At 72.2% G+C, this 57,671-nt stretch carries 36 protein-coding genes and 2 pseudogenes (2 of these 38 running past the window's edge); 14 read left to right on the top strand and 24 right to left on the bottom strand.

Translation table 11 applies throughout. From position 1 onward, the window contains the following. Positions 1-286, bottom strand: partial view of a methylated-DNA--[protein]-cysteine S-methyltransferase gene (locus ACIO3R_RS19415; RefSeq protein ID WP_385039490.1) — the 5' portion only. It extends 245 nt beyond the left edge of the window; only the first 286 of its 531 coding nucleotides appear in the window; the start codon lies at positions 284-286; its stop codon lies beyond the left edge, outside the window. After that, positions 283-1,770 (bottom strand): DNA-3-methyladenine glycosylase 2 family protein, encoded by a 1,488-nt coding sequence (locus ACIO3R_RS19410; RefSeq protein WP_402107025.1) that lies wholly within the window; start codon positions 1,768-1,770, stop codon positions 283-285. The genes ACIO3R_RS19415 and ACIO3R_RS19410 overlap by 4 nt, the downstream gene beginning before the upstream one ends. A 164-nt stretch (positions 1,771-1,934) precedes the next feature. On the opposite strand from ACIO3R_RS19410, the gene ACIO3R_RS19405 reads away from it, so the two are divergent. Continuing rightward, positions 1,935-2,243, top strand: coding sequence for a UBP-type zinc finger domain-containing protein (locus tag ACIO3R_RS19405; protein WP_385348420.1), 309 nt, complete (start codon positions 1,935-1,937; stop codon positions 2,241-2,243). 42 nt (positions 2,244-2,285) lie between these two features. Here the strand turns inward: ACIO3R_RS19405 and ACIO3R_RS19400 are convergent, their stop codons facing one another. Next, on the bottom strand, positions 2,286-6,317 hold the full coding sequence (locus tag ACIO3R_RS19400; RefSeq protein ID WP_402107167.1) for a molybdopterin-dependent oxidoreductase: 4,032 nt from the start codon (positions 6,315-6,317) through the stop codon (positions 2,286-2,288). 341 nt (positions 6,318-6,658) lie between these two features. Here ACIO3R_RS19400 and ACIO3R_RS19395 point away from each other — a divergent pair, with 341 nt between their 5' ends. After that, positions 6,659-6,847 carry a hypothetical protein gene (locus ACIO3R_RS19395; RefSeq protein WP_402107022.1) on the top strand — a complete coding sequence of 63 codons (189 nt, stop codon included), beginning with the start codon at positions 6,659-6,661 and terminating at the stop codon, positions 6,845-6,847. 24 nt (positions 6,848-6,871) lie between these two features. Here ACIO3R_RS19395 and ACIO3R_RS19390 read toward each other — a convergent pair whose 3' ends face one another. Beyond that, on the bottom strand, positions 6,872-8,302 hold the full coding sequence (locus tag ACIO3R_RS19390; RefSeq protein WP_385031647.1) for a phytoene desaturase family protein: 1,431 nt from the start codon (positions 8,300-8,302) through the stop codon (positions 6,872-6,874). A 198-nt stretch (positions 8,303-8,500) separates the two neighbouring features. On the opposite strand from ACIO3R_RS19390, the gene ACIO3R_RS19385 reads away from it, so the two are divergent. Beyond that, a complete protein-coding gene (locus ACIO3R_RS19385; RefSeq protein WP_402107164.1) occupies positions 8,501-9,304 on the top strand; it encodes a nucleotidyltransferase domain-containing protein in 804 nt (267 codons plus the stop codon). Between the two features lie 28 nt (positions 9,305-9,332). Then, the gene (locus ACIO3R_RS19380) at positions 9,333-9,728 is read left to right on the top strand and encodes a VOC family protein (protein ID WP_385031644.1); all 396 of its coding nucleotides are present in this window, start codon (positions 9,333-9,335) and stop codon (positions 9,726-9,728) included. An 87-nt stretch (positions 9,729-9,815) separates the two neighbouring features. Here ACIO3R_RS19380 and ACIO3R_RS19375 read toward each other — a convergent pair whose 3' ends face one another. The 3 genes and pseudogenes from ACIO3R_RS19375 to ACIO3R_RS19365 form a co-directional block, all read right to left on the bottom strand. Continuing rightward, positions 9,816-10,643: an inositol monophosphatase family protein gene (locus ACIO3R_RS19375; RefSeq protein WP_385031641.1), complete on the bottom strand. Its 828-nt coding sequence runs from the start codon at positions 10,641-10,643 to the stop codon at positions 9,816-9,818. Positions 10,644-10,755: 112 nt separating this feature from the next. Continuing rightward, positions 10,756-12,621: a gamma-glutamyltransferase family protein gene (locus tag ACIO3R_RS19370; RefSeq protein WP_402107019.1), complete on the bottom strand. Its 1,866-nt coding sequence runs from the start codon at positions 12,619-12,621 to the stop codon at positions 10,756-10,758. 49 nt (positions 12,622-12,670) lie between these two features. Beyond that, positions 12,671-12,889, bottom strand: a pseudogene (locus ACIO3R_RS19365) (integrase); the annotation flags it as partial. Between the two features lie 265 nt (positions 12,890-13,154). On the opposite strand from ACIO3R_RS19365, the gene ACIO3R_RS19360 reads away from it, so the two are divergent. Further along, the gene (locus ACIO3R_RS19360; protein ID WP_402107017.1) at positions 13,155-13,757 is read left to right on the top strand and encodes a hypothetical protein; all 603 of its coding nucleotides are present in this window, start codon (positions 13,155-13,157) and stop codon (positions 13,755-13,757) included. 221 nt (positions 13,758-13,978) lie between these two features. On the opposite strand, the pseudogene ACIO3R_RS19355 reads toward ACIO3R_RS19360, so the two are convergent. The 5 genes and pseudogenes from ACIO3R_RS19355 to ACIO3R_RS19335 all read right to left on the bottom strand — a co-directional run. Further along, positions 13,979-14,842, bottom strand: a pseudogene (locus ACIO3R_RS19355) (ThuA domain-containing protein); the annotation flags it as partial. A gap of 31 nt (positions 14,843-14,873) precedes the next feature. Beyond that, positions 14,874-17,060, bottom strand: a complete 2,187-nt coding sequence (locus ACIO3R_RS19350; RefSeq protein WP_402107161.1) for an RICIN domain-containing protein — start codon at positions 17,058-17,060, stop codon at positions 14,874-14,876. Between the two features lie 221 nt (positions 17,061-17,281). Continuing rightward, positions 17,282-18,682, bottom strand: a complete 1,401-nt coding sequence (locus tag ACIO3R_RS19345; RefSeq protein WP_402107015.1) for an RICIN domain-containing protein — start codon at positions 18,680-18,682, stop codon at positions 17,282-17,284. Then, entirely contained in the window at positions 18,682-19,956 is a 1,275-nt protein-coding gene (locus ACIO3R_RS19340) for an RICIN domain-containing protein (protein ID WP_402107014.1), read from the bottom strand. Before ACIO3R_RS19340 ends, ACIO3R_RS19345 begins: the two co-directional genes overlap by 1 nt. Before the next feature lie 428 nt (positions 19,957-20,384). Continuing rightward, positions 20,385-20,975, bottom strand: coding sequence for a GNAT family N-acetyltransferase (locus ACIO3R_RS19335; protein WP_402107013.1), 591 nt, complete (start codon positions 20,973-20,975; stop codon positions 20,385-20,387). A 134-nt stretch (positions 20,976-21,109) separates the two neighbouring features. On the opposite strand from ACIO3R_RS19335, the gene ACIO3R_RS19330 reads away from it, so the two are divergent. From ACIO3R_RS19330 to argB, 3 genes are all read left to right on the top strand, one after another. Further along, positions 21,110-21,829: a DUF2470 domain-containing protein gene (locus tag ACIO3R_RS19330; protein ID WP_402107011.1), complete on the top strand. Its 720-nt coding sequence runs from the start codon at positions 21,110-21,112 to the stop codon at positions 21,827-21,829. Between the two features lie 107 nt (positions 21,830-21,936). Next, positions 21,937-22,593 (top strand): isochorismatase family protein, encoded by a 657-nt coding sequence (locus ACIO3R_RS19325; protein WP_402107010.1) that lies wholly within the window; start codon positions 21,937-21,939, stop codon positions 22,591-22,593. Positions 22,594-22,625: 32 nt separating this feature from the next. Then, positions 22,626-23,546: an acetylglutamate kinase gene (argB, locus tag ACIO3R_RS19320; protein WP_402107008.1), complete on the top strand. Its 921-nt coding sequence runs from the start codon at positions 22,626-22,628 to the stop codon at positions 23,544-23,546. Between the two features lie 46 nt (positions 23,547-23,592). Here the strand turns inward: argB and ACIO3R_RS19315 are convergent, their stop codons facing one another. The 4 genes from ACIO3R_RS19315 to ACIO3R_RS19300 all read right to left on the bottom strand — a co-directional run bounded on the left by ACIO3R_RS19315 (position 23,593) and on the right by ACIO3R_RS19300 (position 27,446). Then, positions 23,593-24,126: a GNAT family N-acetyltransferase gene (locus tag ACIO3R_RS19315; RefSeq protein WP_385031615.1), complete on the bottom strand. Its 534-nt coding sequence runs from the start codon at positions 24,124-24,126 to the stop codon at positions 23,593-23,595. Between the two features lie 163 nt (positions 24,127-24,289). Continuing rightward, positions 24,290-25,186, bottom strand: coding sequence for an ABC transporter ATP-binding protein (locus tag ACIO3R_RS19310; RefSeq protein WP_402107003.1), 897 nt, complete (start codon positions 25,184-25,186; stop codon positions 24,290-24,292). Between the two features lie 95 nt (positions 25,187-25,281). Next, complete coding sequence (locus ACIO3R_RS19305; RefSeq protein ID WP_385031609.1) at positions 25,282-26,382, bottom strand: FecCD family ABC transporter permease; 1,101 nt, start codon at positions 26,380-26,382, stop codon at positions 25,282-25,284. Next, entirely contained in the window at positions 26,379-27,446 is a 1,068-nt protein-coding gene (locus ACIO3R_RS19300; RefSeq protein WP_385031606.1) for a FecCD family ABC transporter permease, read from the bottom strand. The genes ACIO3R_RS19305 and ACIO3R_RS19300 overlap by 4 nt, the downstream gene beginning before the upstream one ends. Positions 27,447-27,689: 243 nt before the next feature. Between ACIO3R_RS19300 and ACIO3R_RS19295 the strand changes: the two genes are divergently transcribed. Both ACIO3R_RS19295 and ACIO3R_RS19290 read left to right on the top strand, forming a co-directional pair. After that, positions 27,690-29,387, top strand: a complete 1,698-nt coding sequence (locus ACIO3R_RS19295) for an ABC transporter ATP-binding protein (protein WP_385031603.1) — start codon at positions 27,690-27,692, stop codon at positions 29,385-29,387. Beyond that, the gene (locus ACIO3R_RS19290; RefSeq protein ID WP_385031600.1) at positions 29,384-31,237 is read left to right on the top strand and encodes an ABC transporter ATP-binding protein; all 1,854 of its coding nucleotides are present in this window, start codon (positions 29,384-29,386) and stop codon (positions 31,235-31,237) included. The genes ACIO3R_RS19295 and ACIO3R_RS19290 overlap by 4 nt, the downstream gene beginning before the upstream one ends. A 51-nt stretch (positions 31,238-31,288) precedes the next feature. On the opposite strand, the gene ACIO3R_RS19285 is transcribed toward ACIO3R_RS19290, so the two are convergent. The 5 genes from ACIO3R_RS19285 to ACIO3R_RS19265 form a co-directional block, all read right to left on the bottom strand. Further along, positions 31,289-32,509: an alpha/beta hydrolase family protein gene (locus ACIO3R_RS19285; protein WP_402106996.1), complete on the bottom strand. Its 1,221-nt coding sequence runs from the start codon at positions 32,507-32,509 to the stop codon at positions 31,289-31,291. A 215-nt stretch (positions 32,510-32,724) separates the two neighbouring features. Continuing rightward, positions 32,725-32,934 carry an MbtH family protein gene (locus tag ACIO3R_RS19280; RefSeq protein WP_024493728.1) on the bottom strand — a complete coding sequence of 70 codons (210 nt, stop codon included), beginning with the start codon at positions 32,932-32,934 and terminating at the stop codon, positions 32,725-32,727. Continuing rightward, positions 32,931-47,213: an amino acid adenylation domain-containing protein gene (locus ACIO3R_RS19275; protein ID WP_402106993.1), complete on the bottom strand. Its 14,283-nt coding sequence runs from the start codon at positions 47,211-47,213 to the stop codon at positions 32,931-32,933. Before ACIO3R_RS19275 ends, ACIO3R_RS19280 begins: the two co-directional genes overlap by 4 nt. A gap of 124 nt (positions 47,214-47,337) precedes the next feature. Beyond that, entirely contained in the window at positions 47,338-48,381 is a 1,044-nt protein-coding gene (locus tag ACIO3R_RS19270; RefSeq protein WP_402106991.1) for an iron-siderophore ABC transporter substrate-binding protein, read from the bottom strand. A 282-nt stretch (positions 48,382-48,663) separates the two neighbouring features. Next, on the bottom strand, positions 48,664-50,013 hold the full coding sequence (locus tag ACIO3R_RS19265) for a lysine N(6)-hydroxylase/L-ornithine N(5)-oxygenase family protein (protein WP_402106988.1): 1,350 nt from the start codon (positions 50,011-50,013) through the stop codon (positions 48,664-48,666). Positions 50,014-50,262: 249 nt separating this feature from the next. On the opposite strand from ACIO3R_RS19265, the gene ACIO3R_RS19260 reads away from it, so the two are divergent. After that, positions 50,263-51,210: a methionyl-tRNA formyltransferase gene (locus ACIO3R_RS19260; protein ID WP_402106986.1), complete on the top strand. Its 948-nt coding sequence runs from the start codon at positions 50,263-50,265 to the stop codon at positions 51,208-51,210. 253 nt (positions 51,211-51,463) lie between these two features. Here ACIO3R_RS19260 and ACIO3R_RS19255 read toward each other — a convergent pair whose 3' ends face one another. Beyond that, positions 51,464-51,820, bottom strand: coding sequence for a MerR family transcriptional regulator (locus ACIO3R_RS19255; RefSeq protein WP_385031579.1), 357 nt, complete (start codon positions 51,818-51,820; stop codon positions 51,464-51,466). 246 nt (positions 51,821-52,066) lie between these two features. On the opposite strand from ACIO3R_RS19255, the gene ACIO3R_RS19250 reads away from it, so the two are divergent. Then, positions 52,067-52,972, top strand: coding sequence for an NADP-dependent oxidoreductase (locus tag ACIO3R_RS19250; protein ID WP_402106984.1), 906 nt, complete (start codon positions 52,067-52,069; stop codon positions 52,970-52,972). Positions 52,973-53,321: 349 nt separating this feature from the next. On the opposite strand, the gene ACIO3R_RS19245 is transcribed toward ACIO3R_RS19250, so the two are convergent. Both ACIO3R_RS19245 and ACIO3R_RS19240 read right to left on the bottom strand, forming a co-directional pair. Continuing rightward, positions 53,322-54,329, bottom strand: coding sequence for a JmjC domain-containing protein (locus tag ACIO3R_RS19245; protein WP_402106982.1), 1,008 nt, complete (start codon positions 54,327-54,329; stop codon positions 53,322-53,324). A 156-nt stretch (positions 54,330-54,485) separates the two neighbouring features. Beyond that, complete coding sequence (locus tag ACIO3R_RS19240) at positions 54,486-55,610, bottom strand: cytochrome P450 (protein ID WP_402106979.1); 1,125 nt, start codon at positions 55,608-55,610, stop codon at positions 54,486-54,488. A gap of 692 nt (positions 55,611-56,302) precedes the next feature. Here ACIO3R_RS19240 and ACIO3R_RS19235 point away from each other — a divergent pair. Together ACIO3R_RS19235 and ACIO3R_RS19230 are read left to right on the top strand one after the other, a co-directional pair. After that, on the top strand, positions 56,303-56,998 hold the full coding sequence (locus ACIO3R_RS19235) for a hypothetical protein (RefSeq protein ID WP_402106976.1): 696 nt from the start codon (positions 56,303-56,305) through the stop codon (positions 56,996-56,998). Between the two features lie 206 nt (positions 56,999-57,204). Beyond that, positions 57,205-57,671: the 5' end (the start) of a biotin/lipoate A/B protein ligase family protein gene (locus ACIO3R_RS19230; RefSeq protein WP_385352133.1), read on the top strand. 598 nt of this gene lie beyond the right edge of the window; 467 of the gene's 1,065 nt are visible here — the first part of the coding sequence; the start codon lies at positions 57,205-57,207; the stop codon falls past the right edge of the window.

Genomic DNA, 57,671 nt, shown 5'->3' with positions numbered 1-57,671 from the left:
GCTCCGCCCAGACGGTGCGCTGGAACGGGGTTCCGTCCAGGGCGAGCGGGAGGTCGAACTCCCGTAGTTCACCGGCGAAGTAGGCGTCCAGCTGCCGGATCGCCTCGTCGAAGGGGCCGGGATCGGGCTCGCCGAAGGTCTCCTCGGGCGGGCGGTGCCGCTGAGCTGTCATGTAGAGCCCGGCCAGGACCCCGTCGGTGGCGACGAGGGTCAGCGGCCCGTAAGGGCTGTCGGTCACGGTGTGCCGCCGGGACGCGACGGCGGTGGGGGTGCGTGCTGCGGTCACGAGGAACTTCCTTGTGCGGGAAGGTGGTTGATGGGGTGGTCGTCGACGGTCCACAGATACTGGACGGCGTACGCCCGCCAGGGCCGCCAGGCAGCCGCGCGGGTGGTGAGTGCGGCCGGTGTCGAGGGGAGGCCGAGTTCCCCCGCGGCCCGCCGGATGCCGAGATCCGTCGGCAGGAAGGCGTCCGGATCACCGAGTGCCCGCATGGCGATGACCTCGACCGTCCACGGCCCGAAGCCGGGCAGCGCGGACAGTTCGGCGCGCGCCTTCTCCCAGTCGGTGCCGGTGCCGAGCCGCAGCGAACCGTCCGCCAGCGCCCCGACGAGTGTGGTGAGCGTCCGGCGGCGGCTGCGCGGCAGGGCCAGCTGCTCGGGATCGAGGCCGGCCAGCGCCCCGGATGCCGGGAAGAGGTGGGTGAGACCGCCCTCCTGGTCCTCGACGGGCATGCCGTGGGCGGTCACCAGCCGGGCCGCGTGGGTACGGGCCGCGGCGGTCGACACCTGCTGGCCGAGCACGGCCCGGACGGCGAACTCCGCACCGTCGACGGTTCTCGGCACCCGCCGCCCCGGCGCCTTGTCGACCAGCGGGGCGAGCAGCGGATCGGCGCGCAGCTGTTCGTCGACCGCGACCGGGTCCGCGTCGAGGTCCAGCAGCCAGCGGCAGCGGCTGATGGCCAGGGTGAGATCGCGCGGGTCGGTGAGCGAGAGCCGGCAGGCGATGTGGTCGGGGTGCGGGGTGAGGGCGACGATGCCGTGCCCGTGCGGAAGGTCGAGGGTGCGCCGGTAGGCGCCGTCGCGCCACTCCTCCACGCCGGGGACGGCCGTCGCGGCGAGGTGTCCGAAGAGGTTGCTGGGGTTGAGCGGTGCGCGGTACGGCAGCCGCAGCGCTGTCACGCCCGGCGTGGACGGGGGTCTCACCGACCGGGCGGCCCGGCCGCGCAGTTCGCCCGGGGCGAGCGCGAAGACTTCACGGACGGTGTCGTTGAAGGTGCGGATCGAGGCGAACCCGGCCGCGAACGCCACCTCGGCCATGGGCAGCCCCGTGGTCTCGATGAGCACCCGCGCGGTCTGCGCCCGCTGCGCCCTGGCCAGTGCCAGCGGCCCCGCGCCCAGCTCCGCGAGGAGCTGCCGCTCGATCTGCCGGGCGGAGTACCCGAGCCGGGTGGCGAGGCCGGGCACCCCTTCCCGGTCGACGACCCCGTCCCGGATGAGCCGCATCGCACGGGCGACGGAGTCGGCGCGGGCGTTCCACTCGGGCGACCCCGGGCTGGTGTCGGGCCGGCACCGCTTGCAGGCCCGGAATCCGGCCTGCTGGCAGGCGGCCGAGCTCGGGTAGAAGGTCATGTTCTCGACCTTGGGCGGCACGACGGGGCAGCTCGGCCGGCAGTAGATCCCGGTGGTCAGGACCGCGGTGAAGAACCAGCCGTCGAAGCGGGAGTCCTTGGACCGGACAGCTCGCACGCAGCGCTCGGTGTCGGTGTGCATGGTTCAAGCATGGGGCACCCGTCCTGGCCCCGGCTGGCGAGAATCCGACATCAGCCCCGAGCTGCCCGCACCCCCGCGATCCACGCCTCCTCTCGCCCCGTTCCGGACTTCGAACGAGAATGGGACGGGGCCGCTGCGGTGAGCGACGAGAAGGAGGCCCGACGATGACGGACGCACAGGCGACACCGATCTGCTCCCACCTGGACCAGGTGCGGCAGGTCGCACCCGACAGTGCCGACTCCTGCACGGAATGTGTCGCGACGGGCGACACCTGGGTGCATCTGCGCGAGTGCCCGACCTGCGGACACGTCGGATGCTGCGACTCGTCCCGCAACAAGCACGCCACCGCGCACCACTCCTCCACCGGGCACCCGCTCATCCGCTCCTACGAGCCGGGCGAGACCTGGTGGTGGTGTTACGAGGACGAGGTGACCTTCGACGTCGAGGGAGCCGGACCGGCGCGGACCGCCTGAGGGCGAGCGGTCCGGAGACCCGGCCCACTCCATCCGTACCGGTCAGTAGACGTCGCGGACGTACCGCTTGTCGGCGACCAGCTGCTTGACGTACAGAGCCGCTCCGTCGTGGTCGAGGCCGCCGTGTGCGACGGCGATGTCGCGCAGCGCCCGGTCGACGTCCTTGGCCATGCGCGCGGCGTCGCCGCAGACGTGGAAGTGGGCGCCGTCCCGGAGCCAGGACCAGAGCCTGGCGCCGTGTTCGCGCATCCGGTCCTGCACATAGACCTTGGCACGCTGGTCGCGCGAGAAGGCGGTGTCCAGCCGGGTGAGGGTGCCGTCGGCGAGGAAGGCCGTCAGCTCCCCCTCGTAGTAGAAGTCGGTGGCACGGTGCTGTTCGCCGAAGAAGAGCCAGTTGGGGCCGCGATGGCGGCGGGCCCGGCGCTCCTCCAGGAAGCCGACGAACGGGGCGACTCCGGTCCCCGGGCCGACCATCACCATCGGGGTGTCGGGGTCCGCCGGGGGCCGGAAGTGCGGGGCGCGCCGCACGGTGACCGGCACCGGGGCGTCGGGGGCCGCGTCCGCGAGGAAGGGTGAGCACACCCCGTTGCGGGGGCGGCCGTGCGGGTTCTCGTACCGGACGACGGAGACGGTCAGGGACACCTGGTGGGGGTCGGTGAGCGGGCTGGACGATATCGAGTACAGGCGGGGCCGGAGCCGTTTGAGGACGCCGGCCCATTCCTGCGGTGCGGCACGGACCGGGTACTCGGCAAGGACGTCGACGGCCTGGCGGCCCCAGGACCAGCGGGCGAGTTCGCCCTTGTTGTCGGGGCGGAGCATCTTCCTCAGGGCCCGGTCGCCGGTGCGCTCGGCGATGAACCCGAGCAGGGCGGGGGTGAGCCCGGTGATGTCCAGGTGGCGGTGCAGGGCATCGGCCAGCCGGACCGCGCCGAGGCCGGTGACATCGACGGCGGTTTCGGCGTCGAGACCGGTGACGGCCAGCCATTCGGCGACCGGGCCGGGGCTGTTGACGGGTTGTACGGCGAGGGCGTCGCCCACCTCGTAGCCGAGTGGGCCGTCGGCGTTCCGGGTGTCGAGGGTGAACCGGCGGACCTCCTTGCCCGCGCCGGGGAGGCTGAGGAGCCGGTTGCCGACCAGCCGGGCCGTGACGGGCACCGGCCCGGCGCCGCGCTCCGGCGCGGAGACGGAGGCCCCGGCGGCAGGAGCGACAGCCGGCGCGGAGGCGGGCGGCGGTTGTGCGTTGAGGCCGGCGAGGACCTGGTCCAGCCAGGCCAGGGCGGAGGGTTCGTAGTCGGGTTCGCAGTCGGTGCGCGGGGCCAGCCGGACCGCTCCCAGCTCGTCGAGGCGCCGGTCCAGGCGCCGGCCGTGGCCGCAGAAGTCGTCGTACGAGGAGTCGCCGAACGCCAGGACGGCGTACCGCCTGCCGTCCAGGGGCGGGGTGTCGGCGGCGGTCAGGGCCATCCAGAACCCGGAGCCGTTGTCGGGGGCGTCGCCGTCGCCGAAGGTGCTGGTGATCAGCAGGAGGTCGGCGGCGGGCGGGAGGGCCCGCGGGTCCGCGTCGTCCATGCCGACGAGCCTGGCCCGGTGCCCGGTCGCGGTCAGCCGGTCGGCGGCGGCCGTGGCGAACTCCTCTGCGTTGCCGGTCTGCGAGGCCCACAGGACGACCACCTCGCGGCTGCCGGAGGGGGCCGTCGCGGCGGGTTCCTCCGCGGTCCGCGGGGCGCGTGAGTACATCCCGGCGAGGACGCCGTTCACCCACCGCGCGTGCTCCCCGGTGAACGGCGCGCCGGGCGGCAGGACGGGAACGCCGGGCGTACCAGAGGGAAGTCCGGCGAGGAACCCGACCAGGTACTGGCGTTCGTGCTCCGCGAGCACCGGCGGCGGTGTGTCCTCCAGCCCGAGCACGGCCGCGGCACCGGGCCGGGCGGCGGCCGCCGGGAGCGGCGCGGGCTCCTCGGCGGGGACGGCACCGGGCGCCGGAGAGGCACCGGGCGCGGGGGCGACCTTCGAGAGGGTCACCGCGCACATCTTGAACTCCGGCTGGAAGGAGACCGGGTCCACGGCGTCGCTGGTCACCGCGTTGACGCAGCGGTACTCCCCGAACAGGTCGTTCCAGTGGAAGGGTGCGAAGCAGCAGCCCGGCCGCACCCGGTCCGTGACGACGGCCGGGAGCACGGCCCGGCCGCGCCGGGACGCGACCTCGACCGAGTCGCCCTCGGCGATCCCGAGCCGCCCCGCGTCCTCGGGGTGCACTTCGACGAACGGGGCCGGATCGAGCCGGTTGAGCCTGGCGACCTTCCCGGTCTTGGTGAGGGTGTGCCACTGGTGCTGCAGGCGGCCGGTGTTGAGGACGAACGGGTAGTCGTCGTCCGGCAGCTCCGCGGCCGGGACGTGCGGGCGCGCGAAGAAGACGGCGCGTCCGCCGGCCGTCGGGAAGACCGGAGTGCCGTCCTGCGCGAGGTAGCGGATCGGGTTGCGGTCGGGACCGTCGGCCGACGGGGCGGGCCACTGCACGGGCGTGGTGCGCAGCCGCTCGTACGTCACCCCGCGCAGGTCGTAGCCGGTGCGCGGATTCGCGGCGCGCTTGAGTTCCTCGAAGACCTCCTCGGCACTGCCGTAGGTGAAGGCGTCGGCGTATCCCAGCTCGCAGGCGATCCGCGCGATGATCCGCCAGTCCGCGAGCGCCTCGCCGGGCGGGTCCACGGCCGGGCGGGCGAGCGTGAGGTTGCGTTCGCTGTTGACCAGTACGCCCTCGCTCTCGCTCCACAGTGCGCCGGGCAGCACGACATCGGCGTGGGCGTTGGTCTCGGTCTCGGCGAACGCGTCCTGGGTGATGACGAGTTCGGCCGCCTTGAGGGCTTCGATGACGGTGCGGCGGTTGGCGACGGAGGCGACGGGGTTGGTGCAGATGATCCAGCAGGCCTTGATCTCGCCCGCCGCCATCCGCCGGAACATGTCGACGGTGCCCTGGCCGGAACCGTCCTTGCGCACGGTGCCCGGTGCCAGGCCCCAGAGGTCGTCGGCGAAGGCGCGGTCCTCGTCCACGAGCACCGACCGCTGCCCCGGCAGGCCGGGCCCCATGTAGCCCATCTCGCGACCGCCCATGGCGTTGGGCTGGCCGGTGAGCGAGAACGGTCCGCTGCCGGGCCGGCAGATCGCCCCGGTGGCCAGGTGCAGGTTGATCAGGGCGTTGGTGTTCCAGGTGCCGTGCGTGGACTGGTTCAGCCCCATGGTCCAGCAGCTCATCCACTCCCCCGCGCCGCCGATCCACTGCGCGGCCCGGCGGATGTCCGCCTCCGGGATGCCCGTGATCTCCGCGACGGCGGCGGGCCGGTAGTCCGCGAGGAACGCGGGCATCGCCTCCCAGCCCTCGGTGTGCCCGGCGATGAACGCGGTGTCCGTGTGCCCGTTCTCGTGGAGGAGGTGCAGCAGCCCGTTCAGGAGCGCCAGGTCGGTTCCGGGTCTGATCCGGAGGAAGAGACCGGCCTTGTCGGCGGTGGCGGTGCGGCGCGGGTCGACGACGATCAGCCTGGCGCCCGCCTTCACCCGTTCCATCATGCGCAGGAAGAGGATCGGGTGGCAGTCGGCCATGTTGGAGCCGATGACGAGGAAGACGTCCGCCTTCTCGAAGTCCTGGTACGAGCCGGGCGGGCCGTCGGCGCCCAGGGAGAGCTTGTAGCCGCTGCCCGCACTGGCCATGCACAGCCGCGAGTTGGACTCGATCCGGTTGGTCCGGACGAAGCCCTTGGCCAGTTTGTTGGCGAGGTACTGGGCCTCCAGGCTCATCTGCCCGGACACGTAGAAGGCAACGGCGTCCGGTCCGTGCTCGTCGATGACCGCCCGCAGCCGTCGGGCCGTCTCGGTGATCGCCTCGTCCATGGGTGCCGGTACGGGCAAGGCGCCGCGCTCGGGACGTATCAGGGCGGTGGTCAGCCGTCCGGGGGCGGCGAGCATGTCGGCGGTCGTCGCGCCCTTGGTGCACAGCCGGCCGAAGTTCGCGGGATGGGCCTTGTCACCGGACGCCCTGAGGACCTTGCGGCGGCCGTCGGGGCCGGAGCCGATGTCGAGCACCATGCCGCAGCCCACCCCGCAGTAGGAGCAGACCGTCCGTACCGGGGTGACGGCGGCCGACGAGCTCTCTGGGGGCACCGGGGGACCTTCCCGTGGATCGGATCGTGGCCCCGACGGTACGAATGGCCCATTACGCCGGTGTGACCCGGGCGGATCATGGGCGGTAACGCTCGCCGCACATCCGCCGGACCCCCGCTGTGAGATGCATCTGAACAGTGCAGGTGCCGGCCGGAGGGCGGATTTCCTCCGCAGGCACGAAGCGATTCCGGCCAGGAGCACTGCTTCTGCGGAACGCGGCGAACTGCGGCGGGGCGAACCGGATCGCGGCGAACCGGGGCGGGGCGATGGGTGTCGTGGTCGTGCAGCACGTGCCGGACGAGGGCCCCGGTGCCGTCGCCACCGCGCCGGGCCACGAAGACCCGCTCGCCCGGCCGGACCCGGAGCCCGCGCCGCGCGGGGCCGGCCGGCGCCTCGTCGAGCACGGCGACGCCGCGTCCCGCTTCCTCGCTCTCGCGGACCTGCACCGCCCCTGAGCGCCTGCCGGGTCAGCGGGACGGTCAGTTGCGGGACGGCCCCGACTCCCGCAGCCGGCGCCATACCGCCTTCGCCGCGTGGTGTCCGGACATGCCGTGCACACCGGGTCCGGGCGGGGTCGCCGACGAGCAGATGAAGACCGCCGGATGCGCCGTCGCGTAGGGCACCCGGGCGAGCTTGGGGCGGATCACCGTCTGGAGCCCCGCGAAGGCGCCGCAGGCGATGTCCCCGTCCACGTAGTTCGCGTTGCGCGCGGCGAGCCGGGGCGGTCCCGTCACCGCGCGGGCGAGCACCACGTCGCGGAAACCGGGGGCGAAGCGCTCCAGTTGGCGTTCGATGACCTCGGTGGCGTCGCCCTCCCAGCCTGCCGGGACGTGTCCGTACACCCAGAACACCTGCTTGCCCTCGGGGGCGCGGGACGGGTCGACGAGGCTGGGCTGGGCGGTGATCAGGAACGGCACACTCGGGTCGCGGCCGGTGACCGCGGCGCGCAGGGCGGAATCGATCTCGCCGGCCGTCGGGCCGATGTGCACCGTACCCGCCCGGCGCGCCTCCTGCGCGGTCCAGGGGACGGGGCCCGACAGGGCGTAGTCGATCTTGAAGCAGGACGCGCCGTAGCGGTAACCCTGGTAGGCGTTGCCCAGTCCGGCGATCCGGGCCAGCGCGGTCGGCGAGGTGTCGAAGATGTAGGCGCGGGCCGGCGGGAGTTCGTCCAGGCGCTTGACCTCGGTACCGGTGTGGATGACACCGCTCTGTTCGCGCAGGTACGAGGCGAGGGCGTCGGAGATGGCCTGGGAGCCGCCGCGCGGCACCGGCCAGCCCTTCTCGTGCGCGGCCAGGGCGAAGAGCAGGGCGATTCCGCCGGTCGCGACACCGCTGGTGGGGGCTATGGCATGGGCGGCCAGCCCGGCGAAGAGACCGCGTGCCTTCTCGCCGCTGAAGCGGCGGGACAGCAGCGTGGCGGGCTGGACGGCGTCCAGCCCGAAGCGCACCCAGCGGTACGGGTCGCGCGGCAGCCCGTCCCACGGGGTGCGCAGGAAGTCCTGGGCGAGGCTGTCCCAATGGCCGAGGAAGGGTGCGAGGAGCCTGCGGTACGCGCCCGCGTCACGCGGCCCGAGCGACATGGCGCTCTCCCCCACCGAGCCGGCCAGCACGGCGGCGGACCCGTCCGGGAACGGGTGGGCGAGGGCCAGAGGGGGCTGCACCCACTCCAGGCCGTGCCGGGCGAGCGGCATCGCGTCGAAGGCGGGCGAGCCGATGCCCAGCGGGTGGACCGCCGAGCAGGGGTCGTGGCGGAAGCCGGGGAGCGTGAGCTCCTCGGTACGGGCTCCGCCGCCGACGGTCCGTCCGGCTTCGAAGACCTCCACGGCGTAGCCGCGGCGGGCCAGTTCGACAGCGGCGGTCAGCCCGTTGGGGCCCGCCCCCACGACGACTGCGTCAAGCATCGACGGCACCTTCGGACTCCTTTGTCAGCCGACGGTCGGAGTCCCCAGGATATTCACAGGCGCCGGCGCTACGGGCGCGGGTAGGCTTCCCGCTCGATGAGCACTCCGGACCCCGCGCGGCAGCCGCGCCCCACAACGCTCCCCGATCCGCACCCCGCCCCCGGGGCGGCCCCGGAGGATTCCGCACCGTACGAGTGGATCGGCGCCATGGCCGAACGACTCGTCGCCGTGCCCGGGATCCGGGCCGTCGTCCTGGGCGGCAGCCGGGCCCGGGGCACCCACCGCCCGGACTCCGACTGGGATCTGGGCCTCTACTACCGGGGCGTCCCGGACCTGGCCGCGCTGACCGCGCTGGCCCGCGAGGTGCAGGGTTCGCCGGTCGAGGTGGCCGGGCCCGGCGGCTGGGGGCCGTGGGTCAACGGCGGTGCCTGGCTCCGGGTGGACGGCACACCGGTGGACTGGATCCTGCGCGATCTGGACCGGGTCGAGGCGGTCTGGTCCGACTGCCGCCAGGGGCGCTACGAGGTGGGTGTCCAGCCGGGCCACCCGCTCGGCTTCTGGTCCCCCGCCTATCCGGGCGAGGTCGCTCTCGGGCACGTACTCGCTGACGCACAGGGTGAGTTGACGGCTCTTCAGGCCGAGACGCGCGGCTATCCGGAGCACCTGCGCACGGCCCTCGCCGATGCGGCCTGGGAGGCGGAGTTCTCGGTGGCTTCGGCCCGCAAGTCGGCTCCTTCCGGTGACCGGCTCCATGTCTCGCTCTGCCTGTCCCGGGCGTTCGGCATCCTCGCCCAGTCGCTGCACGCCCACCACCGCACCTGGTGTCTCAACGAGAAGGGCGCGCTGGCGGCCGCCGCCGCCCTGCCGGACACCCCCGCGGACTTCGCGGACCGGGCCGGCGAGGCGCTGCGGGGGCTGGACGCCGCGGCGGTGGAAACGGCCGCGGACGTCGTGACCGACGTACGGGCGGTCCTGACCGGCGCGTCCGCCCAGGGCCCCGACCGCAGCTGAGCCGCCGGACGGGCCTTACGCTTCCGCCATGATCGCCGAACTGCAGTGTGTGGTGCTCGACTGCCCCGATCCCGCGCGTCTCGCCGGGTTCTACCGCTCGCTGCTCGGCGGGCGCGTGAACCAGGTGGACCGCCGGTGGGCGCTCGACGAGGACTGGGCGACGCTGCACACCGCTGCCGGGCCGGTGCTCGCCTTCCAGCGGGTGGCGGACCACCGGCCGCCTCGGTGGCCCGATCCGGAGCGCCCGCAGCAGTTCCATCTGGACTTCGGGGTCCCCGACCTGGACACGGCCGAGTCCGAGGTGGTGGCGGCTGGCGCGACCGTACTCGACGACGGCGCCGGGTCCGATCGGCCGTGGCGCATCTACGCCGACCCCGCAGGGCACCCGTTCTGCCTGGTCAAGCACGGTACGAGCGGGAACTGAGGGGTACGGCCCGGTCCCGCTGGACGGCCGTGGCGCGGCGGGGCGGTCCCGGCGAGATCCGCGCCTGCCTCGCCGCCGCCCGACCGCTCAGCCTCCGGCGCGCAGCGCGGCCAGGACGCTGTCGGCCGTCGCCCGGTCGCGGGCGGCCGTGAAGGGCATGTCGTTGCCCCCGGCGATACGGAACGGCACACCGGACAGCGTGGCCTGGGCGCCGCCCGCCTCCGTGACCAGCAGGAGACCCGCCGCGTGGTCCCACGCGAACTCCCAGTTGAAGGCGACCGCGTCCAGGTCGCCGCGGGCGACGCCGAGGTATTCGAGGCCGGCCGAGCCGCAGGGGCGGGCGTCGATGCCCTCGGTGCGCAGCCCGAGCAGGGCGCGCTTCTGGGCGTCGGTGGTGTAGTCGGGGTGCGACATCGCCACCCGCAGGGCGGCGCCGGGCTCGGGTGAACCGGCGTGCAGGGGCGCGCCGTTGAGCGTCGCGCCCCGGCCACGGACGGCCACGGCCATCTCGTCCAGGGCGGCGGCGTACGTCCAGGAGGCCAGGGTCTCGCCGTGGTGGGCGAGGGCGACCAGCGTGCAGAAGGCGGGTTCGCCGCGGACGAACTGGCGGGTGCCGTCGACCGGGTCGACGATCCAGACGGGCGCCTCGCCGCTCAGCGACTCGTACACCGTCGGATCGGCGTGGACCGCCTCCTCGCCGACGACCACCGATCCGGGCAGGAGCCGGCTCAGGGAGGCGGTGAGGTGTTCCTCCGCGAGGCGGTCCGCGGTGGTCACGAGGTCGTGCGGACCGTTCTTCTCGACGATCTCGTGGGCGGCGAGCTGCCGGTAGCGCGGCATGATCTCGGCGGCGGCCGCTGCGCGGACCGCCGCCTCGACCTCGGTCAGGTCCCCGGCAAGGAAGTCATCGATCATGCCCCCAGCTAAGCACGCTGGTCCGGGGCGCCGACGACCTGGTCATGACGGGTGGATGGCCGGCCGGCGTCCGGTCACGGCCGGTCCGGTCGTGGCCGGGTGGCGGCGCCGGTCAGCGGCCGACCGCGTACCCCTGCATTCCCCGCGGGTTCGCGGCCGCGGACAGCACCCCGGTCCGCGGGTCACGGGCGACCGCGCACATCCGGCCCTCGGACCACGGGTCACCGACCGTGACGTCATGGCCGCGACGGCGCAGCTCGGACACGACCTCCGGGTCCATGCCCTCCTCGACGGTGACGCTGCCGGGGCGCATCCCACGCGGGAAGAAGGAACCGGGGAAGCTGTCGTTGTGCCAGTTCGGGGCGTCGATGGCGCCCTGGAGGTCGAGGCCGCCGCGGACCTCGTCGCGCAGGGCGACGGCGAGGAAGAAGTGCAGCTGCCACTGGTCCTGCTGGTCGCCGCCGGGGGTGCCGAACGCGAGCACCGGAACGCCGTCGCGCAGGGCGAGGGACGGCGTCAGGGTGGTGCGGGGGCGCCGGCCGGGGGTGAGGGAGTTCGGCAGGTCCTCGTCCAGCCAGGCCATCTGGAGGCGGGTGCCGAGCGGGAAGCCGAGCTCGGGCACGACCGGGTTGGACTGGAGCCAGCCGCCGCTGGGCGTGGCGGAGACCATGTTGCCCCAGCGGTCCACGATGTCCACGTGGCAGGTGTCGCCGCGGGTGGCGCCGTCCGCGGCGACAGACGGCTCGCCGGTGCGGTCCGCGGTTGCCGTCGGTTCCCCGGCTCCGTCCCTGGCGACCGTCGGCTCGCCGACACCGGCGGTCGCGAGGCCCATCGCGTCGAAGCCGGACTCGCCCGCGGCGACGGCGTGGGCGTGCCCGCTCAGGACAGGGGTGCGGCCGTCGGGGCTGCCCGGTCGCAGCTCGTGCGAGGCCTCGCCGGTGACGAGGGCGCGGCGGGCGGCGTTGTACGGCTCGGAGAGCAGGGTGGCGAGCGGGACCTCCGCGGCGTCGCCGTACCAGGCCTCGCGGTCGGCCATGGCCAGCTTGCAGCCCTCGATGAGCAGGTGCACGTACTCGGCGGAGCCGTACCGGGGCAGTTCGGCGGGGAGCAGCGCGAGCTGCTGGAGGAAGGCGGGGCCCTGGCTCCAGCCGCCGGCCTTGGCGAGCGTCCAGCCGTTCCAGTCGTACGTGGCGGGGGCCTCGTACGAGGCGGACCAGCCGGCCAGGTCGGCGGCGGTGAGGGTGCCGGTGTGGCGTTCGCCGCTGGTGTCCATGGTGGGGACGGTGGCCTGGCGGACCAGGGCCTCGGCGATGAATCCCGTGCGCCAGATCGCGCGGGCGGCCTCGATCTGCGCGGTGCGGTCCTCGCCGCCGGTCGCCTCGGCCTCGGCGACGAGCCGGCGCCAGGTCGCGGCGAGGGCGGGGTTGCGGAAGAGCTCGCCGGGCTTCGGGGACGTGCCGCCGGGCAGGTACACATCGGCGGAGGTCGGCCACTCGTTCTCGAACAGCTCGCGGACAGTCTCGACGGTCTGGCCGACCCGTTCCACGGGCGCGTGGCCGTCCTCGGCGTAGCCGATGGCGTACCGCAGCACCTGGGCGAGGGTCCTGGTGCCGTGGTCGCGGAGCAGCATCATCCAGGCGTCGAAGGCGCCCGGTACGGCGGCGGCGAGCGGTCCGGTGCCGGGGACCAGGTCGAGGCCGAGTGCGCGGTAGTGGGCGATGGTGGCACCGGCGGGGGCGGGGCCCTGGCCGCACAGCACCTGGACCTCGCCGTCCGCGGGCGCGAGGATCATCGGCACTTCGCCGGCCGGTCCGTTGAGGTGCGGTTCGACGACGTGCAGGACGAATCCGGCGGCGACGGCGGCATCGTAGGCGTTGCCGCCGTCCTCCAGGACCGCCATGGCGGACTGCGAGGCGAGCCAGTGGGTGGAGGACACCATCCCGAAGGTGCCCTGGAGGGTGGGCCTGGTGGTGAACATACGGGCTCTCACCTCGCTGTTTACGTGCGTCGGACGGTCGAAACCGCACTCAGGATCGAACCTGGGGAGAATCTGGGGAGTTCGGACCGAAGCTCTCCTCCGCCCGCTCCCCCAGCAGGCTATCGATTGCCCCGCGTCCCTTCTTCCCCGCCTCCGGCATGAAGTGCGCGTAGTGATCGAGCGTGATGGTCGGCGACGAACGCCCCAACCATCCGGGGAGGGTGGCGACCGACTCTCCTGCCTCCAGCACGATGGACGCGTGCGTGTGCGTGTAACCGTCCCGGACAAGGCCGACCAGGCTCGGTTCCCGGACACACCGTCAGCACTCGGAATGACTCGTCTAGGGTTCGGCCATGTCTCTCTCCCCCGCTCCGAAGCAATCCACGCTTGCGGACGAACTCGCGTCGCTGCGGCGCCGGCGCACGCGTCGTCGGCGGCGGCTCGGGAGAGCGGTCGGAGCCGGCCTCGTCGGGGTCGCCGGAGGCTTGTGGCTTCTGCTGGGCACCGGGCCCGAACCGGGCGACCATGCACCCATGGCCATATGCGCCGTCGACAGCAAAAGCCTGCGCGCCGACGTGGATGCGGACGGACAACTGGACGAGATCCACGACCAGGGCCGCGATGGCACCAGCTCAGTCGTCTTCCGGAGAGACGGCCACCGCACCACTGTCGGCGTCGGCGAGGCCCGGGGGTTCTGGCAGAAACTGCGGGGCGCACCGAGGGAACACATGGCGACACGGGGAACCTTCGGTGACTTCGACGGCGACGGGTACCTCGATCTGGCCCTCTTCTACAGTCAGCGCGACGTGGGCGACTCGACGCAGGACAGCATGGTGGTGCATGAGGTGCACTACGGGCCTCTCGCCCGCGACCTGAGCAGCGACCGGACCGGCCCCATCCGTATGGGCGGCTCGGCGTTCGTGTTCGCGGTGCGCGCCACCGACACCGATCATGACGGCCGCGCCGAACTCCAGATCGTCCAGTCGGGCGGGGACGGCACCACTGACCGCCATATCGGTCGGCAGGACGGCGGCGGGCTCTCCGTGAGCGATGACGAGACCGGCTCCGACGGGTGGTCGGGCTGGTCAGGGCCCAAGCTCGGCTGGCTCGACTTCGGGGCCTGCGCAGATCGCTAGACGAGCCATTCCGGATGCTGACGGTGTGTCCGGGAACGCAGACAGGGCATCCAATCCAGGCTGGACACAAGCGGCTGCGGGCAGCGTTGCCGCCGGCCTACTGACGACCGAATAACGGCGGGTGCGGAAGGCGTTGAAAACACCTTCCGCACCCGCCGTTGTCAGCCGTGCGTGGCGAGTCAGCGGCCCTGCGCGGCCGGCCGGGCGTGCGCCGCCGGGTTCTCGGGAGCCCGGCCTCCCCCTCCGCCCAGCCATTTCAGCCCGTCCACCACGAACCGGTTCTGCGTCTCACTGGCGAAGGTCGAGGACAGGGTGGTCCCCGAGCCGTAGTCCATGGCGTTGTGGCCGAAGTTCGCGTACAGCATCCGGTAGCCGGTGTTGGTCCACAGGACGGGGTAGTCGCCGCTGTACCAGGACTGGTTCGGGTCCGTGCCCAGCGGGAAGCTCACCGGGTCGACGGACGCCAGCACCTTGATGTCCGGATTGTCGCGGAGGTTGTGCTGCCACGCGTACCACTCACTGACCGACGAGGTGAAGGTGTCGGGCAGCCCCGTGGTGGAGGGGTGCGCCCGGTCCTCGGTGCGCAGCACCGCGGTGGTGGGACCCCAGGTGTTCGAACTGAAGTTGCCGCTGCCGAGGAACTGGTCGTAGTACCAGGGCCATTCCTGGGCGGCGGTGGTGAACGCGGAGACGTGGAAGCCCATCCAGGCCCCGCCCGAGCGCATGTACCGCTCGAATCCGGCGCGTTGGGGGCCGGTCTGCGGCGCGTCGTCGAGGAACAGCACCACCTGGTACTGGTCGGGGGTGAGGGTGCTCAGCCGCTCCCAGTCGTTGGTGGAGGTGTAGGAGAAGTTGTTCGCCGCGGCGGTGGCGGGGAACCACTGGTTGGCTTCCTGGACGAAGCTGATGTGTGCCGCGTCCCAGGTGCCGTTGTAGAAGGCGATCACCTTGAAGGCGGGCGCCCGCGGCGCGGCCTGCGCGGGGGCCGTGGTGAGCCCCAGCAGGAGGGCCGGCAGCAGGAGCAGCCACCGGCACAGCCGGCCGATGCCTCCGCGCGCTCCGGCGGTGGTCCTGAACGCTGTCATACGGAACCGTCCTTTCCGGACGTCGCGGCACTCAGGGCTGGCTGACGAGATTGGCCACGTTGGAAGAGGAGTTGGAGGGGCCGCCCCGCCCGTTGATGACGTGGCGGATCGTTCCGGTCCCGCCGAGCGAGACGGTCACCATGCTCTGGAACCGGACGTTCGGGTTGTCCGGGACCTCGAAGGCGTGCTCGGCCGTCACCGACGGGTTCGAGCTGAAGAAGCAGTAGCTGCCGAGTCCGTACGCCTGGTGGCTGGTGACCGAGTCCGCGACCTTGTAGGCGGCGTAGCCCTGGGTGGAGCCGTTCATCCAGGACGCCTGGTCCGGTACGTCGTACGGCATCTCGTTCTGGTAGAAGTACGTGCGCCCGCCGTTGCCGTTCCAGATCGTCTGGTGCTTCTGGTAGTGCTCGACGAAGAGCCCGTACATCGTCACGTTGTCGCCGTTGACGACGAGGCCGGTGTCCGCCTTGTTGCTGTTCCAGCCGATGCCGCTGCCGTGGTCGCCGCGCCAGATCCACATGTGGTCGCCGATGACGTGGTCGCTGTTGACCACCAGGCTGGTGGTCGCCCGGCCGACGGCGGCGCCGCCGACCCGGAAGAACACGTCGTGCAGCGAGGTCGGGTTCGCCGCGTGCCCGGCCGAGGAGCCGGCCGGGCCGACCTCCATCAGGGTCGGGGAGTTCGTCGTACCGGCGTCGAAGAGGATGCCCGCGACCTTGACCCCGTCGACGTCGGCCACCGTCATCGCGGTGACCCCGTTGTCCGGGATGAACGTGGCGAGGCCGAGCCCCAGGACGACGGTGTCGGGCCTGGTCACCTTCAGCGTCTGGTCGAGGTGGTAGACGCCCGGCGTGACCAGCAGGTTCTTCCCCTCGGCCAGTGCGGCGTTGATCTGCGCGGCCGTGGCTCCGGCCTTCACGACGAAGAACTTGTCCATGCCGATCGAGGTGCCCGCGGCGTTCCCGCCCGCCCAGGTGGTGCCCGAGGCGTTGTTACGGACGGCCGGCACGAACACCTGGTAGGCGCCGCCGCCGTCCACGTACAGGAAGGGCTTCTCCCTGATCACGGGCGCCTGGTTCACCGTGGTGTAGGGCGGGTTGGGGAAGCTGGTGGCGGGAACGCCCTGGCTGCCGACGAAGACCATGTTCCAGTTGGAGCCGGTCCAGCTGCCGAGCGTGGAGTTGCGGGTGATCCACTGCTGCTGCGTACCGGACCGCACCTGACCGTCGATCTTGGTGTCGGCCATGAAGCCGCCGCTGGCCCAGCCGCCGTCGTCCAGGGCCAGGTTGCCGCGCACATGCATGCGCCGGTACGGGGCCGCCTGGGAGACGGCCCAGCGGTCGGTGCCGCCGGTCGGGTTCACCGAGAGGTTCTCGGCGCCGCGCCAGAAGTTCTGGGTGGCGTTCTGCGGCGGGAACCAGTCGGCCTCGGCGTGGACCGCGCCGTTGATCGTCACCGAGTCGGGCGACTGCCCGAGCCCGAGGACCTGGGTGTAGAAGCCCACGTTGACGTCGTTGCTGTACGTACCCGGCTTGAACATCACCGCGTAGCGCTGGTTGCCGAACTGGTTGGTCTCCTGCTGCCGGAAGATCGAGTCGAGCCGGCCCTGGATGGTGGCCGACGGCATCGACGGGTCGAAGACCGCCACGTTCGGCCCGAGGTCCACATCGCCCGGCGCGACGGCGACCGGTGTGACCTGGAACCGCTGGGCCGCGGAGTTGTTGCAGGTGTACTGGACGAGCTGGACGCTGTCGGCCGTCGAGGCGGCGGGCACGTCCAGGCACTTGCCGCTGTTGCGGTTGACGAAGTGGTAGGCGCCGCCGCCCTCGTCGACGGGCTGCCACTGCTGGTTGGTGCCGCCGCCGTACGTCCAGAGCTGGACGGCGGCGTTGTCGGCGGTGGACACGTTGCTGACGTCCACGGACTGGTCGGCGTTGTTGCGGTTGTTGATGCGGACATAGCCGCCGGAGGTCGCGGTCAGACTCCACTGCTGGGCGGTGGAGTTGTTGCACGTGTACTGCTGGACGGCGGTGCCGTTGACAGTCGCGGCGGACCGGGCGTCCAGGCACTTCCCGCTGCCGCTGTTGACGACGGTGGCCCAGCCGGACGGCAGCGCGGCGGCCTCCGCGGCGGCGCGCGGGGCGGGCCCGGCCGGGACCGCGGCCGGGGCGGGGGTGGCGGCCAGGACCGACCCGGCCAGGGCGCCGGCCGCGAACACCGCGGTCAGCGCCCGCCGTCGGCGGGTCGGTGTGAGGCCGGATCGGCGGCCCTCTGTGAGCCTTCGGACAGATCTGGGCACGGTTGTCTCCTGTGCGGGTCGGACGGCGCGACGGGCAGGGCGGTCAGGGCGGTCCAGGCGGTCAGGGCGGTCAGGGCGGTCCAGGCGGTCAGGGCGGTCAGGGCGGTCAGGTCAGGGCGGTCAGGCGGTGTACGGGCTGGTCAGCCGGCGTACTGGGCGAACACCTTCGTGAAGTCCCAGGGCTGCTGGGAGACACCCGAGCAGGTGTCGGCGCCGCCTCCGGTGCACGGGCGGTCCCGGTTGACCGACCAGAAGGTGAGCCGGGCCAGATGGCGCTGCTGGGCGTAGGCCAGGATGGTGCGGAAGTCGGCGACCGTCACCGTCTCGTTGTCGTCGGTGATGCCGTTCATCGAGGAGATGCCGGTGTGCCGGTATGCCTGGTCGTCCGTGTATCCGTAGGCGTTCTTGACGACGTTCTTCAGCCCCTCGGCCGCGCTGACGGTGAGGTTGCCCATGTTCTGGCCCGCCCCGCCGAAGTCGAACGGCATGATCGTCCAGCTGTCCACGGTCAGGCCGGAGGCAGACGCCTTGCGGACCATGCTGTCGTCGGGCCCGCTCTGGCCGGTGCCGAAGGTGACGTACACCTTGATGCCCGGGTTGTTGGCCTTGACGGTCTTCAGCGCGTCGACCGTGCGCTGCTGCACCGTGGCGCTGGCGTACGCGTCGGCCTCGATGTCGATGTCGATCGCCTTCAGGCCGTAGGCGCTGATCACCTTCTGGTACGCGGCCGCCAGCTCGCCCGCACTGGAGCAGGAGCTCTCCAGCTTGTTGCCGCTCCAGCCGCCGAAGGACGGGATGACGTCACCGCCGGCCCCCCGGACGGTGTTGATCGTCTGCTGGTCGACACCGCCGGTCAGCGGCCTGCCGCCGTCCCACTGCGGGTTGCAGTAGCCGTTGCTGAGGACGAAGGCGAGCGTGAACCACTTGACGCCGGTGGCGTTCATGACGGTGGTCGGGCTGGGCGGGCTGCCCCAGCCGTTGTAGAGGTACGGTGCGACCGCCATGGCCCCGGGAGTGGCCGGGTCTCCGCCGCCTCCCTCGACGGCGGGCGCGGTCCACTTCTGGTTGGTGGCCCCGGTACAGGTCCAGATCTGGAGGCGGGTGCCGTTGGCCGAACTGTTCCCCGTGGCATCCAGACACTTGTCCGCCTGCGGGTTCACGATGTCGCGCGCACCACTGACCGTCCACCGCTGGGCAGCCGAGCCGTTGCAGTCCCACAGCTGAACGACGGATCCGTTCGCCGTACCGCCTGACGCGACGTCAAGACACTTGCCCAGCGCCTTGACCGTCCCGTCACTGCCCAGGCTCCACTGCTGGGGGGCGGAGCCGTTGCAGTCGTAGAGCTGTACGGGAGTGCCGTTGGCGGTGGCACCCGCGGCGACGTCGACGCACTTGCCGCCGACCCCGGTGATCTGTCCGGTGGCCGCGGCCGCACCCAGGGCGGGCGAGCCGGCCAGCCCGGCGAGGAGGGCCGCGGCGGCCACGACTCCCAGGGCGCTCCGTACGGCGGGGGCGTGCCCGTGCAGCAGGTCTCGGCGCATCAGCTGTTCACCGTCCACTTCTGATTGGCGGCCCCGGAGCAGGTCCAGATCTGGAGCCGGGTGCCGTTGGCCGAACTGTTCCCCGTGACGTCCAGGCACTTGTTGGCCTGCGGGTTCACGATGTCGCGCGCACCACTGACCGCCCATCGCTGGGCAGCCGAGCCGTTGCAGTCCCACAGCTGAACGACGGTTCCGTCCGCGGTGCCGCCTGACGCGACGTCAAGGCACTTGCCCAGCGCGCGGATCGTCCCGTCGCCGCCGACGCTCCACTTCTGGGCGGCGGAGCCGTTGCAGTCGTAGAGCTGTACGGGGGTGCCGTTGGCATTGCTCGCCGCGGCCACGTCGACGCACTTGCCGGCCAGGCCGGTGATGGTTCCCGAACCGGCCGGGGGCTGGGTGTCGCTGGTGGTGACGCGTACGTGGTCGACGACGAGTTGCTGGGGGAAGGTGGTGTTGTTGTCGGGGTCGCCGGGCCAGTAGCCGCCGACGGCGAGGTTGAGGATGAGGAAGAAGGGCTTGTTGAAGGCCCAGGTGTTGCCGCCGGTGTCGGCGGGGGTGCGGTGCTGGTAGACGTTGCCGTCGACGGACCAGGTGACGGAGTTGGGGGCCCAGTCGATGGCGAAGGTGTGGAAGGCGTCGGCGAAGGCCTGGCCGCCGGGCAGGGTGTATCCGGCGCCGATGCCGGCGGAGCCGGAGTAGCCCGGTCCGTGCAGGGTGCCGTGGACGGTGCCGGGCTCGAAGCCGACGTTCTCCATGATGTCGATCTCACCGGAGTTGGGCCAGCCGACCTGTCCGATGTCGTCGCCGAGCATCCAGAACGCGGGCCACATGCCCTGGCCGCGCGGGATCTTCATCCGGGCCTCGACATGACCGTAGGTCTGGGTGAACTTGCCCGAGGTGTTCAGCCGGGCCGACGTGTACTGACAGGTGCCGTACCAGCACTGGTAGTTGTTCGGGTTCTCCTTGCGGGCGGTGATGACCAGATGACCCTGGCCGTCCAGCGCGGCGTTGCTGTTGCCCGCCGTGTAGTACTGCCGCTCGTGGTTGTTGACGTTGTCACCGGTCTCGATCTGCCATCTGGAGCCGTTGACCGCCGAGCCGGCCGAACCGTCGAACTCGTCGTCGAACGTCATGGTGGCCGAGGCCGCGGCGCCCGACAGGGCGGGGGACGGCGCGGGGGCGCCGCCGCCCACGAGAGCGGTCGTGACCAGGGCAAGGGTCAGGGCCGAGAGTGCGGAGCGCAGCAGACGCCGCGACAAGCGTGGGGAGTCCATGACTCTCCCTTCCGGTGCATGAGGGGGAAGGGGACCTGTCATGCATATGACAGGACAGGGCGCGTTGGGGCATGCCGAAGCTGCGCCGACCGGGGCGGGGTGCCGTTCAGGAAGTGGGGCGGGTGCGGGTGGGGATGCAGGCACGTGCGGTGGACATACTGTGGGGGCACTGTGGGACTGCTGTGCACGGACACTTAATTCACTACGTGATTTAAGAAGTGAACCAATGGACTGTCAAGACCCTGGTCTGTACCAGTGCACGTCCGCACCCTCACCCCGTCCGGCTTGGGCCGACATGCCTCAGGTGTCCATGCCGTCACTCACGGCGAAGCGACGGCGGGCGCCGCGTGGACAAGAGTCAAAGGCGGTACGCCCGATCCGGGGCCGCGACCGTCGGCCTCATGACGCCTGACCCGCCGCGCCCTCCATCACCCCTTGCCCGTTGCCGCCGTTCGGGCCGGGCCGCCGGCCTGGCGCACATGCACATGACCGTCCCTCGGGAAGGAGGGCGGCAGAGCCGGAAGGATCTCGCGAAACTCGTACCGGGCCTTCTCCGCGACGCGGCACGAGGCGAGGTTGTCCACCTGATGGAGCAGCCTGATGCTCTCCAGGCCGTCGGTCGCGAAGGTGTCGAAGGCCCAGCCGGTGAGGGCCTCCAGTGCGCGAGGGGCCACCCCGCGACCCCGGGCGCGCGCCGCCGTCCAGTAGCCGACCTCTGCGGACTCCCGGCCGGAACCGGCCCCCTTCAGTGCCACGCTGCCCACCAGTCGGCCCTCGCCGGGCCCGGGGTGATCCTCGTGCACGGCGAAGCCCAGCCGCTCGCCGGTGACCCAGCCGCGCCGCTGGAGCTCCAGCCACTCCCGCACCTCCTCGGGGGTCTCCAGAGGACCGCTCGCCCCGCGGCGCAGCGCCGGATCGCGGAACGCCTCGATCAGCGGCTCGATGTCCCCGTCGACCCAGGGACGCAGCAGGAGCGCGGGGGCGGACGGCGTCCCGTCCACCCGCAAGGTGATGTCCATCGAAGTCCTCCCCGGACGGCCCGCCTGATTGTCCCTCACCCGATGAGCCGTGGCTCCTACGGTCACACAACCGCACGGTCAGCGAAAATAAGGTTAGGCTTACCTAACTTGCATCCGTTTCACAGGGAGTCACCTTGAACACCGACGCCGACGCAGGCACCACCGAACCCGGGCCGTCCGACGCGGAGCTGGTCCGCACGGTCCTGTCCCGCGCGACCTCGCTGTCGCTCACCACGACCGGCCAGGCCTACGACCTGATCGGACTGCACTCGGTCAGCACCACGGGGCAGGTCACCCTTCACCCCCGTCCGGACAGCCCGCTGGCCCGGGAGGCCGCCGCCGCGCCCATGCGCAGCCTCGCCGCCCTGCTGGAGTTCACCGACATCGCCCCCACTCCGCTGCGCGACCGCGTCCGCGCCAGGGTGACGGTCTCCGGGTGGCTGGCACCGGCGGGCGGCGACGCGCTGCGGCTCGACACGGCGCGGGTCACCCTGCGGACCCCGGCGGGTGCGACGGATGTCGGGCTGGACGAGATCGCCCTCGCCGAGCCCGACCCGCTGGCCGTCGAGGAGGCTGCCATGCTGACCCATCTGGCTGATTCCCACGAGGAGTTGATGGCCGATCTGCTCGGACTCGCGGGTCCCAGGCTGCCGCGCGGCATGATCCGGTCGCTCCCCCTCGCGCTGGACCGCCACGGCATCACCCTGCGCTGCGAGTACGCATCCGGCCACTGCGACCTCCAGTTGCTCTTCCCGGCGCTGGCGCACGACGCCACCGACGCCGGCGAGCAGATCCGGCGGCTCCTCACCGCACCCCGGAACCGCGCGCACCAGCACCACCCCTCACGCCCCTGACGGACCCGACACTCCCAGCAGCCGACGACTTAGGTTAGGCTTCGCTAAGTTTCAATAATTCCTCGCGCCACGGCCGGATCACCGGATCATCAGGGGAGGGGCCGGTCATGGGCCTGCCAGTCATCGAGTCCTACGACATGCCCGACCGTACGGCCCTCCCCCGTTCCTGGCCCTCCTGGACCATCGACCCCGGGCGGGCCGCTCTGCTCGTCCACGACATGCAGAACCACTTCGTACGGGCGTTTCCGGCCGGGCGCTCCCCGGTCGTCCAACTGGTCCAGAACATCGCCGCGTTGCGGGAACTCGCCGGAACGCTCGGCATCCCGGTCGTCTTCAGCGCCGAGCCCGCCACCCAATCGCCCGGCAGGCGGGGGCTCGTCGCCGACGTGTGGGGTCCCGGCATCGGCGACGGCCCCGGGGACTCCGCCATCGTCGAGGCCCTGTCGCCACGGCCCGGCGAGCACGTGCTGCCCAATGTGCGCCCCAACGCCTTTCTGCACAGCCACCTCGGCCGGCTGCTGCGCTCCACGGGCCGCGATCAGCTGATCGTGTGCGGCGTCCACGCCCATCTGGGCGTCCTGCTGACCGCCGCGGACGCCTTCATGAACGACATCCAGCCCTTCGTCGTCGCGGATGCCGTGGCCGACTTCTCCGCCGAGGAGCACTCCATGGCGCTTCGCTGGGCGGCTCGCAGTGCGGTGGTCCGCACGACGGACGTCCTGCTGCGCGATCTGCTGCTCGGCCGGGTCCACCACGACGCGTGACGGCATCCCCACCTCAGGAGAGACGGAACAAGATGACCGCAGGGGTCGCGACGGCCGGAGCCGGCGTCCACGAACAGTCACCACGGCTCGGGAACGGGACACGGACGCGGCCGGGCACGGGTCCCGCCGTGCGCGAGGAGTTGCGGGGCCGGGTCGTGGTGGTCAAGTTCGGCGGCCACGCCATGGTGGACGCATCGCTCCAGGAGACGTTCGCCCGCGATGTCGTGGAGCTGTGGCACGCCGGCCTGTCCCCGGTGGTCGTGCACGGTGGGGGCCCGCAGATCAGCGCGATGCTCGACCGCCTCGGGCTGGAGGTCCGCTTCGAGGGCGGTCTGCGGGTCACCACGCAGGAGACCCTCGACGTGGTGCGGATGGTGCTGACCGGACGAGTACAGCGCGAACTGGTCGGCGCCATCAACGCGCATGGCCCCTTCGCCGTGGGCCTGTCGGGCGAGGACGCCCACACCATGACGGCGGTGCGCCGGGCCGGCCGGGTGAACGGGCTGCCCGTGGACATCGGCCTGGTCGGCGACATCGTGAACGTGGCGCCGGACACCGTCCGTTCACTGCTGGAGCTGGGCCGTATCCCGGTGGTGTCACCCCTCGCACGCGGCACCGAGGGGGAGGTCTACAACGTCAACGCCGACCTCGCCGCGTCGGCCCTGGCGGTCGCCCTGGGCGCCGAGCGGCTGGTGATGCTCACCGATGTCGAGGGGCTGTACGCGGACTGGCCGCACAGCACCGAGGTCGTCGAGCGCCTGACGGCGGCGGAGCTGGGCGGTCTGCTGCCGGGGCTGGCGAGCGGGATGCTCCCGAAGATGGAGGGCTGCCTGCGGGCGGTCCGCGCCGGGGTGGGACGGGCACAGGTACTGGACGGCCGCGTGCCGCATGCCGTACTGCGTGCCGTGCTGGACGAGAGGAGCCCCGGAACCACCGTCCTCCCGGACGCCTGACGCACACGTGGTAGCGGGTCCCGGCGTCCGGGGCCCGCCACCGCCGTCACAGCGCGCGGGCCAGAACGCGCGCACCCCGCCGGGGATCCAGGGTGCGCGCCCAGGCGCGCGGAGCCGCGGCCGGACGGACCGGAGCGAAGCCGTGGCGGAGGAAGAGGCGCCCGCTGCCGGTCGTCGCGGTGAACAGGACCCCCAGCGACTGCGCCCGCGCCCCGGCGAGTGCCGCGCCCAGCAGCCGCGCGCCCAGGCCGCTGCCCTGCCGCTGCCGGGCGACACAGAAGTTGTACAGGACCCCCGCGGCCGTCGGGCCGTGGTCATCCGCCGCGTCGGGGTGGACGCGCAGTGCGAGGCAGCCCCGCAGGGCGCCTTCGGGCTCCTCGGCGACCAGGAAGTCGGCCGCTCGGGCCGCGTAGACCGCGGGGGGCCGTCGGCGCAGCGCGCCCGAGCGGACGAACGGCTCGGAGAGTGCGACGAGTGCGGCGGCGTCCCCGGGGCCCGCCCGGCGCAACCGGAGCGCGTCGGGAAGGGGTGCGTCCGGGGTGCCCGTCAGCGCGGTGGGGTGCGGAGTGGCCGTGATCAAGGCGTTCCTTCCTCGGGTTCCACCGTGCGCGAAGGGCGGCCGGATCGCCGCACACCCCGGTGAACCATGAAGATTAGGTTAGCCTTACCTAAGTTGATTTACCAAGTCGACACTCCAGGGCCGGTGTTGCTCCAGGACCGGCATGGGTCCGGCGCCGGAGCCCTCAGCGCACGCCCCGGCCGGTCTCCGCCATCAGGGACTCGACGGGAGCGCCGGGGCCCTCCCTGCGGGCCGTGCGGTCCTCCGGCACGTACCGCTGCGGCGCGGCAGGCACCATCAGGGGTGTGCCGGTCTCGGGGTCGTCGATGATCCGGCAGGGCAGCCCGAAGACGTCCTCGACCAGTGCGGCGGTCATGACGGTGGCCGGGTCGCCCTCGGCCGCGATCGTGCCGCCCGGCCGCATCACGATGAGGTGGGTGGCGTAACGGCACGCCTGGTTGAGGTCGTGCAGCACCGCCACCACGGTGTGCCCCTTGCGGGCGTGCAAGTCGGCGCAGAGATCCAGCACTTCGACCTGGTGGGCGATGTCGAGGAAGGTGGTGGGCTCGTCCAGGAGCAGGATCGAGGTCTGCTGCGCCAGCACCATGGAGAGCCAGACCCGCTGGCGCTGGCCGCCGGAGAGGTCGTCGACCGGGCGGTCGGCGAGATCCAGGACACCGGTCTGCCGCATCGCCTCCAGAACGGCCGCCTCGTCGTCGGCGGACCACTGCTTCAGCATGCCCTGGTGCGGATAGCGGCCGCGCGCCACCAGGTCCCCGACGGTGATGCCACCGGGCGCGGTCGAGGACTGCGGGAGCAGGCCCAGCCGGCGGGCGACCTCGCGCGAGCGGTACGTGGCGATGCCGGCGCCGTCGAGGTACACCTGCCCGGAACGGGGTTTGAGCATCCGCGCGAGCGCCTTGAGGAGAGTGGACTTGCCACAGGCGTTCGGCCCGATGATCACGGTGAAGGAGCGGTCGGGGATCTCGACGCCGAGCGAACTGACCACGGTCCGCTGCTCGTACGAGAGCGTCAGGTCCTCGGCCCGCAGCCGCGCGGCCGCCGGGGATGTCCCGTTCATATGAGTCCCCTCCGCCGTCGCGGAGTCCGCGAACGGGCCGGTCGTCTCGGACCTGCGTGTCGTGCGTGTCTCTCGGGTCATGCGCGGCTTTCGGGTCATGCGCGGCTCTTTCGCGACTCGGTGATCAGCAGCCAGATGAGGTACAGCCCTCCGATGGTTCCGGTCGCCGTGCCGACCGGAAGCAGCGAGGGGGCGAAGAGGCGCTGCGCCAGCAGGTCGCTCGCGGCCAGCAGCAGGGCGCCCATGAGCGCGGCGGGGACCAGCGCGGGACCCGATGCCCGGGTCAGCCGCCGGGCGAGCTGGGGCGCCGCGAGCGCGATGAACCAGATGGGCCCGGTGACCGCCGTGGCGAAGGCCGCGAGCGCCACGCTGATGACGAGCAGCAGCGCCCGGGTGCGCACGACGTCGACGCCGAGCGCCATGGCCGTGACGTCACCCATCTCCACCATGGAGAGCCGGCGGGAGAGGAAGAAGGCGGGCGGGAGCAGGACGAGGACGGCGATTCCGATGGTGTTCGCCTGCTGCCAGCCCCGGTTGGTGAGACTGCCGATCAGCCACGCCTGCGCCTCCAGCGCCTCCTGCCAGGTCGCCCGGGTGATCAGATACGAGTTGACGGCGAGCAGCAGTGCGCTGACACCGATGCCGACGACGACCAGCCGGAAACCCTGAAGTCCCCTGCCCAGCATGAGGAGGTACATGGCGGCGGCGGTGCCGAGGCCGCCGATCAGCGCACCCACCGCGATCTGGGTCATGCTGCCGTGCAGCACGATGATGACGAGGAGCGCCCCGACGGCCGAGCCGTTGGTGAAGCCGATGATGTCCGGGCTGCCGAGGGAGTTGCCGGTGAGGCTCTGCAGGACGGCCCCGCTGACCGCGAGGGCCGCGCCCACACACATCGCGGTCAACAGGCGTGGCATGCGCAGGGTGTTGACGATGAAGTCGGCGCCGCCGGAGCCGTGGCCGAACACCGCCCGCACGACCTCACCGACGGAGAGTTCGAAGTCGCCGGTGGTGAGGGTGACGAGCGCGACCGCGACGAGCGCGACGAGCATCACGGCCGTCACCACGAGGACGCGACCCTGGACCCGGACGGACAGCCCGCCCGGCCGGGTGCGCAGCACCAGTCCGCTGACGACCCGCGGCTCCCCGGTGTCCGTACCAGTCCCGGAGAGGCCCTTCTCCCGTACGGCACTCACAGCATGACCAGCTTTCGACGGCGGCACAGGGCGATGAACAGCGGCGCCCCGAGGAACGCCGTGATGATCCCTACCTGGACCTCGCCCGGCGCCCCGAGCACCCGGCCCAGGACGTCCGCGCCGATCAGCAGGACCGGCGCGAGCAGCATCGAGTACGTCAGCACCCAGCGCTGGTCGGGGCCGACGACGAACCGGGCGACGTGCGGCACCGCGAGACCGACGAAGCCGATCGGCCCGGCGGCGGCGGTGGCGGCGCCGCACAGCAGCATGACGGCGACGGCGCCCAGCACCCGGGTGCGGCCGACGTTCAGGCCGAGGGCCCGGCCGAGCTGGTCGCCCATCGCGAGGGCGTTGAGCGAGGGGGCGAGGCCGAGGGCGATCAGGAGGCCCACGGCGATGAACGGCAGGATGACCCAGATGACGTCGTAGTACCGGCCGGACAGGGAACCCACCGTCCAGAAGCGGTACTGGTCGAAGGCGCGCGGATTGAGCAGCAGCACCGCCGAGTTGAAGGCGTACAGGACCGCGGTCATCGCCGCCCCGGCCACGACCAGCCGGTCGGGGGTGGCCAGGGTGCGGCCGGAGGAGCCCAGGAGGTAGACGGCGACCGAGGCGACGGCCGCGCCGATGAAGGCGAACCACACGTAGCCGAGGACCGAGCCCACCCCGAGGAAGGCGATGGCGACGACGACTCCGGCGGAGGCGCCGAGGCTGATGCCGAGGATTCCCGGGTCGGCGAGCGGGTTGCGGGTCAGGGCCTGCATCAGCGCGCCGGACAGGCCGAGGGCCATGCCCACGAGCAGGCCCAGGAGCGTCCGGGGGATGCGGTAGTCATGGATGATGATCGAGGTCTCGGAGCCGTCCGGGTGCCAGAGCACGCTCCAGGTGGCGGTGAACGGGATGCCGCGGGTCCCCACCCACACACTGAGCAGCCCGACCAGGACGAGGGCGGCCAGCGCCGCGAGCAGCCCCAGGGCCCGCAGGGTGTTCGCGGTCCGGGCGGGCGGCGGGGCGCCGTGTGCGACGGTCCGGTCCTCGGGAGCCGTCCGGGTTTCGACCGACAACGACAACTCCCCCTGACGGCGGTTCGGGTGCACCGCGAGCGATAGGGCGCCGGAACGTGACGCAGGACCCCGGATTCAACTTAGGTGAGGCTAACCGAACAGTGCCGCACGGTCAACGAGCGTCCCCCTGACGCGACATGGCGCGCACCGCCGTGACCGGGGACATCTCGACCGGCAGCACATCGGGGCCACTCATTTAGAGTAGCCTTACCTAACTTTTCCAGACTCTTCGCGGAGGCCCGCATGCCAGGTGGAGGACCGACCGGGGGGCACGTCCTCCGCGGGGCGATCAGGGGGCAGCGGCGGCGCGTCGCCACCGCGTCCCTGCTCGGTGCGGTGCACCAGGGGTGTGAGGCCCTGGTACCCGTCGTCATCGGCGCGGCCATCGACACGGCGGTGGCCACCGGCTCATCCCACGCGCTGCTGCGCTGGCTCCTGGTGCTCGCGGGGCTGTTCCTGGTGCTGTCGAACTGCTACCGGACCAGCGCCCGGCTCGCCGAGGGGGCGGGCGAACGCGCCGCGCACCGGCTGCGGATGGAGCTCGGCGCCCGGGTGCTCGATCCGCGCGGCGGCGCCGACGCGAACCGGCTGCCCGGCGCGCTCACCAGCATCGCCACCAACGACGCCCGCCGGGTGGGCTCGGTGGCGACGGTCCTGGCGTACGGGATCGCGGCGACCTCGGCACTGGTGATCAGCTCGGTGGCGCTGCTGAGGATCTCCGTACCGCTCGGACTCCTCGTCCTGCTGGGCATCCCCCCGCTGCTGTGGCTCGGGCACCGCATCAGCCGGCCGCTCGAACGGCGCAGCGAGACCGAACAGGAACGGGCCGCGCACGCCTCGGGCGTCGCCGCCGACCTGGTCGCCGGACTCCGTGTCCTCAAGGGCATGGGCGCCGAGTCGGCCGCCGTCGCCCGCTACCGCACCACCAGCCAGGACTCGCTCGCCGCGGCACTGCGGGCGGCCCGCAGCCGGGCCGGTCACGAGGGCGCCGTCCTCTCGCTGACGGGCGTCTTCATCGCGGTCATCGGCATCGTGGGCGCCTGTCTCGCCATGCGCGGCAGCATCAGCATCGGCGACCTGGTGGCGGCGGTGGGCCTGGCCCAGTTCCTCCTCGGCCCGTTCCAGCTGCTCACCTACGTCAACGCCGAGTTCGCCCAGGGCCGCGCCTCCGCACGCCGGATCGCCGAGGTGCTGGACTCCCCCGCGGCCGTCGAGGGCGGCGAGTCCGCGGTGCCCGACGGCGCCGCAGGGCATCTGCGCCTGCGCGGGGTCCGGCTCGGCTCGCTGCGCGGGGTCGATCTCGACATCCGGCCGGGCGAACTGATCGGAGTGGTCACCGGGGATCCGGCCGCCGCGGCCGATCTGCTGCTCTGCCTGGCCAGGGAGCGGGACCCCGCCGACGGGCTGATCGAGCTCGACGGCGTGCCCCTGACCGCACTCGGCCCGGACGGGCTGCGCCACGCCGTCCTGGTCGCCCACCACGACGCCGACCTGTTCGAGACCAGCCTGCTGGACAACGTACGGGCGGGCGCCCGCGACGACGCGGCCGCGGTCGACCGGGCCCTCGCCGCTTCGGCGGCGGACGAGGTCGCCCGGCTGCTGCCCGACGGCGGCGACACCGTGCTCGCCGAACGCGGCCGGTCCCTCTCCGGCGGGCAGCGACAGCGCGTCGCCCTCGCCCGCGCCCTCGCCGCCGACAGCGCGGTCCTGGTACTGCACGACCCGACCACCGCCGTGGACACCGTCACCGAGTCCCGGATCGCCGCCCGGCTGCGGGAGGTCCGCCACGGGCGCACCACCGTGCTGATCACCACCAGCCCGGCCCTCCTCGCGGTCACCGACCGGGTGGTGGTCCTCGACGGGGGCACGGTCACCGCGGACGGCCACCACACCGAACTCGTCGCCGGCGACGCGCGCTACCGTGCGGCGGTGCTCGCATGACGTCGACGTACGAGGACCGCGCACAAGCCACGGACACGCACGCGGAGGAAGAGGGGAAAGCGGCCATGAGCACACCCGGCGCGGACCGTGAGCTGCTGCCGACGGCGAGCGGCGCGGAGAGCCTCACGGCCCTGCGCGTCATGCTGCGCGGCCACCGGCGGCTGACCGCGGCCGCCGTCACCGTGCTGGTCGCCGGGACCGCGATCGGTCTGCTGACCGCTCCGCTGCTCGGCCACATCGTGGACCTGGTGGTGGAGCGGCGGGGTTCGCGGGCGCTGACGGTGCCCCTGGCGCTGCTCATCGTGGTGGCCCTGGTGCGCGGCGCCGCCGCCGCGGTCGGCAGTACGCTCGTGGCCCGGCTCGGCGAGACCGTACTCGCCGCGGTGCGCGAGCAGTTCATCGAACGGGCGCTGCGGCTGCCGCTGGAGCGTGTCGAGGCGGCCGGTTCGGGAGATCTGGTGTCCCGGGTCACCAGCGACGTCTCCATGATCGCGAAGTCGGTGCGCCAGGCCCTGCCCGAGTTCACCCGCTCCGCGCTGACCATCGTGCTGACCTTCGTCGGACTCGCCGTGCTGGACTGGCGGTTCCTGGTGGCGGCGCTGCTGGCGATGCCGGTGCAGGTGCTGTCCGTGCGCTGGTACCTGCGCCGGGCCGCTCCGGTGTACGCCGAGCACCGCGTCGCGACCGGCGCGCTCCAGCACCAGTTGCTCGACAGTGTCGGCGGGGTGCGTACGGTACGGGCCTTCCGGCTGAACCGTGCGCACACCGCCCTGCTGGAGCAGCGCTCCGCGGCGGCGCGGAACCTCGCCCTGGACGGCATCCACATCGTCACCGGCTTCTTCTCGCGGCTGAACCTGGCCGAGTACATCGGCCTGGCGGCCGTGCTCGGCGCGGGCTTCCTGCTGGTGGACAACGGCTCGGTGAGCATCGGTACGGCCACCGCCGCCGCGCTGTACTTCCACAGTCTCTTCAACCCGGTCAACGCCACGCTGTTCCTCATCGACGACGCGCAGTCGGCGGGCGCCAGCTTCGCCCGGCTGGTCGGGCTGTCCAAGCTGCCGGCCGAGCAGACCGCACCGGGCGGCCGCGCTCCGGCGGACGGTTCGGTGAGGGTGAGCGCGCTCAGTTACGCCTACGGCGCCGGGGCTCCCGTGCTGCGGAAGGTCGATCTGGAGGTGCGCAGCGGGGAGCGGGTGGCCCTGGTGGGCGCCAGCGGCGCCGGCAAGACGACGCTGGCCAAGGTCATCGCGGGCGTCCACGAGCCGCACGGCGGGACCGTCGCGCTGGGCGGGGTCGACGCGGCCGAACTGGGCGCCGCGGGTGTGCGGCGCGCGGTGACGCTGATCAGCCAGGAGGTGCACGTGTTCGCGGGCCCGCTGGCCGAGGACCTGCGCCTCGCCCGCCCCGGCGCCACGGACGAGGAGGTGCGCGCGGCACTGTCCCGGGTCGGCGCCCTGGAGTGGGCCGAGGCGCTGGCGGACGGCCTGGACACGGTCGTGGGCGAGGGCGGCCACCGGCTGACGGTGACCCAGGCACAGCACCTCGCGCTGGCCAGGCTCGTCCTCGCGGACCCGCCGATCGCGATCCTCGACGAGGCCACCGCCGACGCGGGCAGCGCCGGTGCGCGGGTCCTGGAGGCGGCGGCACTGCGGGCGCTGGAGGGGCGTACGGGCCTGGTGGTCGCGCACCGGCTCCCCCAGGCGGCGACCGCCGACCGCGTCGTCGTCCTGGACGAGGGCCGGATCGTGGAGACCGGCAGCCATGACGAACTCGTCGCGGCGGGCGGCCGGTACGCGGCGCTCTGGGAGGCGTGGTCCGACAGCCGCCGGGAGCCGGCGGACGCGCGGTAGCCGCGGAGACGTTCGGGGTGCCCCGTACGGTCGCGTGCGGCGCCGCCCTCCTCAGGGGATGAACGCGATGTCGGGGTAGCGGGGGGACGGCCCGCACAGCAGGTGGTCGTCCCTGCCGCACAGGTGGAGGTCGAAGAACGCGCGCAGATAGGCGCGTTGGGCGGCGACGGCCCGGTCGGCACCGATCGTCCCGATGGAGCCGGTGAGGGCGGCGACCGCCTCCGGCGGCAGCGGGAGCGCCCTTTCCAGCTGCTGCCCCAGCGGGGACATGTCCGTGTAGGTCTGGTGTGCGGAGTCGCGCAGCCGGAGTTCGAGCCGCCAGCCGCGCAGGTGGGACCAGAAGGTCGCCCAGGACGGGTCGTTGTGGCGCCCGTGGGTGGCGTTGCTCATCAGCAGGAACGGGCGGTCGAGCCCGGTGTTCCTGACCGTCCCGTTGACGCTGCCGTCCAGATCGGCGCCGGCGAGGATGCGGCGGTCCCGCGCCATGGCTCCCGCCGCCGTGTCGCCGCCGATCGAATGCCCGAACATGCCGGTCCTGGACAGGTCGAGGGAGCCGCGCAGGCCGTGGGGCAGCCGACGGCCCTCGGCGTCGGGGTTCCTCCCGGCGTTCAGCCGTTCCAGTTCGTCCAGGACGAACCGGGTGTCGTCCTGGCGGACCCGCAACGCCTTGATCGGGTCCGGGTCCGGGCCCGTCTCGACCCTGCCGCCGGGGAACTCCACGATCGAGGCCTCATGGGTGTGGTCGATCGTCACCACCACGTACCCGTGGGCGGCCAGGTCCTCGACCAGCGCGGTGCCCATGGCGCGCATCGTGTTGAGGCCCGGGGAGAAGAGCACCACGGGACGGCCGCGGCGGCGCACCCCCACGGGGGCGCCCTGCCAGGCGTGCGTCAACGGGAAGCCGACGGCGTCCATCGGCGTCATGAGCTTCTGGGCGACCTGTCGGCTGTACAGGGCCGTCGACGCCGGCGGGAGCCAGAGGGCGCGCCGGCGGCCGTGGGTGTCCGATGTCGGGTACCACACGCTGATCATCAGTTCGCGGGGCGAGGCGGGTGAGACCCACGGGTCCCGGCGCGAGCGGTCGATCAGATGCAGCGAGGTGGTTCCGATCCGCCGCGGCCCGGTCGGCGCCGGCAGGGTCAGCCGCACCCGGCCCGTCCCGCTCCCGGCGGCCGGTGCGGCGCCGGCCGCCCGCGCCGTCCCCGTGGTGGCGAGCGCCAGCCCCGCCATCCCGGCCGCGGCCAGCACCGACCGACGCGATACGTCCCTCATCCGGATCCCTCACCTGCGCTCGACGACTGGTTGCCCGTCCTCCGAGGCTGGCACCCCCGCGGCGACGGTGCCAGGTCTCGGGCGCGATGTCAGGGTGTGTACGGGGTCATCCCCGACCCGGCCCTCCGGGCACGGGCCACCACCGCACCGGACGCGCACGCGCCGCCGCCCCTCGACGAGGAGGTCCCGTCCAGGGGCGGCGGTGTACGTGCCGATCAGCCCTGGAGGGCGACGAGGCTCGCGGGCCGCAGGTCCGTCCAGTTCGCCTCCACATGGGCGAGGCACGCCTCACGGGTGTCGGCGCCGAAGACGGTCCGCCAGCCGGCCGGCACCTCGGCGAAGGCGGGCCACAGCGAGTGCTGGTTCTCGTCGTTGACCAGGACCAGGAAGCTGCCCTGCGGGTCCTCGAACGGGTTCGTCGTCATGCGTTGTCACTCCTCTTGGACGGTGCGGTGAACAGCTCGGACAGCGGCTGTTCCGGATGAGTCACCACTTGGTGCAGCAACTCCAGGTATGCGCAGACCAGTTGCCCGGCCCTCTCGGTGCCCAGCAGATCGGTGGCGTGGATCAGCCCGCAGTGCACCGGGCCGTCCCCGCGCGGCTCGTAGAAGCTGAGGGTCAGCTCGGCCCGGGTGACGCCGGTCGGTACGGCGGCGAGCGAGCCGATGCCGCCCTCCAACTGCCGCGCGTCGGCCTGTTCGTGGTGGATCACCATGACCTGCGGCCCCCGGGGCGGCAGTCCGGTGGCCCGCACGACCGCGTCGAACGGGACGTCCTGCCGGTCGAGGGCGCTCAGCGTCGTCTCCCGTACCCGGGTGAGCAGTTCCGCGAAGCTCGGGTCGCCCGCGGTGTCGGTGCGCAGCACCACCGTGTTGAAGAAGCAGCCGACCAGATCGGCGAGCTGGTCGTCGGTGCGTCCGGCCACCATCGTGCCGATCGGCAGATCGGTGCCCGCGCCGTGCCCGGTGAGCAGCGCCGCGAGGGCCGCGTGGAGCACCATGAACATGCTGGTGCCGGTGGCCCGGGCGAGCCGGTCCACGGCGGCGTGCAGCTCCTCGTCGAGGACGAACCCGACGTGGCCGCCGGGCCGGGTGGCCGTGCCGGGGCCGGCCGGGTCCGGGCCGTCGGCCGGCAGGGCGAGGCGCCCCGGCAGTCCGTCGAGCGTCCGGCGCCAGTAGGCGAGCTGCTGCCCGCCCCGGCTGTCCGGGTCTGTGAGGTCGCCCAGGGCCTCGTGCGCCCAGTGGGCGTAGTCGGCGTAACCGACCGGCAGCGGCTCCCAGTCGGGCGCGAGCCCCCGGGCACGTGCCGTGTGGGCGGTGACCAGGTCGCGGAGGAGCGGGACCACGGACCACTCGTCGACGGCGAGGTAGTGCATGGTCAGCAGCAGTGCCTGGCCTCCGTCGGGACCGGTGAGCAGCCGCGCCCTGAGCGGGGCCTCCGTGGCCGGATCCGGTGCCAGGCGGACGAGTTCGGCCAGCCGGTCCTCCACGTCGGCGCACGTCTCCGCGGTCAGGGCGGGGGCCTCTGCGGGCCGCTGGTACAGGATGCCGTCCCGTTCGGTGAACGCGGTGCGCAGCGGCTCGTGCCGGGCCACCACATCGGCGAGCGCGGCGGCGAGCACTCCGGTGTCGAGCCCGCCCGGGGAACGCAGCACCAGCGCGTGGTCGACGCCCCGTCCGTCGCGGCAGGACTGCCACTGCCAGTCCTGGACGGGCGCCGCCCGCGGCGGTTCGGCCCGGCGCGCGGCCGGGCGCAGCGCGGGGCGGGCGGTGGCCGCGCCCTCCAGGGCGGCGGCGATGCCGGCGACCGTGAGCGCGTCGAAGACGTCCCTGATGCTCAGTTCGACGCCGAACTCGGCGCGGATGCGGCCCAGCAGCCGCATCGACGCCATGGAGTGGCCGCCGAGTGCGAAGAAGCTGTCGTGCACTCCGACGTCGTCGAGCTTGAGGATCTCGCGGAACAGCGCGGCGATCCGGGCCTGGGTCCTGGTGGCCGGCCGGGCGTCGCCCGTCATCCGCGACCAGTCGGGCGCAGGCAGTGCGGCGCGGTCCAGCTTGCCGTTGGGCGTGAGTGGCAGCGGGCCGTCCAGCGGTATCACCAGGGCCGGAACCATGTACTCGGGGAGCAGTCCGGCCAGGTGGGCGCGCAGCTCCCGCGGGTCCGGTTCGCCGGACTCGGGCACCGCGTAGGCGATCAGCCGGACGATGTCGCCGACCCGGTCGGGGACCACCGCGGCCTGGGCGACGCCGGGGTGCCCGGCGAGCGCCGCCTCGATCTCGCCCAGCTCGATGCGGAAGCCCCGCACCTTCACCTGGCTGTCGGCCCGGCCGAGGAAGTCGAGGTTGCCGTCCCGGCGCAGGCGGGCGCGGTCACCGGTCCGGTACATCCGGCTGCCCGGCGCCCCGAACGGGTCGGCGACGAACCGCTCCGAGGTGAGGGCCTCCTTGCCGAGGTAGCCGCGGGCGAGTCCGCGCCCGGCGACGTACAGCTCGCCCACCACACCGGGCGGCACGGGCCGCAGCCGCTCGTCGAGCACGTAGGTACGGGTGTTGGGGTCGGGCCGGCCGATGGGGACCCGGCCGGCCGGGCTGCCGCCGTGCTCGCGGGCCCGCCACAGCGTCGAGTTGACCGTCGCCTCGGTGAGGCCATAGGCGCAGATCAGGTCGGCGGTGGCGCCGAAGCGGTCGAACAGATCCGGCGGCACCGTCTCCGTGCCCACCAGGACGGTCGAGCCCTCGGGCAGTTCGCAGCCGGGCGGGAGCGCCGACACCAGGGACGGCGGCAGGATCATGTGGGTGATCCGCTGGTCCGCGAGGAAGTCGGTCAGTTCGGGGCCCGCGACCCGTGCCTCGTCGGTGATGAGGACGAGGCGGCCGCCGTGGCACAGCGCCATGGAGAGCTCGAAGACGAAGACGTCGAAGCCGGTGGAGGCGAACTGGAGCACCCGGCTGTCGCGTCGCAGGTTCATCCGGTCGACGGCGGTGGCCACGAGGGAGGAGATTCCCTCGTGGGGCACGATCACGCCCTTGGGGCGGCCGGTCGAACCGGAGGTGTAGATCACGTACGCGGCCTGGTCCAGGCCGGCGGGCCCGTCGGGCCCGGCTGTCGGGGGCGGCGCGTCCAGCGCCGCGGCGGTGTCCGGCGCGTCCAGCAGGACCACCGGGACGCCCGCCACCGCGGGGATCTTCCCCGCGACCGGTTCGGTGCCGACGACCAGGGCCGCCCCCGAGTCCTCGATCATGTAGCCGAGCCGGTCACCGGGGTGGACCAGGTCGAGCGGCAGGAACGCGGCGCCCAGTTTCAGCGCGGCGAGCACGGTGGCGACCATGTCCACGGACCGGGGCACGGCCACCCCGACCACGCTCTCCGCCTCCACTCCGTGCGCGGCGAGCAGTCCGGCGATGCGGCGGGCGCGGTCGTCGAGCTGGGCGTACGTCACCGAGCGGGAGCGGTCCACCACGGCGACGGCGTCGGGCCGTTCGGTGAGCCGCCTCGCGAACATCGCGGGCAGGGTCTCCTCGTCGACCTCCCGGTCGGTGGAGGCGAAGCCCTCCAGGACGGTCCGCAGCTCCGGTCCGGAGAGGATCCCGGCCCGGGACAGCGGCTGTCCGGGCGCGGCGACGAGTGCGGCGACCAGGGTGCGCAGCCGTTCGCCGAGCGCCTGCGCGGTCTCCCGGTCGAACAGCTCGGTGGCGAACTCCAGCCGGCAGCCGAGCGATCCGGCGCCGCCGTCGGCCGCGGTGTGCTCGGTGAAGCTGAACACCAGGTCGAACTTGGCGGAGCGGATCCGGAACGGCACGTACTCCGCTCGCAGTCCCGGCAGTCGCAGTTCCCCGCCGGTGCGGGCGTGGTAGCCGACCATCACCTGGAAGAGCGGGTTGCGGGAGAGCGAGCGCGTCGGGTTGAGGGCCTCGACGACCGACTCGAAGGGGACGTCCGCGTGGGAGAACGCCGCCAGGTCGGTGTCGCGGACCCGGCCCAGGAGTTCGGTGAAGCTGGGGTCTCCACTGATGTCGGTGCGGAGCACCAGGGTGTTGACGAAGAACCCGACGAGTTCGTCGAGCGCCTCGTCGCCGCGTCCCGCGATGGGGGAACCGATCGGGATGTCCGTACCGGCGCCCATCCGGTGGAGCAGCGCGGCCACGGCCGCGTGCACCACCATGAACATGCTGGCGCCGGACTCCCGGGCGAGTTTCTTCAGCCCCTCGTGGACCGGGGAGTCGAAGGCGATGTCGAGTTCGGCTCCGGAGAACGCCGGGCGGGCGGGCCGGGGCCGGTCCGTGGGCAGCTCCAGCTCTTCCGGGGCTCCGGCCAGGGCTGTGCGCCAGTGCTCCAGCTGCCGGGCGGCCAGGCTGGTCGCGTCGGCGGGGTCGCCGAGCAGCCGGTCCTGCCACAGGGCGTAGTCGGCGTACTGGACGGGCAGCGGCTCCCAGCCGGGGGCCGTGCCGTCGAGGCGCGCCGCGTAGGCGGTGGCCAGGTCCCGCAGGAACGGCCGGTCCGACCACTCGTCGGTGGTGATGTGGTGCAGCAGCAGCACGACGACGTGGTCCTCGGGCGACAGTTCCACGACCGTTGCGCGCAGCAGCAGTTCGGCGGCGAGGTCGAACGGCCGGTTGACGACCGTATCGATGATGCCGGGGATCTCGTCCTCGGTGGCCCGCAGGCACTCCACCACGGGGTGCGCCTGCTCCGCGGGCAGCACCCGCTGGCACACCTGGCCGTCGGGGGCGGTGAAGAAGACGGTGCGCAGGGCCTCATGACGTGCCGTCACATCGGCGAGCGCGGTACGCCAGGCCGCCAGGTCGAGCGGGCCGCGCAACCGCAGGGCCAGTGAGAAGTTGTACGCGGCGGAGGTGCACTCGATCTGCTGGATGACCCAGAGCCGCTGCTGCGCGTGGGACAGCGGCAGCCGGTCCGGCCGGTCGCCGGCGGTCAGAGCCGGACGGGCGGCGCCGTCGGAGCGGGTGGCGCGGGCCACCAGTTCGGCGACGGTCGGTGCCTCGAAGAGGTCCCGGATCGCCAGCTCCGCGTCGAGTGCGGTGCGGGCCCGGCTGACCAGCCGGGTGGCCAGCAGCGAGTGCCCGCCCAGATCGAAGAAGTCGCTGTCGATGCCGACGCTCCCCGCGGGCAGTCCGAGCACCTCCGCGAACAGGGCGCAGAGCGTCTCCTCGCGCGGGGTACGGGGAGCGCGGCCGGTGTCCGTACCGGCGAGGTCGGGTGCGGGCAGCGCCCTGACGTCCAGCTTGCCGTTGACGGTCAGGGGCAGCGTTCCGAGGGTGACGAGCGCGGCGGGGACCATGTAGTCCGGCAGTCCGGCCTTCAGGTGGCCGCGCAGCCGCCGGGTCAGCGCGTCGCCGGTCCCGGCGCCCTCCTCCGGCACCACATAGCCGACCAGGCGCTTGGTGCCCGCCCGTTCCGACACGACGACCGCCGCGTGCGCGACCTCCGGGTGCGCGGACAGGGCGGAGGAGATCTCGCCGAGCTCGACGCGGTAGCCGCGGATCTTGACCTGGTCGTCGGTGCGGCCGAGGAAGTCGATGAGCCCGTCCGGGCGTTGGCGCACCAGGTCGCCGGTGCGGTACATGCGCTCGCCGGGTTCACCGAACGGGTCGGCGACGAACCGCTCGGACGTCAGCGCGGCCCGGTCGTGGTAGCCGCGGGCCAGGCCCGTACCGGCGATGTACAGCTCGCCGGGGCTGCCCTGCGGGACGGGGCGCAGCATCGGGTCCAGCACATGGGCGCGGGTGCCGCGGATCGGTACGCCGACCGTGGAGGTCGCGCTGTCGGCGGTGGACCCGCCGAGCGTGTTGATCGTGTACTCGGTCGGCCCGTAGAGGTTGTAGCCGTAGGTGCCCTCGGTGCGGCGCAGCCGGGTCCAGACCGTGTCCGGGACGGCCTCGCCGCCGAGCAGGACGAGTGCGGGCCGGTGCTTTCCGGCGGCCTCGTCGCGGTCGAGCAGGCCCTCCTCGATGAGCAACTGGGCATAGGTGGGCGTCACGTTGACCACGTCGATGCGGTGGCTGTCGCAGTACGCGACCAGCGCCTCCGCGTCGCGGCGCAGCTCTTCGTCGCAGACGTGGACCTCGTGGCCCTCGACGAGCCAGAGCAGTTCCTCCCAGGACATGTCGAAGGCGAAGGACACGGTGTGCGCGATCCGCAGCCGCCGGCCGCCGGCCGAGGCGATGGCCGGGTCGAAGATCTCCTTCTGGTGGTTGAACTGCATGTTCGTCAGTCCGCGGTACGGGGTGACGACGCCCTTGGGGCGGCCGGTCGAACCCGAGGTGTAGATGACGTACGCCGGGTGGTCCAGGCGGCCCGGCACGCCGTGTGCGAACGCGGGCCGTTCCGCGTCGGTGATCGCGTCGCCCGGGAGCGCGGCCAGCTCGACGGCCACGGCCGTGTCGTCCAGCAGGAGTTCGGGGGCGACGGGACCCTCGGAGTCGCGCAGGGACGGGGCGACGGCGGTGGTGGACACCAGGCAGAGCGGTCCGGTGTCGCGCGCCATCAGGCGCAGCCGGTCGGCGGGGTGGTCGAGGTCGAGGGGCAGGTAGGCGGCGCCGGTGCGCAGTACGGCGAAGAGTGCGGCGACCATCTCGATGGAGCGCGGCAGGGCGAGCGCCACCACCTTCTCCGGCCCGGCTCCCCGGGCGAGCAGCAGCCGGGCGAGCCGGTTGATCCGGGCGTCCAGCTCGGCGTAGGTGAGGGCCCGCTCGCCGAAGACGAGCGCGACGGCGTCCGGGGTGCGGGCGACCTGGGCGGCGAGCAGATCGGCGACGGTCTCGTCGGGCACCGGTTCGCGGCCGGTGCGCTGCGCGGCGGCCGTGGCGGTCCGCTCCGCGGGCAGCAGCAGGTCGAGGCCGGCGGTCCTGGCCCCGGCGGGGTCCTCGCCGTCGAGGCCTTCCGCGAGCCGGCCGAGCACGGCCGTGAACCGGTCGAGGATGGCGGTCGCGGCCTCGGCGTCGAACAGGTCGGGCCTGGCCGCCAGGGTGATCCGCAGTCGGCTGCCGGGGGTGACGATCAGGGTGAGCGGGAAGTGGGTGCCGTCCACGTTGGACATGGCGGTGATGCCGTGCCGCCGCCGCAGTTCGGCCGCCCGGTCCTCGCCGTCGGCCGAGCGCAGGACGAACAGGGTGTCGAAGAGCCGGCGGTGGCCGGTCTCCTGTTGCAGGGCGCCGAGTCCGACGTACTCGTACGGCATGACGGCCGCGCGCTCGGACTGCATCCGGCGCATCAGGCCGAGCAGCGGCTCGTCCGGGGTGAACGCGATCCGCGCCGGGATGGTGTTGAGGAACATCCCGATGATTCCGGCCGCGTCCGAGACGTCCGCGGGCCGCCCGGCGACGGCCGTGCCGAAGGCCACGTCGGCGCGGCCGGTCATCGCCGAGAGCACCAGCCCCCAGGCCGCGTTGAGCACGGTGTTCAGGGTCAGCCCGTGCCGGCGGGCCGTGGCGCGCAGCAGTTCGGTGGCCCGTGCCGTCAGCACTGTGTCGTGGTCGGCCGGGATGACGGGGCCGCTGTCGCGACCGGACGGGGCGAGCAGGGTCGGCTCGTCGAAGCCGGAGAGCGACCGGCGCCAGGTGGCGAGCGCGGCCCCGGTGTCCTGCTCGTCCAGCCAGCCGAGGTAGTCGCGGTACGAGCCGGGGACCGGAAGTCCGGTGGCGTCGCCCGCGCGCTCGTACAGCGTGAACAGCTCCTCCAGGAACAGCCACGCGGACCAGCCGTCCCACAGGATGAGGTGATGGGTGATCACGAGCCGGTCGCGGCCGTCACCGAGCCGGATGAGCAGCAGCCTGCACAGCGGGGGTGAGGACAGGTCGAAGCGCTGCCTGCGGTCGGCGGCCAGCAGTTCCCCGGTCCGGCTGCGCTGCTGAGCGGCGGACAGCCCGGAGAGGTCCTCCTCGACGAGCGGGATCTCGGCGCCGTCCACGATGAACTGGACCGGGCGGGGCAGACCGTCGGCGGTGAATCCGGCCCGCAGGCCGGTGTTGCGGGCCAGCAGCGTCCGGCAGGCGGCACGCAGCCGGTCCGGGTCGACGCGGTGGTCGAAGTCCAGGGTCTCCTGGGAGAGGTAGACGTCGAGCGCCTCGCCCGAGTCGTAGGTGGCGTGGAAGTACATGCCCTCCTGGAGGGGGGAGAGCGGCCAGATGTCGGCGACCGGGAGTCCGGCGGTGGCGGCGACGCGGTCGGTCTCCTGCGGTGAGAGCACCAGCCCGCCCAGTGGGGCGGCCGGCTCCGGCTCCTGTTCCTGTTCCTGTTCCTGTTCCTGCGGGGTGTCCGCGGCGGAGGTCAACTGGGCGAGCAGGGCCCGCAGGGCGGGATCTACGTGCGCACCGGACCGCTCCTGAAGGGCCAGCACGGCCTGGAGGGCGGCAGCCGCCTGCCCGGCCTCGGCTGCGGGCACGGTCACCGCATCGGCCGGTTCGGGGGCTGAGGGGGCTGAGGGGACGGAGGGGCTGGGGACGGCGGTCTGCGCGGCGGCGGCCAGCGCGGCCGGGGTCCGGCACTCGAACACCTCGCGGGGGCCGATCGTCAGCCCCCGCGCGCGGGCCCGCGTGGCGACCGTGATCGAGCTGAGGCTGTCGCCGCCGAGGACGAAGAAGTCGTCGTCGGCGCCGATCCCGGGTACGCCGAGCACCTCGGCGAAGATCTCGCACAGGGCGCGCTCGTGCGCGTCGCGGGGGGCCCGGCCGCCGGTGCGGGCGGCGGGTGCCGCGGACGGCAGGGCGTTCTGGTCGAGCTTGCCGCTCGGGGTCAACGGCAGTTCGTCCAGGGCCAGGACGGTGGCCGGAACCATGGGCGCGGGCAGCACGTCCGCGAGCGCCGCGCGCAGGGCCTCGGTGTCCAGCACCGCGCCGGCGCCGGGCACGGCGTAGCCGGCGAGTGCGCCGTCGCGGACGATCACCGCGGCACGGGCCACGCCCGGCAGGCCGGCCAGAGCCGCCTCGATCTCACCGAGTTCGATGCGGTTGCCCCGGATCTTGACCTGCCGGTCGGTGCGGCCGAGGTACTCGACGGCGCCGTCGGTGCGGCGCCGCACCAGGTCACCGGTGCGGTACATGCGCTCGCCCGGTCCGCCGAACGGGTCGGCGACGAAGCGTTCGGCGGTCGTACCCGGCCGGTCGTGGTAGCCCCGCGCCACCTGCACACCGGCGAGGTAGAGCTCCCCCGGCACCCCGTCGGGCACCTGGCGCAGGAACGGGTCCAGCACGTGCAGCCGGGTGTTCCACACCGGACGGCCGATGGGGACAGCTGGCCCGGCGTCACCGTCGTGGTCGTAGTCGTGGAAGGTCACGTCCACCGCGGCCTCGGTGGGGCCGTAGAGGTTGTGCAGCGGTACGGGGGCCCGTCCGGAACGGGACGTCAGCTCCGACCAGTCCCCGGCCTGGGCACCGGTGAGGGCCTCGCCACTGCAGAACACCCGCCGCAGGCTCGCCGCCCAGTCCGGGTGGTCGGCGGCGGACTCCAGGGCCTGGGTGAACGCGGCCAGCATCGACGGCACGAAGTGCAGCGTGGTGATCCGCCGCGCCCGGATCAGCCCGGCGAGGTAGCCCGGGTCGCGGTGGCCGCCGGGGCGGGCGAGGACGACGGTCGCGCCCTCCACCAGGGGCCAGAAGAACTCCCACACGGAGACGTCGAAGGCCGCCGGGGTCTTCTGCAGGACCCGGTCGTCCGCGCCGAGTCCGTACTCCCCCTGCATCCACGCGAGCCGGTTGACGACGGCCCGGTGGGTGACGGCGACGCCCTTGGGGCGCCCGGTGGAGCCGGAGGTGTAGATCAGATAGGCCGGGTGGTCGGGACCGGCCGCCCGCACGGGGACTTCAGCGGCGTCCATCGTGCCGGGGTCGTGCGGGTCGACGAGCAGCAGGTCGAGGTCCGGTACGCCGGGCAGCCGCCCGGCCGCCTCCGCGGTGGTCACGACCGTACGGGTGCCGGAGTCGCCGAGCACGAACGCGACGCGCTCGGCGGGGTAGTCGAGGTCGACCGGCAGATAGGCGGCGCCGGCCTTGAGGACGCCCAGCAGCGCGACCATCAGTTCGGCCGACCGGGGCACGGCCACCGCGACGTACCGCTCCGGTCCCGCGCCGCGCGACCGCAGCCGGCGGGCCAGCGTCTCGGCCCTCAGGTCGAGCTCCGCGTAGGTCAGCGTGGTGTCCTCGAACACGACGGCGGGGGCATCGGGGGTACGTGCCGCCTGCGCGGCGAACAGCGAGGCGAGCGTCGCCTCGGGGACGGGCCGGGCGGTGGCGTTCAGCTCGGCGAGGTGTGCGTGTTCCCGTCCGGAGAGCAGCCCGGTCCGGGCCACCGTGCGGCCGGGCTCGGACACCAGGGTGCGCAGCAGTGCGCTGAACCGGTTGGCGAGGACGGCCACCGTCACCGGGTCGAAGCGGGCGGCGTCGTGCTTGAACCGCAGCAGCAGCCCGGCGCTGTCCGGCTCGACGACAAGCGCGAGCGGGTAGTGCACGGCGTCGGAGACCTCGTTGCCGGTGATGCGCAGTGCGTCGGGTCCCCGGTCCGCGGAGAGCTCCGCGACCGGCTGGTTCTCGAACACCACGAGTGTGTCGAAGAGTTCGCCGCCACCCGCGATCCGCTGGATGTCGGCCAGGCCGAGGTGCTGGTGGTCCAGGAGCGCGGTGTGCTCGTCCTGGACGCGGCGCAGGAGTTGGGTGAGCGACTCCTGCGGACGCAGGCCCACCCGGGCGGGGACGGTGTTGATGAACAGGCCCACCGCGGAGTCCAGGCCCGCGACCTCGGTGGTCCGGCCGGACACGGTGGTGCCGAAGACGATGTCGCGGCTGCCGGTGAGGGCGCCGAGCAGCAGCGCCCACGCGCCGTGCACGACCGTGCTCAGGGTGAGGCCGTGGGTGCGCGTGTACGCGGTGAGGGCCTCTGTGAGCTCCTCGGGGAGCCGGGTGTCGACCTGTTCCGGCCTGGCCGGGGCCCGCTCGTCGTCCGCCGCCGTGGAGAGGGCGGAGAGCCGGGTCGGCCCGTCCAGTCCGGACAGCGCCTGCCGCCACGCGTCCCGTGCGGAGTCCCGGTCCCGGGTGGCCAGCCAGGCAAGGTACGGGTGGGGGGAGGCCGGTGCGGGAAGTTCCTCGCCCCGGTAGGCGGCGGTGAGTTCGCGCAGCAGTACGGAGACCGACCAGCCGTCGGCGACGATGTGGTGGAGGGTGAGCAGCAGCCGGTGCCGGTGGCCGTCCCTGACGAGGGTGGCGCGCAGCAACGGTGGCCGGGCCAGGTCGAAGCGCTCGGCGCGGTCGGCCCGGAGCAGATCGTCGAGGGTGGTCTCCGCGGTGTCGGCCTGCCGCCAGGGCAGGGTGACCTGGCCGGCGAGGCGCTGGACGACCTCGCCGCCGGGGAGCTGGCGGAACGAGGCGCGCAGCAACGGGTGCCGGTCCAGGAGCAGTTGCAGCGCCCCGCGCAGCCGGTCCGGGTCGACGGACCCGTCGAGTTCCAGGAGTTCCTGGACCAGGTAGAGGTCCGCGGAGCCCGCGTCGAACGCGGCGTGGAAGAAGAAGCCCTCCTGGAGCGGGGAGACGGGCAGGGCGTCGTCGTCCAGGCCGTCCGCCTCGGGGGCGGCCGGGGCCCGTGTCGTTGCGGCGGCGCGGGCCAGGGCCTCGACGGTGCGGAGGCGGAACACCTCGCGCGGGCTGATCGTGAGACCGGCGTCGCGGGCCCGGTTCACCAGCTGGATCGCGACGATGCTGTCGCCGCCCAGCTCGAAGAAGCTGCTCCGGACGCCCACGGACGGCAGACCGAGCAGCTCGGCGAAGAGTGCGGCGAGCACGGTCTCGGCCGGTCCGGTGGGTGCGTCGGTGCCGCTGGCGGCCGTCCACCGGGGCTCGGGCAGGGCGCGGCTGTCGAGCTTGCCGTTGGGCGTGAGCGGGAGGGGGCCGTCCAGGACGACGACGGCGGTGGGCACCATGTGGTCCGGCAGCGCGCCGGCCACCTGGGCGCGTGCGGCGGTGACGGCCGCCTCTGTGGCGGCGGTGTCGTCGCCGTCCCCGACGAGGTAGGCGACGAGACGCTTGACGCCCCGGTGGTCGTCGCGGACGAGGACGGCGGCCTGGGCGATCCCGGGGCCGGCCATGAAGGCGCTCTCGATCTCGCCGGGTTCGATCCGGTGGCCGCGGATCTTGATCTGGCCGTCGGCGCGGCCCAGGAACTCCAGGTTGCCGTCGGCGGCCCAGCGGACCCGGTCGCCGGTGCGGTACATCCGGGTGCCGGGCTCCCCGTACGGGTCGGCGACGAAGCGCTCCGAGGTCAGGGCGGACCGGCCCAGGTAGCCGCGGGCGAGGCCGCGCCCGGCGACGTAGAGCTCTCCCTCGACGCCCACCGGCACCGGGCGCAGCGCCGCGTCCAGGACGTAGGTGCGGGTGTTGGGGTCGGGCCGGCCGATGGGCGTGGGGCCGGGGCGTCCGGAACGGGCGCTCCACAGCGTGGAGTTGACGCTCGCCTCGGTCAGTCCGTAGGCGACAACGACCTGGAGCCGGCCGGACCAGCGGGCGATCAGCTCGCTCGGGACGGCTTCGGTGCCGACGACGAGGACGGCGCCGTAGGGCAGTTCGCACTCCTGCGGCAGCGCGGAGACGAGTGACGGGGGCAGGATCATGTGGGTGGCGCGGTGGTGGGCGATGTAGTCGGTGAGGGCGGGGCCGGCGACGCGCCGCTCGGCGGGTACGACGATGATCCGGCCGCCGGCGCACAGCGACATGATCAGGTCCCAGACCGTCACGTCGAAGCCGACGGAGGCGAACTGCACGACGCGGCTGTCGGAGGTGACGCCGATCCGGTCGGTGGCCGTGGCGACGAGGCTGCCGACGCCGTCGTGGGTGACGATGACGCCCTTGGGGCGGCCGGTGGAGCCCGAGGTGTAGATGACGTAGGCGGCCTGGTCCAGGGCGACCGGGGTGCCCGGGTCGGTGTCGTCCTGGGCGGCGAGGGCGGCGGCGGTGTCCGGTTCGTCGAGCAGGAGGTGGCCGGCGTCCGTCGCAGGGAGGTGGTCCGCGAGTTCGCGGACGGTGAGCACGGTGGTGGCCCCCGCGTCGGACAGCATGTAGGCGGTCCGGTCCTGGGGATGGTCGGCGTCCAGGGGGAGGTAGGCGGCGCCGGCCTTCATCACGGCGAGCAGGGCCACCACGAGTTCCGGGGAGCGCGGGAGTGCCACGGCGACGACGTCGGCGGCGCGCACGCCTCGGGAGGTGAGGAGCCGGGCGAGCCGGTTGGCGGCGGCGTTGAGCCCGGCGTAGGTGAGTTCGCGGTCCTCGCAGACGAGCGCGACGGCCTCGGGTGAGCGGCGCACCTGTGCTTCGAAGGCGGCGGGCCAGGACAGTTCGGCCACCTCGCGCGGAGAGGTGGCGAGCTCGCCGAGCAGCCGGTCCCGTTCGGCGCCGGTGGTGAGTTCGATGCGGCCGACGGGCCGGCCGGGGTCCTCGGTGAGGGCGCGCAGCACGGTGAGGAAGCGGCGTTCGTGGTCGCGGAGGGTCTCCGCGTCGCAGAGGTCCGCGTCCGCGTCGAGGTGGACGGCGATGCCCCGGCCGCCGTGGGTCTCGGCGAATCCGAACGCGAGGTCGCTGACCGGGCCGAGCCACTCCGGGCGGAGCGCGGCGTCCAGCCCCTCGAAGCCGAATCCCTCGCCCCTGGGCAGGATGTTGACGGTGGGGCCGACGAGTTCCGGGACGCCGTCGACCAGTCCGAGGTCCCTGGCCAGTTCCTCGGCGCGACAACGCCCGTGCGCGAGCGCGTCGGAGATCTCCTGGCGCACGCCGTCGACGAGGGCCGCGCCCGTGGTGCCGGGGCGCACGGTCAGCCTGAGCGGGACGATGTTGGAGACCATGCCGGGGACGACGGCCGACACGGCGTCCTGGCGGGCGGCGACCGGCAGGCCGAGGACCAGGTCCTGTTCGCCGGTGACCCGGTGCAGATAGGCGGCGACGGCGGCGACCAGCAGCCGGGACGGCCGGACGGCCGCGTGCCCGGCTGCGGTGTGCAGCCGCTCGGCGTCCCGCGCGGTGAGTTCGACGGTGCGCCGCAGCCGCCGTGCCATCAGGGACGGGGCGCGCTCCACGAGGCGTACGGGTTCCGGCCGGCCGGCCAGGTGCTCCTGCCACCAGGCGCGGTCCTGCGCGTGCTGGGCGCGGGCGTGGTAGTCCCGGTCGGCGTCCACGAGCCGGGTGAGGGACCAGTCGGGGCGGGCGGGGGCCTGGGCGCCCAGGGTGTACAGCTCGCCGGCCCGGCGGGTGATCAGCGTGACGCCCATGCCGTCGAGAACGATGTGGTGGTAGCGCTGGTACCAACGGACCCGGTCGTCCGCGAGCCGCAGCAGTGCCTGGGCGAAGAGCGGTGCCCGGCCGAGGTCCACGGGCCGTTCGCGTTCGACGGCCGTCCAGTCGGCGGCGGCCGCCTCGGGGTCCGGGGCGTCGCGCAGGTCGACGACGGGCACCTCGACGGGGACGGCCGCGGGGGTCTGGCGCGGGCCGCCGTCCCCGGGGGTGAACACGACGTGCAGGCAGTCCGCCTCTTCGACGGCCTGCCGGACGGCGGCGGCGAGCCGGACGAGGTCGGTGGCGCCGTACAGGTCCAGGGCGAAGACGATGTTGTAGGCGGAGCTGTCGGGCTCGATCTGCTGGGCTGACCAGATACCGGCCTGCCCACCGGTCACGGGGGTTCCGGCAGCGGATGTCCGGTCCGACTCGGCGTCAAACATCGTACGAAATGGCCTTTCCCTGATGATGTACGGCAAGGAGAGGACGTCCCGTCCGACGGTGTTCCGGGCGAGCACACCGTCGGACGAGCACCCCTGTGCGGTCGTGCTGAGGTGAGGCGGTGCGCTACTTGACGGCCGTCAGCAGCGGCACGATCTCGTCGATCGCGTAGGGGATCGAGAGGACCGTGTTGAAGGAGAACGCGGCACCGATGTCCGGGCCCTGGTAGGGCACGAACAGATCGCGCTTGTCCTTGCTGACCTTGAGGTTCTTGTAGAGCGGCTCGGCCTTGATCCGGTCGTTGGCGTCGGTGCTGGAGGTCACCCAGACCAGCCGGTCGACGTCGAGCACGTTCAGTTTCTCGGCGCTGAGTTCGGCGGCGTTCCAGCCCGGCTTGGCCAGTTTGTCGATCTCGGGCTTCAGCTTGAAGCCCAGCTCGGAGAAGAAGATCGACTTGGGGTCGGTCTTCGTGAACGCGGAGTACTTCCCCGCCTCGAAGCTGTCGGCGACGGCGAGGGTCTTCGTGGCGAACTCGGGGTGCTCGTCACGGACCTTCTCGAAGTCGGCGTCGATGCCGGTGATCAGCTTCTCGGCCTGGGCCTTCTTGCCGAGCGACGTACCGATCTGCCGGGTCATCACCTGCCACGAGGCCCCGTAGTCGGGCAGGTCCTTGGGCTGGGCGACGACCTTGGTGAACTTGGAGAGGGTGTCGTACTGCTCCTTCTTCATCCCCGAGTACTGGGCGATGACCAGGTCGGGCTTGAGCGCGGCGATCTTCTCCATGTTGTACTCGTCGCGCTCGCCGACGATGTCCGGTGTGTCGGACCCCCACTTGGCCTTGGTCCAGGGCCACTTGCCGTACGGCTTCTCCTTGAACCAGTCCACGGAGCCGACGGGCTTGATGCCGAGTGCGAGGACCGCGTCCTGGTCCGAGAGGCCCAGGGTGACGATGCGCTTGGGCTCGTTCTCGATCGTCGTGCTGCCGTACTTGTGCTGGACCGTCACCGGGAAGGCTCCGGACTTCGCGCCCGCCTCGGCCGAGGCACTGGACCCGGCCTTGTCGTCGCCGCCCCCACAGGCGGCCAGAGCGACGGCGGCGACGGCCGCGACTGCCACTCGGGGAGCGAATCTGACGAACCGCGTCAGCGCGGGACGTGTACCAGTGGACACGGATGTTCCTTTCAAGGGGTTTTCACTGTGCGTGCCGGGCCCGCCGCGTACAGGGGTACGGCCGGCGGGCCGGGCGGTATGTGGGGGCGGACCGATGACGGACCAAAAATGAGAGCGACTAGGGCCTGTATGGGGTTGTCACGCGGAAGGAGGAGCGGGGCTGGGTGCGTGCGATCGCAAGGCGCCGGAGCGCCCTCGCAGCGGAGCCACCAGGGCGTTTCGGCAACGCCGCGAGCGTGCGTGCCCAGCCCCGTGACGCCGTGGGACAACCCCATACAGGCCCTAGGGCGTGGCGACGCCGTCGGCGAGCGGGCGGGGCTCGTCCGAGGCGTTCTTCAGGCCGCGCTCGACGATCGAGTCAAGGATCTCTCCGACCCTGATCGCGGTGTTGGAGAGCAGCGAAGAGGTGATGCCGTGGGTGTGCTCGGTACCGCCCTGGAGGTAGATGCCGCACCGCAGTTCGTCGTCCGTCGCGATGCGGTAGTCGCGCTCGACACGGACGCGGCCCTCCTCGTCGCGGTGGCAGTGCCGCGCGACGTCTCCGAGGAGGCCGAGGGGCTCGACCGGGCTGTACCCGGTGGCGAGGACCACGACATCGGCCTCCAGCGTGCTCTCCTCGCCGGTGACCAGGGACGTGACGGTGGCACGGACCTTGTCCCCGGTCTCCTCGACGCCGGTCAGCCGGGAGATGTTGACGAAGCGCAGCCGCTCGGTGCCGAGCACCTTCTCCTGGTACGCCTGGCGGTACAGGTCGTCGATCAGATCGATGTCCACCACGGAGTAGTTGGTGTTGCCGTGGTAGCCCATCAGCTTGCGCTTGATGTCGTCCGGGGCGGTGAAGTACTCGTCGACCGCCTCCGGGTCGAAGATCCGGTTGGCGAAGCTGCTGTCGTCGGCCGGGCTGTAGCCGTAGCGGGAGAAGACGGCGCAGACCTCGGCGCGCGGGAAGCGGCGGTGGAGGTAGGCGACGTTCTCGGCGGCGCTCTGGCCGGCGCCGACCACGACGAACCGGGTGGGGTCGGTGCCCTCCAGGGCGTCGACCTTCGCCAGCAGGTCGGAGTTGTGCCAGACCCGGTCCGTGCGCTCGACGCCCTCCGGCATCAGGGGGCGCAGTCCGGTGCCGACGACGAGGTTGCGGGCGCGGTGGACCACCGTCTCGGTGCCCGAGCGGGCCGTCACGTCGACGTACTCCACGGCTCCGTCCCGCAGGACGGGCTCGACGGAGATCACCTCGTGGCCGTACGAGACCATGTCGTCGACCTTCTCCGCGGCCCACTCGAAGTAGTCGTGGAACTCCACGCGGAGCGGGAAGAGGTTCTTGCCGTTGACGAAGTCGATCAGCCGGCCCCTGCTCTGGAGGTAGCGCAGGAACGTGTACTCGCTGGACGGATCCCGCAGCGTCACCAGGTCCTTGAGGAACGACACCTGCATCGTCGCGTCGTCGATCAGCATGCCGCGGTGCCAGCCGAAGGCGGGCTGGCGCTCGAAGAAGTGCGCCGTGACCGCCTCCTGCCTGCCGACACGCGCGTTGTGCTCGCTGAGCGCGATCGCCATGGCCACATTGGACGGCCCGAAGCCGATTCCTATGAGGTCGTGGATCAGAGGTGCGTCGCCAGGATCAACCTGTGACATGTCACTCCCATCGTGCGGGACAGCCGCCTGTCAGGCGTGGACGAAAAGAACGGGACGCGGGCCCACCGAGAGCGGCAGCCAGTCGAACTTAGGTAAAGCTAACCTGACTTCAACGACTCTGTCGACCAGACAAAACCGGACCAATGACCAAGTGCCCTACCTAACACCCGGGAAATCAGGGCCCGTTGCGTCATTAGGTAAGGCTTGCTTTACTTGGCGCGGATCAGTCGCTCACCTGAGGAGGAACCCATGCGGGTCGCCATGTTCGGTTACCAGACCTGGGGCCACCGCACGCTGCAAGCCCTCCTGGACTCCGAACACGACGTGGTGACGGTCGTGACGCATCCCAAGAGCGAGCACGCGTACGAGAAGATCTGGAGCGATTCGGTCGCGGACCTGGCCGAGGAGCACGGCGTCCCGGTGATCATCCGCAACCGGCCCGACGACGAGGAGCTGTTCCGGCTGCTCCAGGAGGCCGCCCCGGACATCATCGTCGCCAACAACTGGCGTACCTGGATCCCGCCGCGCATCTACGGCCTGCCCCCGCACGGCACCCTGAACGTCCATGACTCGCTGCTGCCCAAGTACGCCGGCTTCTCGCCGCTGATCTGGGCGCTGATCAACGGCGAGAGCGAGGTCGGCGTCACGGCCCACATGATGGACGAGGTGCTCGACGCCGGCGACATCGTCGACCAGCGCGCGGTGAAGGTGGAGCCCGCCGACACCTCCGTGGACCTGTTCCACAAGACCGTCGAGCTGATCGCCCCGGTCACCATCGGCGCGCTGGACCTGATCGCCTCCGGGCAGACCGAGTTCACCCGGCAGGACCGCTCGCAGGCGACGTTCTTCCACAAGCGCGCCGAAGAGGACATCCGCATCAACTGGGAATGGCCCGCCGACGCGCTGGAGCGACTGGTCCGCGCCCAGACGTCGCCGTACCCGAACGCCTTCACCTTCCACCGCGGCAAGCGGCTGGAGGTGATGTCCGCCGTCGTGTCCGAGGGCCGCTACGGCGGGACGCCCGGCCGCGTCTTCTACCGCGAGGGCGAGGGAGTCGTGATCGTCGCCGGCGCCGACGCGCGCACGGGCCTCAACCACGGCCTCGCCGTCACCCGGGTACGGACCGAGGACGGCCAGGAGCTGCCCGCGACCGAGTACTTCACCTCCATGGGCGGATACCTCACCACCCGCCCCTGAGCACCGGAAGCACCCGGCCGGCCCCGGACCGGCCGGGCTCCGGCGCACCCCGCCCAATCCGGGAAACGCGCTCTCCGCGCGAGCGGAGGTGAACCGGCCATGGGCCATGAGCCGCCCGCCGATGACCATGACGGGGTCGCGGTGCAGCGTCCGCGCGAGCGGATCGATCTGGAGGTCGGCCGTGGCCCCCGTGCCCGGCCAAAGCCCGGTTGATGCCGGACAGATCGGGGCCCCCACCCTCGCGACGGGTCGATCAGTCCTGCGCCACGTTCGCCGCGGTCACATTCTCGATCACGCGGCCGAGTTTGGTCTTGGCCCGGGTCAGGTCCTGGATGCGTGCGGCGATGCGGTCGCGTTCGACGGTGAGCTGGTCGAGCATGGCGGGGGTCGCGACGCCGGTGCTCACGCACGGCAGGAGTTCGACGACGGTACGGCTGGAGAGGCCGGCCGCGAAGAGGTCCTGGATGAGCTGGACCCGCTCCAGGGCTTCGTCGGGATAGTCACGCTGCCCACCGGGCGTCCGCGCCGATTCAAGAAGCCGCTGTTCCTCGTAGTAGCGCAGGGCCCGCACGCTGACCCCTGACCGCCTGGCGAGCTGTCCGATGCGCATGACGCAGGACACCCCCTCCCCGCTCATACCTCACGTTCACGTCAGGTTCAGGCTAGCAATACCGGCTCCGGGGGCAGCCATGGCCCCCACGCCCGCCCCCGCCCGCTCGGCCACCTCACCCATCCGCGCCTGCCCTCCTCCGGTCGGCGGCAGTTGTGGCTTGCACCTCACGTCAACGTCAGGTTCTAGAGTGACGAGCGTCGGATGAACTCGTCATTCCGGCCCGTCAAAGTGAGGCAGACCCTTATGCGCGCAGCCCGGTTCCACGAATACGGCGGAGTGGAGACCCTGGTGATCGAGCAGGCTCCCGACCCCCACCCCGGCCCCGGTGAAATCCGTGTCCGCGTCGCGGCGGCCGGCGTCAATCCCATCGACTGGAAGCTGCGCGCCGGCGCCCTGCACCAGCTGATTCCCCTGGAGCTGCCCGCCATTCCCGGGCGCGACGGCGCCGGTGTGGTCGACGAGATCGGCGACGGGGTGCAGGGCGTGAGCATCGGCGACCGTGTCTTCGGACTGGGCGGTGTCACCGGGGCGACCGCGGAGCTGCTCGTCCTCTCGGCCTGGGCGCACACCCCCGCCACGTGGAACGACGAGCAGGCCGCTGGTGCCGGTCTCGCGTCCGTGACCGCGATGGGTGGGCTGAACGCGCTCGGCTCCCTCGCGGGGCGCACCCTTCTCGTCGAGGGCGCCGCCGGAGGCGTGGGCAGCGCGGCGGTCGAGATCGCGGTGGCGCAAGGTGCCACGGTGATCGGGACAGCCAGTGAACGCAACCACGAGTTCCTCACCTCTCTCGGCGCCGTTCCCACCACCTACGGCCCCGGCCTCGCACAACGCCTCACCGCCCTCGCTCCGCACGGCGTCGACATCGTGCTCGACACCGCGGCCTCCGGCTCCCTGGACGACCTCGTCGCGATCACGGGTGACCCGAAGCGCGTCGCGACGGTCGCCGACCACGCGGGCGGGCAGCGCCTGGGCACGCATGTGGTCAACGCGGAGAACGACTCCACTCTCCTGTCCGCGGCGGCGGAACTGGGCGGGCAAGGCCGCTACACACCCCGCATCGAGCAGACCTACCCCCTGGAGCGGATCGCCGACGCCCACGCGCACGCCGAGCGCGGACGCACCCGAGGGAAGATCGTGATCCGCATCTGAACAGGCCGATCCGTAGCTGAACAGGCCCACGAGGGAGGTATCCCGCCAGGTGCGGGCCTGCGCGGCAGACCCGTAACGGTGCTCATGATCACGCAGAAGTGATCGCGAAACGGTGGAGCCTGGAGGACATGCGAGGACGCTGCCGCGGCCCCCACGGCACCGACTATGCAGCCTGACGCCACGTGAGGGTCAAGGGCCCCGCTCCCCGCGGCAAGAGCCGAACGCGGCGCGGCGGGACGCCGGCTCAGCCCCCCACCGCCATCGCGGTGACCGAAGTGGTCGGTGGAGGCCGACTGCGCGTGGAGGGCGACGGACGGGCCGGCAACGGCCCGGACGTCGTGGCTTCGCGTCAGTCCGCGGTGCGTGCCGCGCCGCGCAGTCTGCGCCACGTGCGTACGACGGACGTCAGCGCGGCGCGCTTGGCGCCGAGTGCGCCGGCCTCCCAGTCCCTGGCCGTCCCGGCGAATGTCTCCGCCCCTGCCGCCTCGACCAGTTGCCGTGACTGTGCCGCCCGTGCCGCGAGTCGCAGATCCGCTGGTTCGACCGTGGCGAGCTTCGCCGCAACATGGCTGAGCAGGGTGGCGCAGGCGTCTGCGATCGCGGCTTCCCCCAACGGGCGCTCAGGGACGTCCAGCCCTTCGGTCAAGCACCGTTCCAGGGCCGTCCGCAGGTCCTGGAGGGTGAGGTCGCGGATCGTCAGCGACAGGTGGGCGGAGAGGCCGGCTTCGCCCACCGCGCGGTGGGCGAAGCCGCGCGGGACATAGAGCACGTTGCCGGGATCGAGGACCCTGTGCAGGAGTTGGGGCGAGTGCTCGTCGTCCGGCAGCTCGCCCAACGACCAGTCCGCCGCCGTCGGCGCGCCGTGGACGTACCAGGTCTTGCGTCCGGCCACCTGGAGGGCGAACACGTCGGCGTCGTCACGGTGTATCGCGAGGCCCTGACCGTCTGCGGGCGTGACGAAGAAGAACGCCTCCACGCGCCGGTCGAGCTCCCCGGACAACCGCGTCACCAGATCGCCCGTGGGGCGGTGCCACTGGTCGACATGTCGCAGGAGCAGCGTCGCCCCGGCGCGCAGGAGTGCGACGACCTTCGCGCGGTCGGCAAAGCCGTGGTGCGTGGTGCCGTTGACCACGCGGGACGTGGTGTACGCATCGGCCGGGACGGTGACCTTGTTGGAGCGGACCATCTCCAGGTAGGGGGTGCGCAGCAGCCCTGAGTCGAAGGCGGCGTCCAACTCGTCGAGGTCGAACGGCGAGGCGAGTGTCTCCGGCGTGAAGACCGCGGGCTCGCGCTGCCACTGGTGGCTGGTGAAACTCGTGACGTCGCCGACCCAGTCGGCCAGCGTGGGCGATTCCATAGCGTTTCCTGTGGTGTCAGGGAGTTCGGTACGCGCGGGCCTGCGGCGTCCGCCCGGAACGAGGGCTGGAGCGGGCTCCCGGCGGGAGCGGGTCCTGCGCGGTGGCCGCACGGCCTTCGCCGGCATCGGTGGGCGGCGCCGGGGAGTGGTGCCGGGTCATGCCCCGGCTTCCACGTCGATCCGCACGGAGAGCAGGGAGCGCAGGGGGACGTGGGTCTCCTGCCGCAGGCCGCGAATGACGAGCCGGTTGTCGAGAGCGACGGTCAGCAGGCGTTCGGCGAGGGGGACGACCAGGTGCTTGGCCCAGCAGCGGGCACCGTCGAACCCGAACGGCATGAACGCGGGCGCCTTCTCGGGATCCGCCACCCCGGCCCATCGCTCGGGCCGGAAATCCAACGGATCGGACCAGTAATCCGGATGACGGTGCATCAGAAGGGGAAAGAGCGCGACGTTGTCCTCGGGGCGGATCTCGGGGTGCAGTCCGGCGTATGCCTCTCCGCCGGTTCGGTACAGCATCCACGCGGGCGGGAGCAGCCGCAGCGTCTCCCACAGAACGGCGGTGAGGTCGCCGCGGGCTTCCTCTTGTTCCCGCGCAGGCCCCAGGAGCCACAGCGCGTTTCCGGCCAGTGCGGCCACGCCGTCACAGAGGGTGGCTGTCGCTCGCCGGTACATGGCGATGGCCTGTCTGCGCTCTTGGGTGCCGGAAGCGCTGCGGATCTGCTCGGCCAACGCGGTTCGCTCGTGCCCGCCTTCGGTCTCCGGCCAGACGGTGATGGCGCGGTCGACGATCCGAGAGAGCGTGTGGGAGCGCGTGACGCGACGTTTCGACAGCAGGGAGACCGGCAGGGGGTCGGACGCGAAGAGCCACTGGCGCAGGTAGGAGGTGGCCGCGTAGGGCCAGGCACCGGCCAGCCCGCTTGCCGGAGGCGGCGGCCTGCGGATGCCCTCCATGACGTCCTGCCCCAGAGCGCGGATCGTCCGTGTCGCGCTGTCGTGGGGGATCTCGGCTCCCGCTGCGGGCTTGTAGACCGAGCGCTCCGTTGACAGAACAGGGCGCGCCGCGACGACTTCGGCCATCAGGTCACAGTCGGAAACGCCGACCGTGGTCGCGTCGATCCGGAACACCTTCTCGTCCCTGGACAGCAGGTCCTGAATCCGCGGGGCGTAGACGATGGAATGGCTGCGAACTTCCGCCGGTGCCGCTTCTTCCACGAGAATCGCACCTCCATTGAAAATGGAAATCGAATGGGCCCTCCGCCGCGTGTGGAGAATTCCAGACATTGAACGGGCGGGACCGTGCGTTGCGCTGCGGCCGGCCTGCGGCAGAACCCGATACGGCCTCGGCCGCCGCGGACCGCGAAAACCAGAGACACACCCAAGCGTTGGCGGGGGGAAACGACATGGCCGCTTCCCCCCGCCAACGAAAGGTGAACTAGATGACGTGCAGAACCCACGCGTGGTTGGCGAGGTCCTCGTCCTTCTTGAACTTCCTCACAAGCGCCTTGATCTTCTTCATGACTACTCCATTTCCTGGATTACGGACGCGATCGAAATCGCGCCCGTGCCATAATCGAAAGAGGCCGTCTTCCCCCACCGGGGGATTATTACCATTCCAGCCGGCGCTTACGTTCTCCTAACGTTTCACTAACGTTTCGCGCGGGCCGCCGCCGCTTTGACGCGGCGTCACCTCACTGGAACCAGCCCAACATCGCCCAGTCGATCGGGTACCGTTCAGCGCCCCGTCGCCCACCCGAGCGCGCCCGCACCGCCGCCGGGAGAACATACGTTTCTCGGTCAGAGGGCTCAGCTGTACACGAGAAGGTGGTCACACGTATTCGTGCCGTCGTGGAGCGGGTACGACCACCACGCGTACGTCACGCACAGCTACGGTTACGGCAACGGCAACGGCAACGGCAACGGCAACGGCAACGGGGAGATCTTGACGTGTGCAGTCTCAACGACGGTGGCCTGTGATGCGCACCGCCCTCCGCGTTCCCGTCGTGCTGATGGCTGTCGTCATCGGCGCGGCGGGAGCCGCCTCCTGCAGCCGGAGCGCCCCCGAAACGACGGCCTCCGAGCATCCGAGGGCCGCAGCGCCCAAGGCTGAGTCCGAGCCGTCCGGAACGCCGACCGCGCCGCCTGCAACCGAGCTGCCGAGGCACGCGGTAGCAGACGACGAACGGCCCAGCCTCAGTCCGGGGAACACCATGTCCGCCGGGTACACCGGGAAGGACTTTCTCGCCCGGCTCGCGAAGGACTGGAAGCTGAAGCTGGACAAGCCCGTCGATCAGGAAATGCCCGACGGGAAGAAGAGAACGTACATCCACGGGCGCGGCGGAAGCGGAATGATGGTTTCGGCCGGATTCGCCGACCACGAGGACATGTCGTCTCTTGTGTGCAGAATCAGCATGAATCAGTCCGACGCTCTCGGCCTCCTCGCGGCCTGCACCAAGCTGGACGTGGCGGGAATCGACCACGGCAAGGCGTCTTCATGGCTCGAACAGGCCAAGAAGGAAACCGACTCCTTGTACAAGAAGAAGGTTGCCGAGACCAAGAACAAGAAGGAGTACGTCGTCAGCGGAGTATTCGCCTCGGGGCCCGTGGTGATGGTTCTGCACCGGGCGTACGACACGTACTCGCTGCGCATCCTGGGAGACGCGGCGGCATAGCAGACGAATGATCGGACGCGAAGGGCCCTGCCGACGACGGCAGGGCCCTTCGCCCCGCAAGCAAGGGGCCTCTACCGGAGCTGTCCGAAACTGTCCGACGGACCATCCGCGAGGCTCCGCAGCCGCTCGTCACGAGCAGGCACTAAAGTGCGATGCGAGGTATGTGCGCGGCTGTCCCGTGCCGCGCACCGGAAAGGAACGAAGCCGTGCATGGAGAATACAAGGTGCCCGGCGGCAAGCTTGTCGTCGTGGACCTGGACGCCGACGAAGGCGTACTGCGCAACGTGCGCGTCGCCGGGGACTTCTTCCTGGAACCCGACGAGGCGATCCTCGCGATGGACAGGGCCCTGGAAGGTGCCCCGTCCTCGACGGACGCCGCAGGCCTGGCAGCCCGGATCACGGCGGGGCTGCCGGAGTCGACCGTCATGCTCGGGCTGACCGCGGAGGGCGTCGGCATCGCTGTACGGCGAGCGCTGGCCCACGCAAGCGAGTGGAACGACTACGACTGGCAGTTGGTGCACACGGAGGCACAGGCCCCGGCCCTGCACATGGCACTGGACGAGGTCCTCACCACCGAGGTGGCCGCCGGGCGGCGGCCTCCCACGCTGCGGGTCTGGGAATGGGCCTCGCCTGCTGTGGTCATCGGCAGCTTCCAGTCACTGCGCAACGAGGT

Source organism: Streptomyces sp. NPDC087428, from assembly GCF_044744085.1.
Classification (GTDB): domain Bacteria; phylum Actinomycetota; class Actinomycetes; order Streptomycetales; family Streptomycetaceae; genus Streptomyces.
Note: the sequence above shows the minus strand (reverse complement) of the source record. Positions and strands in the feature narration are given on the sequence as shown.

What these genes read in the sequence shown, in the direction of transcription:
- ACIO3R_RS19290 (WP_385031600.1), top strand. Translation starts at nt 29,384, where the DNA reads ATGACGTCGACGTACGAGGACCGCGCACAAGCCACGGACACGCACGCG.
- ACIO3R_RS19405 (WP_385348420.1), top strand. Translation starts at nt 1,935, where the DNA reads ATGACGGACGCACAGGCGACACCGATCTGCTCCCACCTGGACCAGGTG.
- ACIO3R_RS19295 (WP_385031603.1), top strand. Translation starts at nt 27,690, where the DNA reads ATGCCAGGTGGAGGACCGACCGGGGGGCACGTCCTCCGCGGGGCGATC.
- ACIO3R_RS19325 (WP_402107010.1), top strand. Translation starts at nt 21,937, where the DNA reads ATGGGCCTGCCAGTCATCGAGTCCTACGACATGCCCGACCGTACGGCC.
- ACIO3R_RS19370 (WP_402107019.1), bottom strand. Translation starts at nt 12,621, where the DNA reads ATGTTCACCACCAGGCCCACCCTCCAGGGCACCTTCGGGATGGTGTCC.
- ACIO3R_RS19255 (WP_385031579.1), bottom strand. Translation starts at nt 51,820, where the DNA reads ATGCGCATCGGACAGCTCGCCAGGCGGTCAGGGGTCAGCGTGCGGGCC.
- ACIO3R_RS19385 (WP_402107164.1), top strand. Translation starts at nt 8,501, where the DNA reads ATGGCCGAACGACTCGTCGCCGTGCCCGGGATCCGGGCCGTCGTCCTG.
- ACIO3R_RS19240 (WP_402106979.1), bottom strand. Translation starts at nt 55,610, where the DNA reads ATGTCTGGAATTCTCCACACGCGGCGGAGGGCCCATTCGATTTCCATT.
- ACIO3R_RS19250 (WP_402106984.1), top strand. Translation starts at nt 52,067, where the DNA reads ATGCGCGCAGCCCGGTTCCACGAATACGGCGGAGTGGAGACCCTGGTG.
- ACIO3R_RS19235 (WP_402106976.1), top strand. Translation starts at nt 56,303, where the DNA reads ATGCGCACCGCCCTCCGCGTTCCCGTCGTGCTGATGGCTGTCGTCATC.
- ACIO3R_RS19360 (WP_402107017.1), top strand. Translation starts at nt 13,155, where the DNA reads ATGGCCATATGCGCCGTCGACAGCAAAAGCCTGCGCGCCGACGTGGAT.
- ACIO3R_RS19275 (WP_402106993.1), bottom strand. Translation starts at nt 47,213, where the DNA reads ATGTTTGACGCCGAGTCGGACCGGACATCCGCTGCCGGAACCCCCGTG.
- ACIO3R_RS19340 (WP_402107014.1), bottom strand. Translation starts at nt 19,956, where the DNA reads ATGGACTCCCCACGCTTGTCGCGGCGTCTGCTGCGCTCCGCACTCTCG.
- ACIO3R_RS19345 (WP_402107015.1), bottom strand. Translation starts at nt 18,682, where the DNA reads ATGCGCCGAGACCTGCTGCACGGGCACGCCCCCGCCGTACGGAGCGCC.
- ACIO3R_RS19260 (WP_402106986.1), top strand. Translation starts at nt 50,263, where the DNA reads ATGCGGGTCGCCATGTTCGGTTACCAGACCTGGGGCCACCGCACGCTG.
- ACIO3R_RS19335 (WP_402107013.1), bottom strand. Translation starts at nt 20,975, where the DNA reads ATGGACATCACCTTGCGGGTGGACGGGACGCCGTCCGCCCCCGCGCTC.
- ACIO3R_RS19380 (WP_385031644.1), top strand. Translation starts at nt 9,333, where the DNA reads ATGATCGCCGAACTGCAGTGTGTGGTGCTCGACTGCCCCGATCCCGCG.
- ACIO3R_RS19310 (WP_402107003.1), bottom strand. Translation starts at nt 25,186, where the DNA reads ATGAACGGGACATCCCCGGCGGCCGCGCGGCTGCGGGCCGAGGACCTG.
- ACIO3R_RS19410 (WP_402107025.1), bottom strand. Translation starts at nt 1,770, where the DNA reads ATGCACACCGACACCGAGCGCTGCGTGCGAGCTGTCCGGTCCAAGGAC.
- ACIO3R_RS19280 (WP_024493728.1), bottom strand. Translation starts at nt 32,934, where the DNA reads ATGACGACGAACCCGTTCGAGGACCCGCAGGGCAGCTTCCTGGTCCTG.
- ACIO3R_RS19265 (WP_402106988.1), bottom strand. Translation starts at nt 50,013, where the DNA reads ATGTCACAGGTTGATCCTGGCGACGCACCTCTGATCCACGACCTCATA.
- ACIO3R_RS19400 (WP_402107167.1), bottom strand. Translation starts at nt 6,317, where the DNA reads ATGGTGCTCGACATCGGCTCCGGCCCCGACGGCCGCCGCAAGGTCCTC.
- ACIO3R_RS19245 (WP_402106982.1), bottom strand. Translation starts at nt 54,329, where the DNA reads ATGGAATCGCCCACGCTGGCCGACTGGGTCGGCGACGTCACGAGTTTC.
- argB (WP_402107008.1), top strand. Translation starts at nt 22,626, where the DNA reads ATGACCGCAGGGGTCGCGACGGCCGGAGCCGGCGTCCACGAACAGTCA.
- ACIO3R_RS19285 (WP_402106996.1), bottom strand. Translation starts at nt 32,509, where the DNA reads ATGAGGGACGTATCGCGTCGGTCGGTGCTGGCCGCGGCCGGGATGGCG.
- ACIO3R_RS19375 (WP_385031641.1), bottom strand. Translation starts at nt 10,643, where the DNA reads ATGATCGATGACTTCCTTGCCGGGGACCTGACCGAGGTCGAGGCGGCG.
- ACIO3R_RS19395 (WP_402107022.1), top strand. Translation starts at nt 6,659, where the DNA reads ATGGGTGTCGTGGTCGTGCAGCACGTGCCGGACGAGGGCCCCGGTGCC.